The sequence below is a fragment of the Pseudofrankia coriaricola genome, assembly GCF_032027725.1.
In the GTDB taxonomy this organism is placed as follows: Bacteria; Actinomycetota; Actinomycetes; order Frankiales; family Frankiaceae; genus Pseudofrankia.
On the sequence record NZ_JASNFO010000035.1, the window covers coordinates 57672 to 110691 of the forward strand.

47 protein-coding genes (1 of these 47 running past the window's edge) are annotated in these 53020 nt (G+C 70.4%); 21 read left to right on the forward strand and 26 right to left on the reverse strand.

Translation table 11 applies throughout. The features are described 5' to 3' along the window. Positions 1-301, forward strand: partial view of a GTP cyclohydrolase I FolE gene (gene folE, locus QOZ89_RS19700; RefSeq protein WP_071052183.1) — the 3' portion only. Its footprint begins 416 nt before the window's first position; only the last 301 of its 717 coding nucleotides appear in the window; its start codon lies beyond the left edge, outside the window; it ends in the stop codon at positions 299-301. Between the two features lie 63 nt (positions 302-364). On the opposite strand, the gene hisG is transcribed toward folE, so the two are convergent. From hisG to QOZ89_RS19715, 3 genes are all read right to left on the reverse strand, one after another. Then, entirely contained in the window at positions 365-1210 is an 846-nt protein-coding gene (gene hisG, locus QOZ89_RS19705; RefSeq protein WP_071052238.1) for an ATP phosphoribosyltransferase, read from the reverse strand. Positions 1211-1371: 161 nt separating this feature from the next. Beyond that, the gene (locus QOZ89_RS19710) at positions 1372-1635 is read right to left on the reverse strand and encodes a phosphoribosyl-ATP diphosphatase (RefSeq protein WP_071052184.1); all 264 of its coding nucleotides are present in this window, start codon (positions 1633-1635) and stop codon (positions 1372-1374) included. Positions 1636-1909: 274 nt separating this feature from the next. Beyond that, positions 1910-3694, reverse strand: coding sequence for an HNH endonuclease (locus tag QOZ89_RS19715; RefSeq protein WP_312624436.1), 1785 nt, complete (start codon positions 3692-3694; stop codon positions 1910-1912). 678 nt (positions 3695-4372) lie between these two features. Here QOZ89_RS19715 and QOZ89_RS19720 point away from each other — a divergent pair. Beyond that, positions 4373-5161: an HAD family hydrolase gene (locus tag QOZ89_RS19720; protein ID WP_071052186.1), complete on the forward strand. Its 789-nt coding sequence runs from the start codon at positions 4373-4375 to the stop codon at positions 5159-5161. A 540-nt stretch (positions 5162-5701) separates the two neighbouring features. Here the strand turns inward: QOZ89_RS19720 and QOZ89_RS19725 are convergent. Both QOZ89_RS19725 and QOZ89_RS19730 read right to left on the reverse strand, forming a co-directional pair. After that, entirely contained in the window at positions 5702-6595 is an 894-nt protein-coding gene (locus QOZ89_RS19725) for a helix-turn-helix domain-containing protein (RefSeq protein WP_071052187.1), read from the reverse strand. Positions 6596-6645: 50 nt separating this feature from the next. Then, entirely contained in the window at positions 6646-6843 is a 198-nt protein-coding gene (locus QOZ89_RS19730; RefSeq protein WP_071052188.1) for a hypothetical protein, read from the reverse strand. Between the two features lie 460 nt (positions 6844-7303). Here QOZ89_RS19730 and QOZ89_RS19735 point away from each other — a divergent pair, with 460 nt between their 5' ends. Both QOZ89_RS19735 and QOZ89_RS19740 read left to right on the forward strand, forming a co-directional pair. Then, positions 7304-7510 carry a hypothetical protein gene (locus QOZ89_RS19735; protein ID WP_071052189.1) on the forward strand — a complete coding sequence of 69 codons (207 nt, stop codon included), beginning with the start codon at positions 7304-7306 and terminating at the stop codon, positions 7508-7510. Between the two features lie 346 nt (positions 7511-7856). Beyond that, the gene (locus QOZ89_RS19740; RefSeq protein ID WP_131804137.1) at positions 7857-8429 is read left to right on the forward strand and encodes a hypothetical protein; all 573 of its coding nucleotides are present in this window, start codon (positions 7857-7859) and stop codon (positions 8427-8429) included. Positions 8430-8636: 207 nt separating this feature from the next. On the opposite strand, the gene QOZ89_RS19745 is transcribed toward QOZ89_RS19740, so the two are convergent. From QOZ89_RS19745 to QOZ89_RS19755, 3 genes are all read right to left on the reverse strand, one after another. Next, on the reverse strand, positions 8637-9590 hold the full coding sequence (locus tag QOZ89_RS19745; RefSeq protein WP_157910593.1) for a helix-turn-helix domain-containing protein: 954 nt from the start codon (positions 9588-9590) through the stop codon (positions 8637-8639). 34 nt (positions 9591-9624) lie between these two features. Then, on the reverse strand, positions 9625-9858 hold the full coding sequence (locus QOZ89_RS19750; RefSeq protein ID WP_071052191.1) for a hypothetical protein: 234 nt from the start codon (positions 9856-9858) through the stop codon (positions 9625-9627). Between the two features lie 398 nt (positions 9859-10256). Then, a complete protein-coding gene (locus tag QOZ89_RS19755; RefSeq protein WP_131804138.1) occupies positions 10257-10631 on the reverse strand; it encodes a hypothetical protein in 375 nt (124 codons plus the stop codon). A 486-nt stretch (positions 10632-11117) separates the two neighbouring features. Between QOZ89_RS19755 and QOZ89_RS19760 the strand changes: the two genes are divergently transcribed. From QOZ89_RS19760 to QOZ89_RS19770, 3 genes are all read left to right on the forward strand, one after another. Continuing rightward, on the forward strand, positions 11118-12053 hold the full coding sequence (locus tag QOZ89_RS19760; protein ID WP_071052193.1) for a hypothetical protein: 936 nt from the start codon (positions 11118-11120) through the stop codon (positions 12051-12053). Positions 12054-12600: 547 nt separating this feature from the next. Beyond that, complete coding sequence (locus QOZ89_RS19765; RefSeq protein WP_071052194.1) at positions 12601-14166, forward strand: TldD/PmbA family protein; 1566 nt, start codon at positions 12601-12603, stop codon at positions 14164-14166. Between the two features lie 102 nt (positions 14167-14268). After that, the gene (locus QOZ89_RS19770; protein ID WP_071052195.1) at positions 14269-15690 is read left to right on the forward strand and encodes a metallopeptidase TldD-related protein; all 1422 of its coding nucleotides are present in this window, start codon (positions 14269-14271) and stop codon (positions 15688-15690) included. Between the two features lie 196 nt (positions 15691-15886). Here the strand turns inward: QOZ89_RS19770 and QOZ89_RS19775 are convergent, their stop codons facing one another. From QOZ89_RS19775 to QOZ89_RS19785, 3 genes are all read right to left on the reverse strand, one after another. Further along, on the reverse strand, positions 15887-16447 hold the full coding sequence (locus QOZ89_RS19775) for a bacterial proteasome activator family protein (protein ID WP_071052240.1): 561 nt from the start codon (positions 16445-16447) through the stop codon (positions 15887-15889). A gap of 146 nt (positions 16448-16593) precedes the next feature. Next, positions 16594-17589 (reverse strand): NAD(P)H-quinone oxidoreductase, encoded by a 996-nt coding sequence (locus tag QOZ89_RS19780; RefSeq protein ID WP_071052196.1) that lies wholly within the window; start codon positions 17587-17589, stop codon positions 16594-16596. A 629-nt stretch (positions 17590-18218) separates the two neighbouring features. Further along, a complete protein-coding gene (locus tag QOZ89_RS19785) occupies positions 18219-20186 on the reverse strand; it encodes an ABC transporter ATP-binding protein (RefSeq protein ID WP_312624460.1) in 1968 nt (655 codons plus the stop codon). A gap of 584 nt (positions 20187-20770) precedes the next feature. On the opposite strand from QOZ89_RS19785, the gene QOZ89_RS19790 reads away from it, so the two are divergent. From QOZ89_RS19790 to QOZ89_RS19805, 4 genes are all read left to right on the forward strand, one after another. Then, complete coding sequence (locus QOZ89_RS19790) at positions 20771-21646, forward strand: SigE family RNA polymerase sigma factor (protein ID WP_241842169.1); 876 nt, start codon at positions 20771-20773, stop codon at positions 21644-21646. After that, positions 21643-22905 (forward strand): hypothetical protein, encoded by a 1263-nt coding sequence (locus QOZ89_RS19795; RefSeq protein ID WP_071052197.1) that lies wholly within the window; start codon positions 21643-21645, stop codon positions 22903-22905. Before QOZ89_RS19790 ends, QOZ89_RS19795 begins: the two co-directional genes overlap by 4 nt. Positions 22906-23571: 666 nt before the next feature. Next, positions 23572-23958, forward strand: a complete 387-nt coding sequence (locus QOZ89_RS19800) for a hypothetical protein (protein ID WP_198543484.1) — start codon at positions 23572-23574, stop codon at positions 23956-23958. An 85-nt stretch (positions 23959-24043) separates the two neighbouring features. Then, on the forward strand, positions 24044-24475 hold the full coding sequence (locus QOZ89_RS19805) for a DUF3817 domain-containing protein (RefSeq protein WP_083419530.1): 432 nt from the start codon (positions 24044-24046) through the stop codon (positions 24473-24475). 81 nt (positions 24476-24556) lie between these two features. On the opposite strand, the gene QOZ89_RS19810 is transcribed toward QOZ89_RS19805, so the two are convergent. Beyond that, on the reverse strand, positions 24557-25597 hold the full coding sequence (locus tag QOZ89_RS19810) for a hypothetical protein (protein WP_083419531.1): 1041 nt from the start codon (positions 25595-25597) through the stop codon (positions 24557-24559). Positions 25598-26012: 415 nt separating this feature from the next. Between QOZ89_RS19810 and QOZ89_RS19815 the strand changes: the two genes are divergently transcribed. Then, positions 26013-28169 carry an MHYT domain-containing protein gene (locus QOZ89_RS19815; RefSeq protein WP_312624437.1) on the forward strand — a complete coding sequence of 719 codons (2157 nt, stop codon included), beginning with the start codon at positions 26013-26015 and terminating at the stop codon, positions 28167-28169. Between the two features lie 111 nt (positions 28170-28280). On the opposite strand, the gene QOZ89_RS48295 is transcribed toward QOZ89_RS19815, so the two are convergent. Further along, positions 28281-29114: an FDXHR family putative zinc-binding protein gene (locus QOZ89_RS48295; RefSeq protein ID WP_491723662.1), complete on the reverse strand. Its 834-nt coding sequence runs from the start codon at positions 29112-29114 to the stop codon at positions 28281-28283. A 600-nt stretch (positions 29115-29714) separates the two neighbouring features. Between QOZ89_RS48295 and QOZ89_RS19820 the strand changes: the two genes are divergently transcribed. After that, entirely contained in the window at positions 29715-30758 is a 1044-nt protein-coding gene (locus QOZ89_RS19820) for an ABC transporter ATP-binding protein (protein WP_083419532.1), read from the forward strand. Further along, a complete protein-coding gene (locus QOZ89_RS19825; RefSeq protein ID WP_312624438.1) occupies positions 30755-31525 on the forward strand; it encodes an ABC-2 transporter permease in 771 nt (256 codons plus the stop codon). Before QOZ89_RS19820 ends, QOZ89_RS19825 begins: the two co-directional genes overlap by 4 nt. A gap of 151 nt (positions 31526-31676) precedes the next feature. Here the strand turns inward: QOZ89_RS19825 and QOZ89_RS19830 are convergent, their stop codons facing one another. Both QOZ89_RS19830 and QOZ89_RS19835 read right to left on the reverse strand, forming a co-directional pair. After that, positions 31677-32123: a hypothetical protein gene (locus QOZ89_RS19830; protein ID WP_071052201.1), complete on the reverse strand. Its 447-nt coding sequence runs from the start codon at positions 32121-32123 to the stop codon at positions 31677-31679. Positions 32124-32811: 688 nt separating this feature from the next. After that, positions 32812-33981: a glycoside hydrolase family 53 protein gene (locus QOZ89_RS19835; protein WP_083419533.1), complete on the reverse strand. Its 1170-nt coding sequence runs from the start codon at positions 33979-33981 to the stop codon at positions 32812-32814. 1106 nt (positions 33982-35087) lie between these two features. Here QOZ89_RS19835 and QOZ89_RS19840 point away from each other — a divergent pair. The 3 genes from QOZ89_RS19840 (at position 35088) to galE (ending at position 39542) form a co-directional block, all read left to right on the forward strand. After that, positions 35088-36038: a UDP-glucuronic acid decarboxylase family protein gene (locus QOZ89_RS19840; protein WP_312624462.1), complete on the forward strand. Its 951-nt coding sequence runs from the start codon at positions 35088-35090 to the stop codon at positions 36036-36038. Positions 36039-36768: 730 nt separating this feature from the next. Beyond that, positions 36769-38457, forward strand: a complete 1689-nt coding sequence (locus QOZ89_RS19845; RefSeq protein ID WP_312624439.1) for a glycosyltransferase family 2 protein — start codon at positions 36769-36771, stop codon at positions 38455-38457. Then, on the forward strand, positions 38454-39542 hold the full coding sequence (gene galE / locus QOZ89_RS19850) for a UDP-glucose 4-epimerase GalE (protein WP_312624440.1): 1089 nt from the start codon (positions 38454-38456) through the stop codon (positions 39540-39542). The genes QOZ89_RS19845 and galE overlap by 4 nt, the downstream gene beginning before the upstream one ends. Positions 39543-39698: 156 nt before the next feature. On the opposite strand, the gene QOZ89_RS19855 is transcribed toward galE, so the two are convergent. From QOZ89_RS19855 to QOZ89_RS19885, 7 genes are all read right to left on the reverse strand, one after another. Beyond that, entirely contained in the window at positions 39699-39830 is a 132-nt protein-coding gene (locus QOZ89_RS19855) for a hypothetical protein (protein WP_312624441.1), read from the reverse strand. Positions 39831-39939: 109 nt separating this feature from the next. Further along, on the reverse strand, positions 39940-40812 hold the full coding sequence (locus QOZ89_RS19860) for an SAM-dependent methyltransferase (RefSeq protein WP_397428808.1): 873 nt from the start codon (positions 40810-40812) through the stop codon (positions 39940-39942). A 258-nt stretch (positions 40813-41070) separates the two neighbouring features. Beyond that, the gene (locus tag QOZ89_RS19865; RefSeq protein ID WP_312624442.1) at positions 41071-42426 is read right to left on the reverse strand and encodes an amidase family protein; all 1356 of its coding nucleotides are present in this window, start codon (positions 42424-42426) and stop codon (positions 41071-41073) included. 16 nt (positions 42427-42442) lie between these two features. Then, a complete protein-coding gene (locus tag QOZ89_RS19870) occupies positions 42443-43132 on the reverse strand; it encodes an ATP-binding cassette domain-containing protein (protein WP_071052206.1) in 690 nt (229 codons plus the stop codon). Continuing rightward, complete coding sequence (locus tag QOZ89_RS19875; RefSeq protein WP_312624443.1) at positions 43129-44889, reverse strand: branched-chain amino acid ABC transporter ATP-binding protein/permease; 1761 nt, start codon at positions 44887-44889, stop codon at positions 43129-43131. Before QOZ89_RS19875 ends, QOZ89_RS19870 begins: the two co-directional genes overlap by 4 nt. Before the next feature lie 100 nt (positions 44890-44989). After that, positions 44990-45844, reverse strand: coding sequence for a branched-chain amino acid ABC transporter permease (locus tag QOZ89_RS19880; protein WP_071052208.1), 855 nt, complete (start codon positions 45842-45844; stop codon positions 44990-44992). Positions 45845-45864: 20 nt separating this feature from the next. After that, positions 45865-47178, reverse strand: coding sequence for a substrate-binding protein (locus tag QOZ89_RS19885; RefSeq protein WP_312624444.1), 1314 nt, complete (start codon positions 47176-47178; stop codon positions 45865-45867). A gap of 189 nt (positions 47179-47367) precedes the next feature. Here QOZ89_RS19885 and QOZ89_RS19890 point away from each other — a divergent pair, with 189 nt between their 5' ends. From QOZ89_RS19890 to QOZ89_RS19900, 3 genes are all read left to right on the forward strand, one after another. Further along, entirely contained in the window at positions 47368-47490 is a 123-nt protein-coding gene (locus QOZ89_RS19890) for a hypothetical protein (protein ID WP_274536603.1), read from the forward strand. 248 nt (positions 47491-47738) lie between these two features. Then, positions 47739-48056 carry a metalloregulator ArsR/SmtB family transcription factor gene (locus QOZ89_RS19895; RefSeq protein ID WP_198543485.1) on the forward strand — a complete coding sequence of 106 codons (318 nt, stop codon included), beginning with the start codon at positions 47739-47741 and terminating at the stop codon, positions 48054-48056. A 17-nt stretch (positions 48057-48073) separates the two neighbouring features. Continuing rightward, positions 48074-49507: an ABC transporter substrate-binding protein gene (locus QOZ89_RS19900; RefSeq protein WP_312624450.1), complete on the forward strand. Its 1434-nt coding sequence runs from the start codon at positions 48074-48076 to the stop codon at positions 49505-49507. Between the two features lie 28 nt (positions 49508-49535). Here the strand turns inward: QOZ89_RS19900 and QOZ89_RS19905 are convergent, their stop codons facing one another. Beyond that, positions 49536-49823 (reverse strand): hypothetical protein, encoded by a 288-nt coding sequence (locus QOZ89_RS19905; RefSeq protein ID WP_071052210.1) that lies wholly within the window; start codon positions 49821-49823, stop codon positions 49536-49538. Between the two features lie 89 nt (positions 49824-49912). Next, entirely contained in the window at positions 49913-50461 is a 549-nt protein-coding gene (locus tag QOZ89_RS19910) for a hypothetical protein (RefSeq protein WP_312624451.1), read from the reverse strand. 106 nt (positions 50462-50567) lie between these two features. Between QOZ89_RS19910 and QOZ89_RS19915 the strand changes: the two genes are divergently transcribed. Then, positions 50568-51092 carry a TetR/AcrR family transcriptional regulator gene (locus QOZ89_RS19915; protein WP_083419538.1) on the forward strand — a complete coding sequence of 175 codons (525 nt, stop codon included), beginning with the start codon at positions 50568-50570 and terminating at the stop codon, positions 51090-51092. A 472-nt stretch (positions 51093-51564) separates the two neighbouring features. Here QOZ89_RS19915 and QOZ89_RS19920 read toward each other — a convergent pair whose 3' ends face one another. Beyond that, complete coding sequence (locus QOZ89_RS19920) at positions 51565-51756, reverse strand: hypothetical protein (RefSeq protein WP_071052213.1); 192 nt, start codon at positions 51754-51756, stop codon at positions 51565-51567. A 67-nt stretch (positions 51757-51823) separates the two neighbouring features. Next, positions 51824-53020: hypothetical protein (locus QOZ89_RS19925; RefSeq protein ID WP_312624453.1), on the reverse strand; the 1197-nt coding region annotated here is incomplete at its 5' end.

The window sequence follows — 53020 nt, forward strand, 5'->3', positions numbered from 1 at the left end:
CGCCTACATCCCGAACGAGAACGGCCAGATCACCGGGCTGTCCAAGCTTGCCCGGCTCGTCGACCTGTTCGCGCGCCGCCCGCAGGTGCAGGAGCGTCTGACCTCGCAGGTCGCCGACGCGCTGGTCGACGTGCTCAAGCCACGCGGCGTGATGGTGATCATCGAGGCGGAGCACCTGTGCATGTCCATGCGCGGTGTGCGCAAGCCGGGCGCCTGCACGGTGACATCCGCGGTCCGGGGGCAGTTCCTGAGCCCGGCGACCCGGAGCGAAGGCATGTCGCTCATCCTCAGCCACCGCTAGCGGCAGCTACCCGACCGACGGCACGCCTGCACTCCGCCCAGGCGTCGCGACAGGCGGCAGTCGCTACAGGCGGCAGGCCTGGATGGCGGACACGAGAATGCCGCGGGCGCCCAGCTCCCACAGGTCATCCATCGTCCGGTTGACCTCGTCCTTCGGCACCATCGCCCGCACCGCGACCCACCCCTCGCGCTGCAGCGGCGAGATCGTCGGCGACTCGTAGCCCGGCGTGATCTCGCAGGCCTTCTCGAGCACCACGACCGGCGCGTCGTAGTCCATCATCACGTACTGGCGGGCGACCAGGACACCCTGCACACGGCGCAGCAGCTTCTCGTGCGACGGCGAGAGTTCCGTGCCCTGCTTGGCAATCATGATGGCCTGCGACTGCATCACCGACTCACCGATGAGCTCGAGGCCCGCGGCGCGCAGCGTGCGGCCGGTCTCGACGACGTCGGCGATGGCATCGGCGACGCCCAGACGCACGGCTGTTTCGACCGCGCCGTCGAGGGTGACGACCTCGGCCCGCAGGCCGCGGGCCGCGAAGTCGGTGCGGACGAGCTCGGGGAACGAGGTCGCGATCCTGGCCCCATCCAACTGGGCCACGTCGGTGATGGCGCCCTTCGGCGCCGCGTAGTGAAACGACGAGTGCCCGAAGTCGAGCGCGACCAGCTCCAGCGCGGCGACGCCGCTGTCCTGCAGGAGGTCACGGCCGGTAATACCGACATCCAGCCGCCCGGAGCCGACGTAGACGGCGATGTCGCGCGGCCGCAGGAAGAAGAACTCGATGTCGTTCTCAAGGTCGGCGACGACAAGGTCGGCGCCCTCGCGCTTCGCCAGGTAACCGGCGTCGCAGAGCAGTTGGCTGGAGGCGGCGGAGAGCGCGCCCTTGTTCGGTACCGCGATACGCAGCATGATCATTCCATCGAGGCTGGCCGTGGCGGGGTCCGGAACTCACGGCGGGTCGGGCTCACAGCGGGTCGGGGGCTCACAGGGCTCTTCGAGGCGCGCGGCATCGTCCCGCGCACGGTCAACGCCCGCGCCGCTTCAAGGGCACGCGAGCCCCGAGGCGCGGGCTACAGATGGAAGTAGACGTCTGCCGGGGTGAGACCCCGCGAGATCATCATGAGCTGAATCCAGTAGACCAGCTGGGAGAGCTCCTCGGCGGCTCGCTCACGGCTCTCATGCTCCGCCGCCATCCAGCTCTCCGCGGCTTCCTCGACCAGCTTCTTGCCGATGTGGTGCACACCCGCCTCAAGGGCGGCCACGGACCCGGACCCCGGCACCTTCTGCTGCCACTTCGCGGAGAGCTCGCCGTACAGCTCGTCAAAGGTCTTCACGATGGGCGGACCCCTGGAATGGTCCTCGTGCCCGCGTGGCGGCACGCGCGCCGGCCTCGGGCGTCGACAGACCTCATGAACCGCATGTTACCTGGCGACGCCCGGCCACTCGCCCGCCACGATCTCCGTACGCAGCGGCGTTATCCGGCCCGCGCGCGCCGGTCCGCCGCGCCGCGTCCATCCGATGACCCTGCCCTCCCTAACTACGACCAAGGATGTTCTCCGGCACCGAAGGATGTTCTCCGGCACCGCTGGCTGTCCTCTCCCGCGGGCCTCATGTGTGATCTTCGATGCGGCGACGTCGCGAGCGAGTAGACCTCCGCGACCGCGGAACCAGGCGCCGCTGGTCGTGGTGGTCGAACGATGGCGCCGGCGGGCGCGTCGGCCCGACCGGCGAAGCCTCGGCCGGTCGGACGCAGCGCTTGTTCTCGTTGGTTCCGGCCGTGGACGGCGTACGGACGGTCTCCACGGTCATCTGGCTCTGACCGACCTGGTTCCAGCGGTGTTGGGTAAGGACGAGCATCGAATCGGCGAGGTGAAGCCGGCCACCATGGCGGGTCGCGATCGCGGCCTCGCCGACATGGCCGGTCACTGCGGCCAGGGTCTCGACGGGCCGAGGGCCGGCGTCGACAGGCGGCGCGGGGCGCAGTACCCGGCCGTCGGCCAGGATCGCGATGAGCACCCCGTCGACAGCACGCTCAAGGGTGATGCCTTCATCGTGGACCGCGTGGTGATGGGCCGTGCACAGCACGGTGAGCAGGTCGATGTCGGTCTCGCCCTGGTCAGCGACCCATTCCGCGAGATGATGGCATTGCAGCCAGCGGGTGTGCTCGCAGCCCGGGTACTGGCAGGTCGCGTGGTCGCGGGCATAGACCGCATCGCGCAATCGCTGGTTGGGAAACCGGCGCCGCCGGCCCAGGTGCAGCGGATTGCCCTCGGCGTCGGACAGCAGGGCCCGCAGCATCCCGTCACAGCCCAGCCGGCGCAGCACCGGCGCGGCCAGGCCGACTCCCGGTTCAAGATCCGCCCGGAACAGCCCCCGCCGGACCCGGTCAGGCAGCTGGCCTGGTCCGGCTGGCTCGCCGTCAGTCTGGCACGCTCTGGCGGTGCGATCGGGACGGCCAGCCTCATCGGTGCCGACCGCCGCGTCCGTTCTCCTCGCTTCCTCGGGCGCGTTTGCTGCCTCGGACCCGCGGCGGTCTTCGGGGTCGGGCGTTCGTGCTCCCGCGGTGCCGGCATGGTCCGAAGCGCCGATGCCCGTCCCCGGCGGGCCAGCGCCCAGCAACGTCCCGACGTCCACGTGGACGGTGACTGTGTGCGGCAGCGACATCAGACCAGGCGCGGGCCTGTGCAGAAACCCGGCAGCCAGCGCAACCAGCGCATCCGCGTCCGATCGCCGGTCCCGCGGGGCCGCCATGATTTCCCCGTCCGCTGGCACCCGGTCCGGCTCATCTGGCCCGGGCACCGGTGTGGTGTCGTCCAGGCCGGCACGTGCCGCGTCGATCGCCGCGACCAACTGCGCGCCCTCGTCGGCCGGCAGGACGGCGGTTAGGCGCAACATCCCGTCCCGATCAGTCCGCCAGGACACCCGCCTACCGGCCCGCTGCCCCGCGTGATCTCCGGCCAGCCGCTCATAGGTCGCCGCCAGGCGTTCCAGCTGGGCTGCCGTGCAGCACAACGCGTGCTTCAGCCACGACGCCTCGCTCGCGGGCTCCGCTACCCTGGCCACCGCGCGGACCTTGGAATACGACAGCCGCCCCGCCTCGAACGCGGTCCGTACTGCCGGGAGGCTCGCCAAGGCGTGCCCGACCGCCAGATGCTCTCGCGCCGTGCGCACCGCCAGCCCGCACCGCCAGGCCGCCCAGTGCGCGCAGGACGCGAATCCCTGTCCCCGCCACCCGTCCCGCCGGTCGAAAATCGCCAGCAACACCAACCAGTCACACGTCGCCGCTGCCAGCCGACCAGCCCAGGCGACGATCTCGCCTTCCAACACCGCGAGCGGCGCCTTCTCGGCGTCCACCGACGACGGGGACACAGCCTCGGACTCGACTACTGTCATCGCGATCACCAGCCAGGGGACAGTGGGCCAGAAACATCACGATCCTCGCACCCACGTCCGACAGTTTTCGGCATCGCCCCAGGCCACAGCCATGATCCATCGCGCGCCGGTGGATTCCGGTCTGGTGGCGGACCCGCTCGACCGGGCGTGGGTCAGCCCAACGCCTGGCTCGTGGACACGCCGCGAAACGGACGGAGCCCATCCGCCGGGTGCGGGCCGCCAAGCGGCCGATCGCGACAACGGTTCCGCGGAACCAGCACCCGTCAGCTCCGCCGAGCCCGGCCGTCTGGCGCTCCCCTCCTCGGCGAGAACCTCCTGTTGCCTGATCGCGGCGGTCCGGCCGGCCGACCGACCAACCGACCAACCGCCGCGTCGCGCTCCACCTCGCAGCCGCCGGCACGATCTCGTCGACCAGGACCTCAACGGCCCGGGAGATGCCCGCCGCGGCGCGGTCGTCCGTCGGGCATGACCAGCGGGGGCCTACCCAGCCGCGGAACCGCATCGGCCCAGTTGGGGCATGCGCGATTCGTTCACACACCGACTCACAACCATAAAGATCTTGTGGTTGGACGAAGGCCACGAGTGATCCGCCTCGACGGCCCGATCGGTGTCGATCAGTGTCGGTGATCCGGCACCAGCCATGGTGCATGGGGCCTCGCACTGGTTGACTGGGTCGCTGTGTCCCCTCCCGCGATAGTTGCCACTGATCTGGATGGAACGCTGATCCGGTCGGACGGCACGGTGTCGGAGCGCACCCGCCGCGCGCTGCGCCGGGTCCGCGAGCATGGCGGGACGGTCGTGTTCGTGACGGGGCGGCCGATTCGGGTGATGGCGGACGTCGTCGCGCAGACCTCGGTCGCCGGCATCGCCGTCTGCGCGAACGGGGCGCTCGTCTATGACCTCGACGCCGAGGTCATGATCGACCAGCGCGGACTGGACCCGGCCGCCGCCCTCCGGCTGGCGTTGGCGATCCGCGAGATCGTGCCGGAGGCAGCATTCGCTGTCGAAAGCGGGATCAAATTCGGGCGCGAACCGCTTTTCCGAACGATGTGGCCCGATCCGGACGAAGTCGTCGCCGACGTCGCCGAGCTGCTCCTCACGTTGCCCCCGGCCAAGTTGTTGGTGCGCCGCGGCGGAGAGTCGCTTGCCGATATGTACGAGAAGATTGTCGCCCTCGCCGGCACCGAGGCTATGGTCACGCGCTCGACCGAGACGTTGGTCGAGATTGCCGGCGCTGGTGTCTCCAAGGCGGTCGCGCTCGCCCAGGTCGCCGCCACCCGCGGCGTGACCGCCGCCGACGTCGTCGCCTTCGGCGACATGCTCAACGACCTGCCCATGCTCGCTTGGGCCGGTTACGCGGTCGCCGTCGCCAACGCCCACCCCGATGTCCTAGCCGCCGCCGACGAGATCACCGCCTCCAACGACAACGACGGCGTGGCCCTCGTCCTGGAACGACTGTTCCCCTAGCCGGGTAGATCGACATATGCGGCGAAGGCGGTTTTCGGGTAAAATCACCCTCACCGAGAACTCATGGACATACGGTCCCCGGGCAAGGGTCGGCGTTCGGGTTGGCGCTACTGTAGAACCGGACGTCCCCTGGGCTGTTTCCAGCCCAGGGGCGCCCTACCTGGTCAGAAGCGCGGAGGCTGGCCTCGGAACCACTCCGGTGCAACGACCATGAGGCTGGCCGCGAGGAGGTCTGCCAAGACGGCAGCCTCCTCGTGGCCGGTCGACCGGACCACTGCGGCGGACAGCGTAAGCCAGGCGATGGAGTTAGCTAGTGCCTCCTCTGCCCGCCAACGCGGATTGGGCATCACATCTCACCTCCCTTCTCGCTCGGGTGGCATCACCACCGATCGAGCCCGAACCGGTGGGAATACCGAGTGATCTTGGGATGATGGCCAAAGCCACAGAATGCATGGCCGTTGGATGGATGCTTGTCGATTTATAGAGATTCTAGTGCCAGGGGCATGCGTCGCCCGCTGGGTGCCCTGTCCGCGACCGGCGTCAGTCGTCCTTCGGAAGCGCGAGCGAGGCGTACAGCGCCTTGTAGTGCTCGAGGATCGGCGTCAGGTCCGTAACGGTGCGCTCGACGTAGGCGTTGTAGAAGTGCGTGTAGAACTCGACCGACCGACGATCACGGAAGATCGTCGAGTCGACCGCCTCCGTGATCACCATGTCGTCATCGAACAGCTGGAACCCGTGCAGTGGCGGGAGCCCGAGTTCCGCGGTCTGCGGGACGATCCGGATCGTCACGTTAGGCAGCCGGGAGACCTGCTCGATCCGGTCGACCTGCGCAAGCATGGAACCGGGCGAGGCGAACCGGTTGGCGAGCACGGCCTCCATGAGCAGGAACTCGAAGGTCTTGCTCGGGTCGTACAACCGTTCCTGTCGCTGGATCCGCAGCGACACCATCGTCGCGGTCTCGGCCCACAACGCGCTCGGATCGGTCGTCATGATGGCGTGGTAGCCGTTGATCACGCGGCGGGCATATTCACTGATCTGGAGCAGGCCGGGTACCGCGATGGGCTGGAACTCACGGACGTGGGCCGCGGTCCCTTCCTCAGCGAAGACCTCTTGCTGGCTGGCGGTGCCGCGCCGGGTCGGCGCGCGCCTGTTCGCGCCATCCCCGTATGCCTGCTCGGCCCATTCGACCAGCTTGGCCACCAGATCGGCCGACGCGTCCAGCGCGGCCGCGATCTTTTCGGCGTCCTTTGGGGATGCTCGCAGCGCACCCCGTTCGATCTTGGAAATCTTCGCCTGGGAGAAGCCGACGAGCAGTCCCAGCGCCTCGCCGGTGATCCCCTTCTGGTGGCGCAGAGTAGCGAGCGCCGCGCCGACGTCCCCCGAGGGCTGGCTCAAGTCGAGAGCGTCCGGCCTGAAGCGAACGTCCTCCGTCATAGCGCCCAGTCACCTCCGTTCGAGCCGACGCGGCATTCTCCGCCGGTCGGCTAGCTCCACTCCGGCAGCTCGCGCGCGGCCTGGAGCAGAAGCTCCCGAGGGATCCGCACCCGCGCCTCACCGGCTGGCACGTCCGCCTGCGCCGGCACGACGTATCCCTGCACGACCAGGGACCCGTCAGCGGCGCTGAACACGGTCGGGCAGTTGGCCGCGGCGCAGGCGGTCGCCGCCAGGGGTACGAGCTCCATCGCTCCTACTTTCCTCTCCGGGCCGACCCCACATCAATTGGGCTCGCCCGGAATATGACAGATTGGATAATAGCGATCTTGAGGAGGCATGGTGATCGACCTCGGGGCTGAATACTAGCCGGACGCCGCCTGACCAGCGCGTCGACCTCGGCTGGAGGGGCCGGGCGGAGCGGCCGTCCCCCACGGAACGCCCATACGGATCATCGATAAAAGGGGTTTCGGGTCGTGGTTGGCCCTCGATAGGGCGAACGGCCGGTCGATGACCGGATCGCGATGAGGTGTGGCGGGTCGATGACCGTCTCCCGTTGGCCGCCCAAACCATGGGGCGTTGACGTCACGGTCATGTTCAAATGACGTAAAAGGTCCCGTCGGCCGGTGGGGCGACCCCCGACTGGCCGAGCCCGCCGGACGACGACGTGCGCGCAGGGGGTACGGGGCACGCACAGAGAGGGTTGCCTCGATGCAGCTGACCCCAGCCACGCCGGCGTGTAATACCGGCGCCTGCCCCCAGGTGTACTTCACCGACCGCGGCACCGTCGTCATCCAGGGATCCGGTCTCGACGCGGCCGAGGCAGGTGTACCGACCTCGGAGGGCGAGGTGCTGGTCGAGATCACCCGCGAGCTGTTCCTCGCGGCGGCCGCCGCGGACCGCGGCGAACCAGCCTGAGACACCACCCCGCACCCCGCCCAGGCCCACGCTGGTCCTGGCCCACCGTGCCGGGTCACGGTCTGTGCCCGTCCACGCCACCGCGACCACGGTCCTCATGACGTCGCTCCATCCATCCTGGCTCGTGCATCCAACCACCGAGCGGGCGATGACCCCTGGGAGACTAGAGTATTCCTACTAGCCCTCTATGATAGGGATCATGGACTAGATTCTCCTATAGGCCTTGTGAGAGCCTCCGCAGTCAGTTACCTTTTGCTCATGGCCTCACCGACCTACCGGTAGGTGGCCCTGCAAGCAGGAGGTGCGTCGGAATATGTCGCGCGCGGGGGCTCTAACCACGGAATCCTTGGTAGTACACAAGCGGGGTACGGCCGCGCTGGCCGGCTCCACCAGCGCCTCGGCCGGGTCTCCCGGCAGCCAGCCGCCCGGCCAGCGAGGCCCGGCAGGACACAGTCGCCTACCTCGACTGATCGACTTCTACGCCACCGCGACCGGAACCAACTCCCGACAATTGGAGTTCCGCCTGTGCTGGTGCGCCAGGGAGTATGTCCGGTCCGTCGCTCCGTGCCAGGGCCGGCCGCCCCGGCTGGACATCGGCTCGGAACAGGCGCACGAGATGGCGGCGGCGCTGCTGAACGCGGCCAACATTCTCCAGGAGCTGGGCCGGACGACTTCCAGGTCCGATCTCGTCAAAGCGGTGCGCCGCGTGGAGGAGCACTCGCAGGTCCTGTCCGACGACCTCCGACGGAAGACAATCGTCCGGGCGGACCTGCGTGCCGAGGAGCCCAAATGGCGGCCGGTCCACACCGCCCGGCGGCGGGACCTGCCCGCCCAGCGGACAGGTAGCCGGCGGTCGGCATCAGCGACGACTGCCGTCCCGGTCAGTCTCGGCGACCAGGAGAGCAACCGCTACGGATAACTGACCGCCCGGGAACGGACGGACAGCCGGGCCCGGCCGACGATGAAGACGGGCGGGCCCGGCCCCGACACCAGCCCATCAGGCCCGCGTGATCTCGTCAGGACACTCGGCTGATATTACTGCACAGTCAGGAGCACGCCTTCTGGCACAGTTGGCCCAGCTCCAGGGACCAATCGGGAGTCGACCTACCGGATACCCGCCTTCTCGTCACTGGTCGGAGTGGCCGGGCGCGCTCTGGTCAGACTCGAACCTGGCGACCTGAGCGCTCGCCTCCAGGTACTCCGCCTTGTACCGCTTGATGATCGGCAGCACGTCCTCGGTGCTGACCTCCCGGTACCTCTCGAACACCCGGGAGTACATGTCGATGTTCGACTGGTCGCGGTAGAGGAAACCGATCGTCGACTCGACCAGCACGGCCTCGTCGTCGAACACCTGGAACATGGCGAGCGGGGGGAACGGCAGGTCGGTGTCTCGCGGGATGACCCTGATCGAGACGTTTGGCAGGTCGCAGGCAGCCTCGATCCGCTGGAGCTGCGCGGCCATCGTCACCGGCCAGCTCGCCCGCCCGAAGCGGTACTCGAAGACCTGCTCCAAGATGATGAAGTCGAACTTCTTCGTGGTGTCGTAGAGCCGTTCCTGGCGCTGAAGCCGCGTGCCGACCATCGCGGCTGTGTCCGGCCAGACACGTTGGTCGTCGCCGAGGTACACGCCGAAGTATCGGTTGAGCACACGCCGGGCATATTCGCTGGTCTGCAGAAGCCCTGGCACGAGGACGGGCTCGAACGCCCGTACGGACCGGACACGGGCCTCGAGCTGGAAAAGGTCCTCCTGATGGATCTGCGGAGCCGGCGCGGGAGCGGTCCGGTGGGCGCCGCGGCGCCGACCGGACCGCTCCCTAACCGCGACAGTGTGCATGGAGCGCGCCCGCTCGACGAGGTCCGTCGCCTCCGTGCTCGGCAGCTCCAGCGCAGTAGCAAGCTTGCGGACGTCCGCGGGAGTCGGTGTCACCCGGGAGTTCTCAATCTTGGAAATCTGCCCCTGACTCACGCCGGATCGTTTGGCGACCTCGACTCCTGTCAGGTCGCGCTCCCGGCGCAGCCGCGCGAGCGCCTCACCCAGCGTCTCCGGAGAGTCATGGCGGACACGTCGCTCGTCGTCCATGCTCCCCTCCCCGCTCGGGTCCGAGCTCGGGCCGCTACTGCTGCGCCACCGGCGGCTCGGACGCCGCGAGCAAACGACGCGCGGCCTCACCGAGCAGCTCCCGCGGGATGACGACTCGTCCCTCGCCCACCGGCACATCCATAGCGAGGTGCTGCGGCGGGATGTAGCCCTGCACGATCAGCGTGTCATCGTCCGTGTCATCGTCCGCCGCGTAGACGGTTGGGCAACTTCCGGATGAGCACACACTCACCACAGGCTTTAGCCGCATCGCACGTCCCTCTCACCTGGCTCGAAACCTACACCCGGACGCGCCAACCGGCAAATATGTCGGAATATCTCGGCGAATGGCGCGGGTCGGCGCGCCGAAGATCGCGAATAGTCTCAGTCGCGCGCGGGAAGCGTACCCGGTCGCTCGACGGGAGACGCGGGCCGGGGCGGTTTGTGGGCCAACGGCGTGTTCACCTGCCGTCAGCAGTCGACGGCAGGAGGTCCTGAGGCCAGGGGATATGACCGGAAGCTAGCCCGGGCGTTCGACCGTCGATCACGTTGCGTGCCCAGATTGGCCTTTATCTGTCACGGCCGACTCGGGCGTGACGAATATGCCGGAAGTTCATAAGGAAATCTGGCGGACGGACGAACGTGTTCGGCCGCGGGGCGCAGCCCGGGTCAGTCGTGACCGACGGCGTGCAGCGCCTCGAGCTGCCCAGGTGCGAGCCGGCGGACGATGATGGCGGCCTCATGCGCCGCGACCTGGATACTCGCCGGCGTTGTCATGACGGGATGGCCGGTGACGTAGGCGGCGTCAGCCCGCACCTCGGCTGGAAGCTCGTCCCCAGGACGACCGGCGGCAGACGCGGTGCGCAGTACAGCGGTCGCCTCGGCGTAGATGGGCAGCGAGACTCGCACGGTCGTGACGGCGAGCTCCCCGCGGGTGGGCTCCGAGGTCCGGTCGCCTACAACGTAAAGATCACCGGTCAGGGGATCAGCCCAGACCCCGTGACAGGAGCCCGTGCTACAGGACGCATGAGCCAGTACAAGCATGCGGGGCTCTCTTTCTGTCTTGACCCGTAGCCGGCGCTGGACACGGTCAGACGCTGCATGACGTCCCAGAGGGACGAAGACTGCCGATCCCACCATTGGAACACAGGAACCAGCCCGGACCGGACGTTCCGCGTGACATCGGGGCAATGAGCGGCATTCTTCCGGCAACAGGGCGGGTTCGGCGCACATTGCCGCTATCGACCTATATGCCGGCTTTGCCCGGACGATGCGTACCGCGCGTGCCGCAAGGGCGACCACCGATCGACTCGTTGACAAATATTCTTCCAACTTGTTGCAGCAAGGCGGAGTATGGCCCAGAATTTCTAACATCGAGCAACGACGGCGAGCCAACGGAGGCGCGGCAGACCTAGCCCAGCACCCCGCCATCGCGTGACATCGAGATCATCTCCGGCGTCAAGAAGATCTTGAGGTGAACCACCGGGGGCTGCGGAATCCGCGAGAACAGCGCGGTTGGAAGGAGAGTTCATGCACGAGATGACCTTGTCGGGCCTCGGATCCGGCGTGTCCGCGAAGGACATGATCGTCACAGGCATCGGCCTGACCGCCCTGTCCGTCTGCCTTGGCCGCGCCAGAACGGCCCTATTCGTGGCTATTCCGACACTGATCCTGGCTGGCGCGGCCAACGTGATCGCGTGGCTGACCGGCGCCGATGGGAACACGCCGGGCGGGACGGGCCCGGCATCCACGGCGCCTACCGGCGGCCTCAGCTCCAAGGCGGCCTCTGCCGCCAGCGCGGGGGCGCTGAACGCGGAATCCCAAGGATCGTCGCACCCGCTCCCCTGGGTCCTGGCTCTGCTGGCCGCGGCGCTGGTGGCGCTCCTCATCGCCGGCATCGTGCGGCGGACCCGTGCCCGGACCGTCGAGGGCGCGGGTGCCTCCGACGATGACCCACCTCTGGCCGGGACCGACCCGTTGAACCGTGTCGCCCTCGGCGGTGACCAGTTGATGGCCGCGGATCCCTACCCGGACCTTCCACTCACCGAGAAGTCCGGATGGGACGTCGCCGACCACGGCGACGCGGATGGCGACGGCGGCTGGAGCGGACAGCCCGACTCGGCCGGCTGGCGCCGCCGCCACCGGCCCAGCACCGACTCACGACCAGGAACCGACGCGGACCATTACTCGGCGCGGATGAACCGACTCGCGGTCGAGTTCGTCACCGGAGTCGTGCCTCGACCGGGCAGCGCGGCCCGGATCGACCTGCACGCGCCGACGACCCAGAGTTTCCTGACGGCTTTCACGAACGCGACCGACCTGTTCCTCGGCGCACCTCCGCGAGACCGGCGGCTGTTGCCGGAAGCCCTGAGCGAGGCCGAGCGCTGCTGGCTCCTGGCCAAACGCGGCCCAGGTGGCCACCGCCACGGCGACAACCCCGACAGCGGCCGCGCGGCGGGACCGTGACGGCGATGGAGCCAGCCGCCTGAAATCGAGGGCTGACCAACCAACTTGGTGGGCTAACCGACAATCCTGCCCGGCCTGCACGAGGGGACGGCCGGAGGGAGACGCCGGAGCCGCCGCCGGTCGGCCACATGCCGACCGGCGGCACCGGCGAACCACCCAGTCCGCTGCTCAGAGCTCATCGAGATGACCGGTCGACCTGCTCCACGAATCAGAATCGGCGCCACGAATACCAGTCTGGCGGCGGACCTGACACAGGTACCGCGAACAGGCGCCCCGGCTCGTCCGGTCATCGGGGGGCGGGCCGGGGTCCGCGGGGCGGGACGGTGGGAGACCACCGCCCCGCCCCGCGGTCGTTTGTCCGCTGTCCGCCTCCTGGCACGGCGGCCCGCGCCGAGGCGGCCCGCCAAACCCGCTGGCGCCTCCTACATCGTCGCCGGTTGCCCGTGCCGACGACATACGCGCGGTACTTCCACGCGCGGGCAAGGCCAGGTCCAGCAATCCGCGTCCCGACGCACGCGGCATGACGTGCACGGTCCAGGATGGGGGCATGTCGATTGCCGCCTCGCCGGGAGGGCCCGCGACGCCGCCCCACGACGTCGACCCCGAGTTTCTCGCCCTGCCACGCGCGGCGCTCACCGACGCGGCCCTCCAGACGGCCCGCGACCTCGGCGCGAGCCACGCCGACATCCGCGTCGAGCGGCTGCGCGACGGGTCGCTGTCGTTCCGGGACGGCAATCTGGAGAGCAGCCACGACGGCTCCACCGTCGGCTTCGCGGTCCGGGTCGTGCACGAGGGGACCTGGGGCTTCGCCGCCGGCGTGGACCTCACCGTCGACGAGGCCGTCCGCGTCGCCCGCGAAGCCGTCGAGATCGCCAAGGTCGCCCGGCCACTGAACTCGGAGCCGATCGAGCTCGCCGACGAGGCGGTGCACGCCGACGCCGCCTGGGTGTCCGCCTATGCGGTGAACCCGTTCGCGATCGACGCGCGGGAGAAGGTCGACCGGATCGGCGGGCTGTGCCGGACGCTGCTCGGCTCCCCCAACGTCGACCATGTCGATGGCCACTTCAACGAGGTCCAAGAAAACAAGTACTACGCGGACCTGGCCGGCACCTCGACGGCGCAGCAGCGGGTACGGGTGATCTGCCAGCTGGAGGCGACCCGGGTCGATCCGGCTGGCGGTTTCGAGACCATGCGCACCATCGCTCCCCCGGCGGGCCGGGGCTGGGAGTGGCTGGTCTCGGGGCCGGCCGCCGGCTGCTGGGACTGGGACGCCGAGATCGAGACGGTCCCGGGCCTGCTGGCGGAGAAGGCGAAGGCGTCGTCGGTCGAGCCGGGACGCTATGACCTGGTGATCGACCCGTCGAACCTGTGGCTCACGATCCACGAGTCCGTCGGGCACGCCACCGAGCTCGACCGGGCGCTCGGCTACGAGGCCGCCTACGCCGGCACATCGTTCGCCACTCTGGACAAGCTGGGCGCCCTGCGCTACGGCTCGCAGCTGATGAACATCACCGGCGACCGGACCGCCCCGCACGGCCTCGCGACCATCGGCTACGACGACGAGGGTGTGGCGACCAGCCGTTGGGACATCGTCCGTGCCGGCACGCTCGTCGGCTACCAGCTCGACCGGCGGATGGCGGCGGCGAACGCCGCCCGGCTCGGTGTCACCCGGTCCAACGGCTGCGCGTTCGCCGACTCGCCGGGGCACGTACCGATCCAGCGGATGGCCAACGTCTCGCTCGCGCCGACGCCCGGCGGGCCCTCGACCGCGGAACTGATCGGCGGGGTCGACCGCGGGATCTACATCGTCGGCGACAAGAGCTGGTCGATCGACATGCAGCGCTACAACTTCCAGTTCACCGGGCAGCGCTTCTACGAGATCCGCAAGGGACGCATCGTCGGCCAGCTGCGCGACGTCGCCTACCAGGCGACGACGACCGACTTCTGGGGCGCCCTGGACGGCCTCGGCGGTGAGCAGACCTACCAGCTCGGCGGGGCGTTCAACTGCGGCAAGGGCCAGCCCGGCCAGGTCGCCGCCGTCAGCCACGGCGCCCCGACGACGCTGTTCCGCGGCATCAACATCCTCAACACCCGCCACGAGGCTGGCCGGTGAGCGACCCCCGCCATCCGCCGGTTCGCGCCCTGACGGTCGGTCGACGGGTGCCGCATTGACCCGGGCTCATCGCCCGCTGGGAACGTATACGGGAGGACTCTGGTGACCGAGGCGTCCCACGAGATCGTGGAGCGGGCGCTCGCCGCGTCGCGGGCCGATGGCTGCGTGGTCATCGCCAGCGAGTCGAGCGACGTGAACCTGCGCTGGGCGAACAACACGCTGACGACCAACGGGGCCACCCGCGACCGCTCGGTCACCGTGATCAGCATCATCGGCCGCTCGTTCGGGGTGCGCTCGGTGAGCTCGATCGACTCCGGCTCGGCCGAGGGCGTCGCCGTCGACAAACTCGCCGAACTCGTCCGGGCGTCGGAGGCCGCGGCGAAGGACTCCGACGAGGCGGAGGACTACGCGGAGCTGCTCGCCCCCGGCCGGCCGGGAGCCGCGATCGCCAGGCCGGGCGACGGCGCCTTCGACGAGCCCGCGCGGCACACGTCGACGGCGGTGTTCTCGGCGTTCGCCGCCGATCTCGGCGAGGCGCTGCGGGCGGCCCGGGGAGAGGGCCGAGCGCTCTACGGCTTCGCCGAGCACGACGTGACGACCACCTGGCTCGGCACGTCGACCGGGGTGCGGCTGCGGCACAGCCAGCCGACCGGCTCCGTCGAGTGGAACGCCAAGAACGGGCAGCCTGGCGGCTCGGTCTGGCATGGCCAGTCGACGCACGACTTCACGGACGTCGACGTCGCCGCGACCGATGCCGAGCTGCGCCGCCGCCTGGGCTGGTGTGGCCGCTCCATCGAGCTCCCCGCGGGCAGGTACGAGACGCTGCTGCCGCCGTCGGCCGTCTCGGACCTGATCCTCGACGCCTACTGGTCGGCCGCTGGACGGGACGCTGCCGAGGGACGAACAGTCTTCAGCCGTGCTGGCGGTGGCACCCGGCTCGGGGAGGCCTTCGGCCCGAGCGGGCTGCGGCTGTCCAGCGACCCGGCCGATCCCGACCTGTCCTGCGCGCCATTTGTCTTTTCCGGCCACTCGTCGGCGACGTCGAGCGTGTTCGACAACGGGCTCGCGCTCGGGCGGACGGACTGGTTCGAGGACGGCAAGCTCGCCGCGCTAGTACATACCCGCGCCTCCGCCCGCGCCGCCAGCACGACCCCCACGCCGTTCGTCGACAACCTGACGATGGACGGCGGCGGCACGGCCACGCTGGACGAGATGGTCGCCTCGACCAGGCGCGGCCTGCTGCTCACCTGCCTGTGGTACATCCGGGAGGTGGATCCGGAGGTCCTTCTCCTGACCGGGCTGACCAGAGACGGCGTCTACCTCGTCGAGAACGGCGAGGTCGTCGGGGTCGTGAACAACTTCCGGTTCAACGAGTCCCCGGTCAGCATGCTCGGCCGCATCGCCGAGATCGGTGCGACGACCCGCACCCTGGGCCGCGAATGGGCCGACTGGTTCAAGCTGAGCCGAATGCCGGCACTCCGCATCCCCGACTTCAACATGAGCTCTGTCAGCCCCGCCAGCTGATGAGTCTGGACGCTGGACGCGCCAGCCTCGTGTCGGGCGCCTAGGGCGCCCTCCCGCCTGGATCCGGGGCTGAGGTGTATGGCCGGGGCCGCCGTGGGGCGGGGTCGGGATGTGGTCGGGTTGGCAGTGCGCCAATGCGCTGTCGCCAGCGGTGGCTGGGTCGCGGTGACAGCTCACCAGAAGACGGCCCGGTGGGCTAGAGGTAGGTGCCGCCGCCGAAGCCTTCCTCTCGGGGCTGGCCGCTGGGGAGGGCGCGGCGGCGCATCTCCTCGAGCTGGGCGCGCGCGGCCATCTGCTGCGCGAACAGCGCCGTCTGCAGGCCGTGGAACAGGCCCTCAAGCCAGCCGACCAGCTGGGCCTGCGCGATCCGCAGCTCGCCGTCGCTCGGGGTGTGGTTCTCCTCGAACGGCAGCGTGAGCCGGTCGAGCTCGTCCTTCAGCTCCGGCGCGAGCCCCTCGGACAGCTCGCGGATCGAGCTGCGGTGGATCTCGCGCAGCCGCACTCGGCTGGCCTCGTCCAGCGGCGCGGCACGAACCTCCTCCAACAGCTGCTTGATCATGGTGCCGATCCGCATGACCTTGTCCGGCTGCGAGACCATCGAGGAGAGCGCGGAGCGGACGGACGCACCGTCGACGTTCTCCTCGTCGCCATCTCCCTGGCGTCCGCGGCCAGCTCCGGCCTGGAGCCCGTCCGGCGACTCATGCAGCTGGCCATCCGGCCCCACGATCACCACTCGCTGTTCCGGCTGATTTGTCATGTTCACCATCCTGCCCTCTCGACCCAGCCATCCCACCTGTCGGCGGGTTCGGCTCCGATCCCGTTGAGCCTTACCGGTACGGCTCCGGGCTGTCCGACCGGGAGCCGGTTCCGCCTGGCCACCAGAGTCCCTGGGGGAACGCCTGGTCAGGCTGTCGGTGTGGTCAACAGGACCTTGCCGACGTGGCCGAGGGATTCGACGACGCGGTGAGCCTCGGCGGCGTCGGGCAAGGGAAGCACCCGGTCGATGACCGGGCGGACCGAACCCGCCGCGAACGCCGGCCACACCTCGGCGCGTACCCCGGCCACGATCGTCGCCTTCTGCTCCGCCGGCCGGTGTCGCAACGACATCGCATGGACGGCGCCCCGCTTGACCAGCAGGGCCGACAGGTTCAGCTCGGCCTTGATCCCGCCCTGCAGACCGATCACCACCAGCCGGCCGTCGGGCGCGAGCACGTCGACGTTGCGGGCGAGGTACTTCGCGCCCATGTTGTCGAGGATGACGTCGGCACCGCGCCCACCGGTGGCGTCCTTCACCCGGGCGACGAAGTCGTCGTCCCGGTAGGAGATCGCGACGTCGGCGCCGAGCTCGCGGCAGCGCGCGAGCTTGTCCGGCGTACCGGCGGTGGTCGCGATGAACGCCTTTGGCCGCAGAGCCCGCACCGCCTGGATGGCGAACGTGCCGATCCCGGAAGCGCCGCCGTGCACCAGGAACGTCTCGCCGTCGGCGAGCGCCGCCCGCTGGAACACCGTCGAGTAGACGGTCGACGTGACCTCGGGCAGCCCGCCGGCCGTGACCAGGTCCACGCCGTCGGGCACCGGCAGCACCTGCCCGGCGGGCACGACGACCCTGGTCGCATACCCCCCGCCGGCGAGCAGAGCGCACACCTCGTCGCCGACCGCCCAGCCCTCGACGCCGGGCCCGAGGGCCGCGACCCGGCCGGAGCACTCGAGACCCAGAATGTCCGACGCGCCGGGTGGCGGCGCATAGAAGCCCTGTCGTTGAATCAGGTCAGCCCGGTTGACGGCGGTGGCGACCACCTCGATGGCGACCTCGCCCGGCCCAGGGCCGGCCGGGTCTTCCACCTCATGCCACTCGAGGACCTCGGGGCCGCCTGGGCTTTTCATCGTGACCGCATGCACCTGGCCACCGTAGAGCCAAGGCCGCTGGGTGGGCGAGCGGCCCAACAGGATGGTCAATCGGGCCTGGGGACGGAGGCTTGCTGGGACAGGGTGTTCCCGGTGAGACTGGGTGTTTCAGCACCGATGCGACGGGTAGAGCGGATCTCATGTGCGCGCAGGCGGAGACACGATTTCTCGCTCGGCCAGGCCGGCCGGACGTCCCGTGGGTCTCCCATCCGCGGACGGTCCGGCCGCGGCCGGACGCTCCGCCGCCGCCGTTGGACCCCGACATGCCCATCCCGGACGATCCCGGTCCACTGCTGCCCGACGACCCGGATGACCTGCCGCCCGCCCCGCACGAGCCGTCCCCATACACGGAGCCCGCGCCAGGGACCCCCGAGCCTGAACCGGTATAGGGACGTTTCTCACGTCCGGATCGAGGCGCACCTCGGCCTCGTGACTCGTCAGCGTGGCGCAACCGCGTCCAGTGACAGCGTCTCGGCGCACCGCCGACGCGACCACCACCTCGAGTCCGTGCCACATCAGCCCCGGCCGTACAGGCCACCCCGAAGCCAGGCCAGGAGGGCGCCCTAGCGCCCGACAGGCGGATCGGCGAGCGGTCGCGCCAGCGACCTCCGAGCCGATCCGCCTTATGCGGACGCCGGTCGGTAGAGGCGCGCGTAGGCACCGTCGTCGGCGAGCAGGGCGTCATGGGTGCCGTCCTCGACGACCTGGCCGTGGTCGAGGACGTAGATCCGGTCGGCGTCGCGCACCGTGGAGAGCCGGTGCGCGATGACCAGGGTGGTGCGACCGACCGACAGCGCCTCGAGGGCCTCGCGCACCGCCAGCTCGGAGACGCTGTCGAGCGCGGACGTCGCCTCGTCGAGGACCAGGACTTCCGGGGACTGAAGCAGCACCCTGGCGATTGCCAGCCGCTGGCGCTCGCCGCCGGAAAGCCGGTAGCCGCGCGCGCCCACCCTGGTGGCGAGTCCGTCGGGCAGCCGCTCGAGCAGCGTGCCGAGACAGGCTGCCTCCAACGCGGCGCGCAGTTCGTCGTCGGTCGCGTCCAGCCGGCCATAACGCAGGTTCGCGGCGATCGTTTCGTGGAACAGGTGCGGGTCCTGCGGAACAACGCCGACGACGCGGTGCAGCTCGGTGGGAGCCAGATCGGCCAGCGGCACGCCGCCCAGGCGCACCGTGCCGCGTTGGGGCCGGTACAGGCCGGCGACCAGGTAGGTGATCGTCGTCTTCCCGGCGCCGCTGGCGCCGACGACGGCCGCCGTCGTGCCAGGGGCCACCCGCAGGCTGACCCCCCGCAGGCTCCACTCCGGCTCACCGGCCCCAGCGCCGGTGCCGGTGCCGGTGCCGGCTTCCGCCGCGGGGCCAGGCGAGGTCCCGCGGCCGCGGGAGTCGGCGAGGTCGTAGGAGAACCAGGCGTCGTCCAGCGCGAGCTCGACGCCGCCGCCGAGGGCGAGCGCGACACCGCCGGACGGACGCGCGCCAGGCACGGCGGCCGGGGCCGGCGACAGCGGCCGGGAGGTCCGGGCCGTCGCGGGCCGTCGCGGGCCGCTGCCCGACGGAAGGTCGGTGGGGGTGTCCAGCAGGACGAAGATCCGGGTGAATGAGGCGCCGGCGCTGGCGAGCTCGGAACGCAGGCTGACGGCGGTCGACAGCGGCCCGAACGAGACCAGCAGGGCGCCGCCGAGCGCCGCGACCGTGCCGAGCGACGTCTGGCCGCTGGAGACGAGCGCCGCCCCGAGCGTGACGACCACCATCATCGTGGCGACCAGCCCGAGGTTCACGAGGAGGCGGACGCGCGAGGTCAGCCGCGCCTCCTCCTCGGAGGCCGCGAGCACCTCCTCGGCCGCGGCGCCGAAGCGCTCCTCCTCGTAGCCAGCCCGGTCGAAGAGCCGGACGTGCAGCGCCCCGGAGACCGACGCCGTGTCGGCGGCCCGGGCCATCAGCGTGCCGTCGAGGTCGCGCCGGCGGGCGGACAGCGCGCCGAGCCGGCGCCGGCCACCCCGAATGATCAGGAGGGTGGCCGGGGCGAACACCATCACCGCGAGGCTCAGCCGCCAGTCCAGCGTGAAGATGACCACAAGGCCGACGACGATGTCCGCGGCTCGGCAGACCACCGCCTGGGTGGTGGCCGAGACGGCGTTCTGCGCGTCCACGACGTCGGTGGACAGCACGGTCATCACCTCGCCCTGCTGGGCGCGGGGGAAGAACGAGAATGGCAGTCGCTGCAGGTGGGAGTTCACCGCCTGCCTGATCCGCACCGTCAGCAGCCCGCCGAGCCGCGCGATCAGTTTCATCCGCGCCGCGAGCACCGCCGACTCGAACACCAACAGACCGCAGAGCATCAATACCGGCGGAACCAGGTCGCCGACCTTCCCGGTGGGCAGCGCGTCGTCGACGAGCCGCCGCACGATGAACGGCCCGGCAGCCACGGCCAGCGAGCCGGTCACCGAGAGAAGAAGCAGCACGGCGATCACCCGGCCCTGGTCGGCGAAGAACTGCTCGGCGCGGACGGCCGCCGGCGCCCCGGTGAGCCGCGCGACCGCCCGGGCGTGCCACCGGGTGACGGCACTCGACAGCCGCCGACCCAGCCCACTCAGCGGCCCCGAAGTCCCCGAATCCGAGGAATTGCCGGCTGGCGGGACGATCGGCGGCGCGGCCCGGCCCAAGGCTGGACGATCGAAAGTCACCGGCCTGCTCACACAACCCTCCCGCAACTGGCGATTGCCACCCCGGCTCAGGGTATTGCCGGCCGACCCGGGCGACCCGCACGGGCCAGGCCACGACGGGGCCACTCCGGGCGATGACCGAACCATGCCCGGCACCGCGATGATCATATGATCGGCCTGACCGTCGCACAGCGCCGGCGCCACGGCGTCTGCAGATCGCGGCGGTCATGTAAAGCTCCAGCAGCCCAGATTTTCACCGATATCTGATGAATTTCCGGGTCTATGACCGATAGGCGGCTCTGCCGGACTTCTGCGCGATGACCCGGACGGGGTAACGTGCGGCCAGCCCGACAAGCCGTGGGGAGCGTGCCGTGTACCTCGACAGCGTGAACCTCGACCACATTGGCCGCTCGCGCTATCGGTCGCCGTCGTCGGCGCCGGTCGCCGCGCAGCCGTACCGGACAAGGCAAACAGCGGGCCCGACAATCCTCTCGCCAATGCGGGCGGTTCCGGCGGTGCCAACGACGGGCACACCGCCGCCTGACGCCTTCCCGCCACCATCCCCGCCACCATCGGTCTCCACGCCCCCGCCCGTGAGTCTCGACGGCACCGGGAGCGTTCACGACACCGAGGATTCTCGCGACGCCGAGGACCCTCAGGACGCCGATGATCCCCAGATCTCCAGCGATCCCCAGGTCCCCCAGCACCTCCGGACCTCCGAGCACCAGCGGACGGCCCAGGCCGCCTTCGAGGCCTTCTTCGAGGGCCATCACCGGGAGCTCGCCCGGCTCGCGTTCCTGCTCACGGGCAACAAGGAGGACGCCGAGGACATCACCGCCGACGCGCTGACCTCCGCCTGGATGCACTGGGACCGCGTCCAGGCCGCGGAGAACTCGCTGGCCTACGTCCGGCGCAGCGTCGCGAACCTCGCCGCCAGCCAGGTCCGCCGCCACATCCGGCAGCGCAACCTGCTCGCCAAGGTGGGCAGGCAGCCGGAGAACCCGGCCACGCGCGAGCCGGACGTGCCGCAGGCGCTGCTCCTGCAGTGGGCACTCGACCAGCTGCCGCACCGCAAGCGCCAGTGCGTCGTCCTGCGCTACGGGCTCGACCTGTCCGAGGCGGAGACGGCCGACTGGCTGGGAGTCTCGGTCGGCACGGTGAAGAGCCAGACCTCCAAGGCCGTGAGCGAGCTGGAGCGGCTGCTGACCGCCGGCGGCTCCGGCGCGGGCGCGCCGAGCGACGGCGGTGGGCGCCACCAGCGGCACCCGTCGCGCCCGGGCGGGCGTGGATCGTCCCGCAAGGTGGCCGGCCGCGGCCGGCAGGGCCGCGCGGGCGCACCCTCGGAGCCGACCCGCACCGCGTTCATGTGGCTGCGGGGAGGCGAGGCATGATCCAAGGGCCTCGGCGGCGCAGGATCGTCGTCACCCCCTCCGCCGGCGCCGGCTCGTCCGCGAACCATGGCGAGACCGCTGGGCCTGGTGGCCCCGACGGCCCCAACGGTTCTTCCGACCAGTGGGTGCGCGACCTGAAGGCGTCGCTGCACGAGGGCGATGTCAGCTCTGCCGCGATCAAGTCGAAGATGCTGACGCGGATGGGCACGCCGTCCTCGGCCGAGCGTCCCGGCGCGGCCGGTGCCTGGCCGCCGACGGCTGTTCCCGGACGGCGTCATGCGCGGCGGCGTGCCGCCGCGCCGGCCACCGCGCGTCGAGCCGGAGGGAGCGCGTCGACGCGGCCCGGCCAGTCCAGGCGCCGCCGGCCGCGGCTGGTGTCGGTCGGCGCGCTGGCGGCGGTGGCGAGCGTGATCGGCGCTACCGCCGTCATCGCGACCGTCGCTCACGATAATCAGCCGATCACGGTGAACGCGCCGACGGGCATGCCCGCGGAACTGATGGGAACGACGCCCTCCCCGGCCACACCCACCCCGGTGCCCACGTCCGCCGCGTCAGTCGAGTCGGCCCCGGCCACGCCACCGTCCGTAACTGACGAGCCACCGGACACCGCTCCCGTCACGGCCCCGGCCAGTTCCAGGCCCAGCAATGGCGGCAGCCTGGACAGAGGAGACAACGGCTCGGAAAGGCCGGCCGGACAGAGCGGGCAGGTCAGCCAGAAGTATGCGGCGCGCGGCGCGGACGCGGACACGCTCCCCCGAGAGGCCCAGCTGGTCCTGCCCGGCAGGGGCGTCGCCGACTGGGTGGTCTTCGGGCCCGGCGACGGCGGCGTCACCAGCCGCGCCGCCATCTCCTTCCCGCTGATCGACGCCAGGCGCCTCGCCGGCGTCGGCTATGCGAGGGACGGCTACGACACCCGCGTGTCCTGGTCGGGGGGAACCCCACCGCGCAGCCACGGCACCCGGGTCGACGACCGGTTGAGCATTCCCAATGGCCGCTCGGCGGCGCTGACCGTCTACCGAGGCCCCTACACCGGCACGCTTCTCGTCTACCTCGGTGGATCCACGCGCCTCAGCGTGCGAGTAAGCGCCGCCGGAATGCTGAACAGCGACTACACGCTGAGGCTGTCTGGTTCCAATCCTTTCGGGGTCATCACCATCGACCTCGGTGACCTGCCGGACTGGACACCGGCCACGGTGACGGTGACCGGCACCAGCGGCGACAGGTCGTCACTCTCCCTGGCCGCCGCCGTCCTGCGCTGAGATCCCGCGCCGACGTCGTCCGCTGTGGCGGCCGTCGGCGCGGTCCGCTGTCGACGTGCGGACGGGCTGCCCCCTCATCCCCGGCGAGCTGCTCCTGGACGGGGATGAGCGCGGGGCTGGCGAGTGCCTGGCGACGCCGCGAAATCGAGGGCGCGACGCCCCGGCGAAGAGAGGGCAGTGACCAGCGAATATAGTGAGCCACCCTGGGTGGGGCGACACGGAGCCGCGAGCCTCTGCGTGCCGCCCCCTCCCCGGGGGCACCTCTGCCGCCCGGGCGGGATTGGGGGGCCGGGCGGCAGAGGTGGGGGACGGAACGCCCGTCCTGCCAAACGGGCGTTCCGATCGCCGCTGAACGACGATTGCTGGCTTAGGTGGCCCGCCCGCCCGGCTGGGGGGGGTAAGCGGGGGAACAGACGGGCCAGAACACCGGGCCGGACCTCCTGGCGCGAACTCCGAATCGGCATTCACAGCTAGGTCGCCCGAGGCGGCCGCAAGGTTGCCGTCATCTTCAAGATTTTTTGGACCTGGCATCCGCACCACCCCGCGGAGCCGATCTGAGGGTCCGGATCACGCAAGCGACCTTCCCGCCAGCGCCGTCGCCTCGACGTGACGGACTGCCGGTCACCCCTGGGAAGGCATGGGGGTAGCGTCGGACGTGTGCGCAGGGTGCTGTTCTCACCGGGGTGGCTGCTACGCCACGCGCTGGCGCTGAGCCTGGTCGTCTTCTTCGTGTACATGGGTCGCTGGCAGTGGACGAAGGGCGAGTCCAGCCACGGCACCCTGCAGAACCTCTTCTACGGCATCGAGTGGTGGATCTTCACCGCGTTCGTGCTGTACCTGTGGGGCAAGATGATCATCGAGGAGATCCGGCCGACCGCGCCCAAGCTGGCGGACGGTGACAGCGAGGCGGCGGCTGAGGTCGCCGAGCAGCCAACGAGCGTCGTTCTCGCTTCCTTGGCGGCTTCACCCCCCGACGATGAAGATCCCGATGACGCGGAGCTTGCGGAATACAACCGCTACCTCGCCGCCCTCCGTGAGCGAGACCGGGTCTGAAGGCGCCACGCGCCACGCGCCACGCCTTCCAGCCCCGCCCGTTGCCCGTCCCGACGGCCACGACGACGACGCCTGGAGACCACCGATGACCCCACCCAGCCAGGACCAGGCCACCGTCGCCGCCGCGGCCCCCTCTCCCGGCCCGGCCTCCGCGGCGGCGGCCAGGCCCATGGCCACGCCCGCCGCCATCGCGAAGGCACTTACGCGCTACCGGACGCTCGCCTACATCGTCGGTGTGGTGCTCGTCACGCTGGTGCTCGTCGCGGTGCCTCTGAAGTACGCCGCGGACACGCCGCAGCTCGTCCAGACGATCGGCCCCATCCACGGTGTGCTGTACATCGTCTACCTGCTGGTGACCTTCGACCTGGCCACGAAGACGCGCCTGCCGTTCCGGCGCGCCGTCCTGGTGATGCTCGCCGGCACGATCCCGTTCGTCTCGTTCATCGCCGAGCGCTCGGTGACCCGTGAGGTGCGTGCCCGTCTGGCGGCGAGCACGGGCGCCGACGCTCAGGGCTGATCTCGGTCCGCGCCCACGCCCCGGCCTCCGTCCGTTGGCCGCGCGGGCAGTCGTGATCCGGAGAGTGGCCCGGTCACCGGATCAGTCGCGCCGGGCGATGCCGGGCTCAGGCTCGGGCTCGGATGGCCGCGGGACGAGCCGCAGGCCGGCGCCTCCCGGCCCACGCCGGGCGGCGGCGACCGATATCGAGAAGAGATCACCTGGGGCGAGCTGACGCGCCCGTCCCGACCTGCGTGGCCGCGCGGAGCCTCCGAGCTCCCGGCCGGCGGCGCTGGGCACGCCGCCGCCCCCTGGCCACGGCCGGGCGAGGGCGCCGCCGCCCGACGGGCCGGGAATGAGGCCGAAGAGTGGGGCACGGAAGGCGGCGAGAAGCTGCGCCGGCTCGGTACCGAACGCGATGTGCCGGCCGTCCGACCAGGTCAGCAGGTCCGCGGCGAGCCGGCCGGTACGGGCGACCAGAAGACGGCGGACCGCCGAGTCCCAGACGATGACCAGTTTGTCCGGGGCGAGCCCCCGCAGGCAGCTCTCGCCGACGGAACGGTAGGCGGCGGCTACCCGACAGGCGACCGCGCAGCCGGCGTGCCCACCGTCATCCAGCTCATCACGGTCCGGCTCATCACGGTCCGGCTCACCACCGCCCGGCCCGGCGTCCCCCGGCCTATCGCGGCCCGCACGTTTGCCGGCACCGCCGCCGGCACCGCCGCCGCCGGCACCGTTCGCATGATCGTGCCCGATTAGACCGGGCCAGGGCCGCACCCCCCGAACGGCGGCGAGAGCGCCTCGCCGAGCGGGCTCTGTGGGCCGCCTGCCGTGTTCCGCGCCGCCGCGGTCGAGGACGCCGCCCACCGGCCAGCCCGCCGGGCTCCCCGCCCCAGCGACGAGGCGCACGCGGGCGGGCCGGGCGGCCGTGACCACGACGACCGTGAGCCCGAGGTCGTCGACGGCGATCGGTGGGATGGGGTCACCCGCCGGGCCGGCGGCGGTGACGACGCCGAACGGGCCATCCAGATGCACGCCACGCGCGGCCGGCAGGCCCAGCGATGACGAGGCGAGCATCGAGGTGAGGGTGGAGCGGCGGACATCGTCTCCGTCCAGCCGTAGCAGACCGCAGCACAGGGTCACGCCCGCGCCTCCTCTCACCCGTCGTCCCATGCCACCGTCGTGCCCCTGTCGCCGTCTATGCGGCCGTTGCCGGGGGCACCGCTGGACGACGGAGGGCTCGGCTCCCGCCGCGCCGACGGTCATGCTCAGCGACGGAAAGTAGCAGGTAGACGGGTCTTCGACCGGGCCGTTGACCGAATTGGGGTAAGCAGCCCTACTCGCCCGAGCCGAGCCCCTCTCGACAGGGGCCCGGCCCAATCGGGCCAGGAATCACCCGATCGAGGAACGTCACGCGGCTCAGGCGGAGCGTCTGTCACCCAGGTCCAGCGCCCGGCGCGGGGCGAATCAGTGCCTTTCGGTGGTCTTCCAGACCCCGACTCGCCAAAGTCACGATAGGACACACAGTGACAACGACGTCACACGGCAAGGAACAGACATGATCACTGCCGCCACCGTCTCACTATCGCGCCTGGCGTCACCCACCCCGGGGACGGCGGTGGCATCTCAGCTCTCCTCATCCTGCGGGCCGAGCATCGCGGCGTCCTGCCTCCTCGCGATCTTCGCGGCACTCGCGGCGCTTGCCTGCGCGGCCCGAATCAGGACCACCCCTAGAACCGGTCTCGCCCGCGGCGTCCGCGGCGTCCGCGGCGCCGGCTGGACCGGCGCCGCCGCCGTCGCCATGGGCATGGCCGTCTGGTCGACGCAGCTGGCCGGCGGTGTGTCCTGCGAGTACAGCGGCGCCGCGCTGTTCGACCTGCGGATGACGCTCCTGAGCGCGTTGGTCGTCCCCGTGGCGACGGGCATCGGACTCGGCATCGCCGCCGCCGACCCGAGGAGCGCCCGGCGGCTGCTCCTCGGCGGGGTGTTCAGCGGCGCCGGCTGGTCGGCGGCCACCTTCATGAACATCGCCGCGGTGCGGTCGGCCCAGGTAGTCGTCAAATACGACATCCTGCTCGCCGTGCTGTCCGTCGTGATGAACGTGGGCACCGCGACCGTCCTGTGCTGGGTGGCATTCCGGCCCGGCGGCCGCTGGCACCAGGCTCTGGTGGCGGCATTCCTGCTGGGCGCCGCCACTCGCGGCGGGTACTACACGGCGCTCGCGGCGGTCCGCGTGAACTCCGACCGGGCCCACACGTGGTCGCCGGGGGTGGATCCGTTCGCCCTTGGGCTGATCACCGCCGCGGGGTCGACCATCGTGCTGATGTTCATCGCCGTCGCGGCGGTCGGCGGCCTGATCCATCCCCGGGTTCGCGGCGGCGACGTCATCGCGTGGCCGTCGGCCACGGCGGTGGCCAGGAGGGCGCGGACGATGCGCCCAGGCGCTGCGGCCAGGAGGGCGGCCACCATGACGCATACCCGGCCCCGCGCGGGCAGCCAGCGCGCTGGGTCCCCTGGCCGCGGAGGCCGTCCGGGCGGCTCCGACATTCCCGGCGGCTCCGGCGGTCCTGGCGTGCCGACCGCCGCCGGACTGGAGGCCCCGACGGGAACGGCCCCGCCGGTCGAGGCGCCAGCGCCGGTCCCAATGCTCCCCGGCTCGACGGGGAGGACAACCGCCGTCGGCGGGACCCTGCCCAGCCTGCCCTACGAGGACCTGACCTACGAGGAGCTCAGGTACGTCGGCCTCTCATACGACGGCCTGGCCGACGACGTCGAGCTTCTCGAGCCAGCCGGCGACGAACCGGGCGACGCCGGTCCCGCGGCCGGCCCGGCCGCCATCGAGGACGTGCTCGCGGCGGCCCCGCCCGACGCGGTTCCCGTCCAGGTGGCGGGGCCCCCCGCCGGGGCGTTCGAGGTCGCCCGGGCGGGGGAGGTCTCGTTCGCCGGCTCGGGGCTCGCGTCGGCGATACCCAGGGCCGTCTGGGTGGGCGCCGCCGGACCGGACGGACCGCCGCCCCAGGAAGCACCGACCGCGAGCGGAGCGTCGGCGACCGGCAGGTTCACCGCGCCGGGCTCGGGGGAAATGGTCGCGATCCTGGTGCCCTCCACCAGCCTTGTGCCCTCCGCCAGCCTGGAGCCGCCCGCCAGCCTGGAGCCGCCCGCCAGCCTGGAGCCGCCCGCCAGCCCGGAGCCGCCTCCGAGCATCTCGCCGCCCGCCGGGCTCGCGTCCCAGGCCCACGTACCCGCGCACGATCGGCGCGCCGCCAAGTTGCCGCCGGCGAGTGCGGCCACCGTGGCGGGAACTGGCGACGGCCGGGGGCCGGGGTCACTCACTCCCAGTTCCCTGCTCTGGTCGGGCGCGCTCCCAGCGGACGCGGCGCCGGTCATGGCTGAGCCGGCCGCCGGTGGGGACGCTGACACCCCGTCAGCCTTGTCAGCTCTGCTGGCACCGTCAGCCCCGCCGGCCCGGCCCAGCGGCGGAAGCCCGGCCGAGGGCGACGGCGCTGACGCGCCCGTGCGGGCGGATGGGGCGGGCGAGCCTGGAGGTGTCGAGACTCAGCCACGCTCGGCCGGGCCTGCGATGTACTTTCCACCGCCCTCTTGGTGGTTCCGGGCGACCGCGCGGGGATGCGCGACCGCCGCCCGGCGCCGGGGCGACGACCCCAGCGCGCCCACCAAGCCCCTCCGGCTGGTACCAAACCGTCCCCCGCGCTGAGACAGGTGCGGGAGCCGCCCGGAGGACGCACGCAGCGGGTCTGACGAGGAAAGTGGCCGAACCAGGCTTGGCCTCTGGAGGTGTCTCCTCGTCGCGGGACGTACCGCGGGCTCAGGACGCCTTGCGGACGCGGCTACGGGCTGGCGGTGCGATGGGGATGTAAGTCGGGCATCCCGGCAGGTGCTCATCGAAACCGACGACATCCGGCCAGTGGCCATGACAGCCACGGCAGTGGGTCGCGTCCTCCTCCGTCCACCGCTGGTCGCAGCCGCCGCAGCTGGCCGTCACCGGGATGTGCTTGTTCCGACCGGGCTGTCCGAGGGTGCGCAGCGGGACGGGCAGCGTCTGCTGAACACCGTTCGCGCGGCCGGAGTTCCTGCCGGATCGGCGAAGGCCGGGGTCCCTGCCGGCAGACCTGCCGGATTGGCGAAGCCGATCTGGGAGGTCTGCCGGCAGGTCTGCCGGCAGGTCCGGCGTGGACTGGCCGGTGGTCACCGAAGCCGTCCTGGTCGACGGCTCGCGGTCAGCCTGGGCTGGCTGCTGGGCAGGCAGGCGCGCGAACGGTGGCGAGGAAGCCAGGGAGACGGACGAAGGGGACCGGCGGGCAGGCACCGGGCCATCCTGTCGCACGCCGCCCGGACGGTCACGCCCTCCCCCACCGATCCGCCCGGACTGGCGCTGTCCCGCGGGCCAGGCGTTGGCGCGGGCCCCGGATGACGGCTCGAGGACATCCCCCGGACGTTCATGCCGGTGGCCAGAGGGCCCGCGCCCGGCGTGCGCGCGGGCTCGAGGCGGATGACCGGACGCAAAGCGTTGCTGGATGGCACCTTCCCCCACCGATCTGTCTGGCCGAATGGTTCCATGCGTTTGATGCCAAGGTGACGAGGCCCCAGGGCGCGAGCCGGACGTCGGCCCCATCTTGGCGACGACGTCCGACAATGTCATGGCTGGTGCCGTGTCAGGCACTGGTGCCGTGATGACGCCAATGCCGCGGCAGACGTACGGCACCTCCGGCCTACTCCGGGGGACGGCTGGGTCGCGGATCGTAGGGTTAGCCGCATGGTGGGCCGCTTGTCCGACCGGTTGACTGTGGCCACCGTAATCGATCGAACCTGACTGGGCTCCCGGGACGGCGCCGCCGCGATCTGGCGCCGCGCGATGGGCGATCCGGTCGAAGGCCTGTCGGTCGGCTGTCGATGGCGCGGCGCGTGCTTGGCCGGACGCGGCGGCGTCCACCGTCGTCGTCCGGGTCAGCGGAAGGTGATCCCGTCTCAGAGGTGGGCCGTCGCGAGTCGTTCAACGGTCCGGCGTGCCCGACCCGGCTCCTGGAGGCGTCTCGCCGAGCCGACCAGCGCGGAGGTCAGCCGACTCCGCGGACGGACGGGCCTGCTGCCACTGACACGCCGACCGCTTCGGGCCCGCCACCGGCAACCGCTGTCCGCTAGCCGACTACCCCCGCCGGTTCACCCCATTCTCGGCACACAAGAAAAGTGATATCACTTTGATAGACATTGACCGCAAGGTCACACCAACGGAGGGAGAGTGATGATCGAGGCGAACGGGCTCACCAAGCGTTACGGTCGCACGCTTGCCGTCAACGACCTGACGTTCACGGTGCAGGCCGGCCGGGTCACCGGCTTCCTGGGGCCGAACGGGGCCGGCAAGTCGACCACCATGCGGATGATCCTCGGGCTGGACCGCCCGACAGCCGGAGGCGTCCGCATCGACGGGAAGCGTTACACCGACCTGAAGGAGCCGCTTCGCCACGTCGGCGCCCTGCTCGACGCGAAGTGGGTCCACCCGAACCGTTCGGCCCGTGCGCACCTTCGTTGGCTCGCGGTCTCCAACAAACTGCCAGAGAAGCGCGTCGACGAGGTCTTGGCGCTGGTCGGGCTGACCGACGTCGCGGGCCGGCGGGCCGGCGGCTACTCGCTCGGCATGTCGCAGCGGCTCGGCATCGCCGGCGCGCTGCTCGGCGACCCCGGCGTTCTGCTGTTCGACGAGCCGGTCAACGGACTCGACCCGGAGGGAATCCTCTGGATCAGGCAGTTCATGCACCGGCTCGCCGACGAGGGCCGCACCGTGTTCGTCTCCAGCCACCTGCTTTCCGAGATGGCGCTGACCGCCCAGGACCTCGTCGTGATCGGACGAGGCCGGCTGATCGCTCAGACCAGCACCAGTGCGTTCATCGACGCCGCATCCGGTTCAAGCGTCAGGGTGCGCGGCCCCGAGCTCGACCGCCTGCGCGAGGTGATCACCTCCGGCGGGCTGAAGGCTGACGACGCTCCGGCGACGACCGAAGGCCCGGCCGCGCTCGTCGTGCACGACGCGACCACCGACGACGTCGGCGAGCTTGCCGGCCGCGCCGGGCTGGTGCTGCACGAACTCGCCGCCCAGCGCGGCTCGCTGGAGCAGGCGTTCATCCAGATGACCGGCGGCGACGTCGAGTACCGCACGGGCGATCCCGCGCTCGCCCCCGTGGCGGGCGTGGCGGGTGCGCCCGTCGGGGTGCCCGGCCAGCCGGGCGAGGCCCTGGCCTCCCAGCGGACAGGGGCGCCGGTGGCGGCGAGGAAGGCGGACGCGCGATGACCACGCTCACGTTGCTCAAAGTCGAACGGATCAAACTGTTCTCGACCAGGTCGCCATGGTGGTGCATGGGCACGGCGGTCTTCATCACCGTCGGGTTCGCCTCGCTTCTCGCCGGGACGATCCGTCCCAGGGATCTCCAGGACCTGACGCCGGCGACGACCCAGTTCTCGTACAACTTCGGATTCCTGATCATGATGGTGATGGCGATCCTCGCGATCACCACGGAATACCGGTTCGGGACGATCAGAGCGACGTTCCTCGCGGTGCCCAACCGTGTCGACGCGTTGCTGGCCAAGACCGCCGTCGTCGCCCTGCTGGCGGGCCTCGTCGGCGAGGCGGCCGGCGTGGGTGCCTGGGCGCTGTCCAGGGCGATCCGGCCCGAGGCACCGCTGGCGCTCGACAACGCACAGGACTACCGGGTCGTGATCGGCGTAGGTCTGGTGTACATGATCGCGACGGTCGTCGCGATCTCCATCGGACTGCTCATCCGGCACTCCGCCGGCGCGATCACGGCCCTGCTGATCTGGGTGATGGTCGTGGAGAACCTGCTCCCGGCCATCCCGCGGGTTGGCGAAACCATCCAGAAGTGGCTGCCGTTCACGGTCGGCAACAACTTCCTGTACGCCGGCCAGCAGGTCGGCGAGAACAACAACGCCACTCCAAGCGACATGCCGTTCGGCGCCTGGGGATCACTGCTCTACTTCGCGGTGGTCGCCGCCGTCCTGCTCGCCCTCGCGGTGGGCCTCGCGAAGCGCCGGGACGCCTGAGACGGCTCGAGGTCGGGGCCGAGATAGGGGTCGAGGCGCGCGGAGCGCCTCGGCCCCGAACACAGACCTACCAGATCGCCGACTACCCGTCGGCCGCTACCCCAGCGAGATCCACGGGAAGGCCTCACTCCGACAGATCCACGGGGAAGGTCTACGCGCCGAGGCCCCAGGGGTCGCGGCCGGCGTCTTCGCGTTCGGCCGCCTTCATCCGTGCCTCGTGCACGTGCCGGCGGCCGCCGGTGAAACGAATCCGGATCCGCTCGTCGGCATCCACGAAAGGCCGGTAGTAGAGCTCGTCGTACTCCTCGACGATCTGGAACGTCCAGCGCCCGGCGAGCACGTTGCGGCCGTGCAGTTCCCGGCGAAGCTGGGCCGCGGCACGAGGGTGGCCAGCGGCGGTCAGGGCGTCGATCGCATCACCCAGCGTCTTGTCGGCATGGCCGGACAGCTGGTGGAACTCATACAGCGCCCCTCGGGCCCGCTCGACCCACTCCAGCGCCTCGCTCAGCTTGCCGACCGCCTCGCTGGTCGCCTCGTCCACCCTCGGCGCGATCCGGTCCTCCCCCGCCCGTCTCACCGCATCCGGTCCTGCCCCCATCGCAGACGACGTGGTACTAGTCACGCCTCTGGCGTTCCCCACCGCCACCACCCCAACACCCTGAACAGGCAGCCCGCGGCGATCCGACGCTCGAGGGCGAAGGGCCAGGGGTCAAAACGACGGAGCGCCGGCCCCGGGCGATCCGGGAACCGGCGCAGACATGCAGGTCAGGAGCGGAGGGCGTGTGATTCGAACCCACGATGAGGTTGCCCCCATAGCGGTTTTCAAGACGGAAAACCGCAGGTCAGCGGCTATGTCGCGGTTTGCCGGGGTGGGTCGCCGGGTGCCGAGAAATCCTTGCCTACCAGCATGATCGCGTTCGGCGTGGGCCGTCGGGTGCCGACCCGTCCCGCGTCGTACCGGGGCTTCCACGCCCACCTGACGCCCACAATAATCTTGACGTGGGCTCACTGATCGGTGCCGCACGACTGCGCCGCCGCCGGCCGGCCCGGTTCGCCAGGAAGGTCAGCGAGACAGGCGTAGGAGCTGCCGGCAATGCGCGAGACCCGGCAGAGTTGTCGTGATCGCTGGGAAACCTGCGCCGCCGCGACGGCCACCAGAGCGTCGCGCGGCTCTTCGACGTCGAGGACGCGCCCGGACCGCGACGATGTCGGGCCAGATCCCTCCAGGGTCCTCGTCCACGCCGGTGTGGACACGAAGACAAACGACTCCCCCTGCGTCACAGGTGTCAGTTGGTCGGAGGCGCAAATGCAACCTTTATCGAGGGCAGCGCCTCGCCGTCGTAGTCGAACATGGTCAGATTCGTGTACGGGGCCGCGTCCTGACCAGGATGCGCACCGACGCCCGGCAGCCATCCTGGCTCGAAGGCGAAGAAGCCCACGCCGCGGCCTTCAGGCACCTGGGCGATCAGATCGCGCAACGCGGCGAAGTACGCGGCCTGTCCGGTAGGGGAGGGGGGGAACCTGTCGGCGTCGGGCAGCTGATTCCTATGTTTGAGAGCGAGGTTGGCCCGGTCGCCGCGCAATGTCCACGGGTAGGCGGTCTCGGTGACCATGATCTCCTTGCGGTATTTCGACGAAAGGTCGATCATCGTGTCCCGCAGCTGCGACATCGAGCCGGCCCAAAATGGGTAGTACGACAGCGCGATGACATCGAACGGGATTCCGGCCGCGGAGATCTGGTCGAAGAACTCATGGGCTGCGTCGGGCTCGCCGATGCGCGCGGTGTGTATCGCGGTCGACAGCCGGTGCCCGGTCGGGTTGCCTGCCTGGGCGCCGGCCACCCCGGAGCGCAGCAGGGTGAGGAAGCCCAGCCAGCCGCCCCCCGGCGCGGTCGCGTCGAGTTTTCCCAATGGCCACAGAAAGCCTGAGGAGAGCTCGTTGCCAATTTGGATCATGTCGGCCGGCGTGCCCTGCCGAGCGAAATCCGTGACGACCTTCCTCGTGTAGTCGAACACCCGGTCGGAAAGCTCTTTGAGATCGAGGTCGCGCCAGACGGGCGGGGTCTGCTGGAGCGTTGGATCGGCCCAGGTATCCGAGTAGTGGAGATCTAGGAAGATCTTCATTCCGGCGGCGGTCGCGCGCCGGGCGAGAGTAAGTGCTGTTTCCTCGTCGAAATATCCTGGTGGCGGGTCGATCCAGAGGTGAAGCCGCACATAGTTCGCGCCCGCGCCGACGAGGATGCGTTCGATCGGCTGCTCTTTTCCGTCGGCTGACAGGACGTTCCCCGCCGCCTCGTCCAGCAGCGTGGTGGAGATGTCCGCGCCGCGGATGGCCGGAGCGGCGCTTGAACTGGGAACGGTTACCTTATCGGAACCGTACAGTCCGCATCCGGTCATGCAGATAGCCAGGACGATAACAGTAGTGCGTAACAGTCGACGTCGCATCGACAGGCCCATGGCGCCGAGTCTACGGAGTGCGTTGGCTGCGGCTGGCTACCGCGGGGCGACGGCGGGCGGCGCCTGCCGGGGAACCCGGCGGCCGGCGGCGTCGGATGCGCGCAACGGGCCTCGGCCCACGGCGCCGTCATGGCCTGCGAGGCAGCCTCGGAGGGTGGCCGGACAGGCCACGCAGGGCACGCACGGCACCACTCAAGGGTAGTGATTGCCCAATCGGGCCGGGTGCCTACGTCACGGAGGGAGCCGCTCAAACCATTTGGTGCATACCTGCACCGACCGCGGCCTGTGGCACCGGCGCGTCTGCCGACAGTGTTCGAGCAGGTCACGGACCCGCGGAAGCGCCGGGTAGACGGCATCGGCTGCCGGTCCTGCTCGCGCTGGCGACCTGCGCGGCGCTGGCGGGTGCTCCGGTCGTTCGCGGCGGTCGGCGAGTGGGCCTCGGACGCCCGCGAGGCCGTCGGTTCGGCGCTGGGGATCGCCCAGGTTCCGGACGAGTCGACGTTCCGCCAGGTATTCGCCCTGCTCGCCGACCTCGCCCGCGGCCACCGGGCCATCAAGAGCCAGTTGCCCTGGGTCCGCGACGTCACCTTTGACGAGGACCGCCACCCGGCCCGCACCGGCGACGGCCCCAGGTCATGGCCAGCCTCCGCGACCTCGCCATCAGCACGTCAGCATCCTGCGCCTGACCGGCGGGACCAACATCGCCCAGGCGCTACGCCACTACGCGCGCCGTCCCGAAAGACCACTCGCGACGATCGCGAGACTGGATGCCAATCAGCAACTTTACCGGCTCCCTGCCTGCCACCCGCCCTGCCCCGAAGGCCCTGCGCCACCCCACGCCCGCCCCATTGTGGAACACGCGAGCCCGCCGTCGTCCGACTGCTGACGGGATCAGAGGCCCCATCGGGCGGCCAAGCGGCCAGGAGACCGCCTGGCTCTTGACCTGCGGGTCCGGCATCCGGGAGCATCGATGAGATCAACGGGGCACAGGTCGACATGCCAGGCGAATGATCGGCCTTCGGGCTCCATCGTCCGCCGGCCGCGGGTCGCGATTCTTTTCACATATTCCACCCGACGCTGGCGGGTGGAGTCTTTCGGGGGGTTGGATGACGCGTATCGCGGTGACCGGTGGCGGAGGCTTTCTTGGAAGTCATCTTTGCGACCGGCTGCTAAATGACGGTGCGGAGGTGTTCTGCATCGACAACTTCGCCACGGGTCGGGCGGAGAACGTCAGGCATCTCTTCGGCCATCCGGCCTTCCATTTGATCCACCACGACGTGACCCGTTTCACCCACGTCAAGGGCCCGCTTACCGCGGTGCTGCATTTCGCCTCCCCCGCCTCGCCCGTCGACTACAGTAGGCTGCCGATCGAGACGCTCAAGGTTGGCTCGACCGGAACCATGAACGGGCTCGGGCTCGCTCGCGCGAAAGGCGCGCGCTTCGTGCTCGCATCCACCTCCGAGACCTACGGCGACCCGAAGGTCCACCCACAGCCGGAAACCTACTGGGGCAACGTGAACCCCGTCGGTCCTCGCAGCATGTACGACGAGGCGAAGCGGTTCGCGGAGGCTGTGACGATGGCCTATCGTCATCATCACGACGTGAACACAGGCATCGCTCGGATCTTCAACACCTATGGTCCTCGGATGCGCCCGGACGATGGTCGCGCCATTCCGACGTTCATCTCGCAGGCACTGCGCGGCGAGCCGATCACAGTCTCGGGCGACGGTTCCCAGACCCGTTCGGTCTGCTATGTCGACGACCTCGTCGAGGGCGTCATGCGCCTGCTCTGGTCGGACCTGCCTGGCCCGGTGAACATCGGGAACCCGACGGAGCTGTCCATCCTCGACACGGCGGAGCTCGTTCGGACCGTCTGTCGGTCAGACTCACCGATTACATTCGTCGCCCGTCCGGTCGACGACCCGACAGCGCGCCAGCCCGACATCTCCCTGGCAAAGGAGAGGCTCGGCTGGGAGCCGAAGGTGGATATCCACGACGGCCTAATGAGGACCGTCAGCTGGTTCGCGGCACAGGTCGCGCCGCGATGGGCCGCCTGAACACGGTGAGGGCGACAGTGCTCCTTTCTCCTGTTCCAGCGCGCCTTGGCGCCGCGCATCGGTGCGATGTCGCGCTTCCACGCCCAGCGGCGTCGCCTCCTGCTCGGCCGACGAAAGTCGCCGGTGGGACGAGCCGGTGACCATGACCAGCAATTCCGCCGATTCATCTGATGACACGACGATGGCCAGCCAGCGTCAGACCAGGCCCGACTCGTTCGGACGCCTGTCGTCGACGGCGACAACAAGCCTGGGGCCAGCTGCGGGCCAGGCAGCCGGACCTGTGAGCGGTACCACCAGGCAAGACGGGGCCGCCAGCACGCCCGTCCCGCCGGAGGCACGCCTCCCGCGGGCACCGGCACCCGGGAACCCGGCGCTGCCGTTCCAGCCGGCTGACCTCGGCTCGGCCGAGACAACCCTTCGCCTTGGGCCACGGCGGCACGGCGCCGGGCCGAGCGCCCCAGGGCCTGAGCCGCGGGGCCGGCTCTGGCGGGACCTCGCCACCGATCACGAACGGGCGGAGGGTGAACCCCGCACAGCAGAGCCGCCGCTCCCGCTGAACGGCCTGCCGAGTGTCCCCGTGCCGGAGCCACCGCCAGGCGCGAAGCGTTCGATGCTCCCGGCCGGGCTCGCCGACCCGTCTCGGCGGAACAGCGAGCTCCGAGTCCCCTACGCCGGCCGAAGAAAGATCAAGACCTTTGTTCCGATCTCCCACGGGCGCGACAGCTTCCTAATGCTGTTCCTCGCGGGGTGCTGGTTCGTGGCGGTGGCGGGTTTCTGGCTCTGGTGGTTCAACCCGCTACACGTCCTCACCCTCCCGGGATTCATACTGAACACCGCGGTTCTGTCCTATCTCAGCTACCTGCCCGCGTACTTCGTGCTGACGGTGCTCCGGCTTCGGCGGGTGAATCCCGGGCTGCCCATTCGCGATTTCCGGGTCGCCTTCGTCGTCACGAAGGCCCCTTCCGAGCCGTGGGAGATGGTACGCAAGACTCTGGGCGGCATGCTCGCCCAGGACTATCCGCATGCTTACGACGTATGGATCTGCGACGAGGACCCGACCGATGAGACATACTCCTGGTGCGAACGCCATGGCGTCGGGATCTCCACCCGCCGAGGATTTGATGACTATCATCGCGGTGAATGGCCGCGCCGCACGAAGTGCAAGGAAGGGAATCTTTCCTTCTTCTACGACCACTGGGGCTACGACTACTATGACGTCGTCTCGCAGCTCGACGCCGACCATGCCCCGGCGCGGGACTATCTCCGGCACATGGTTCGGCCGTTCGCCGACCCGACGATCGGGTACGTGGCGGCACCCAGCATCTGCGACACCAACGCGCGCGAGTCCTGGGCAGCCCGCGGCCGGCTGTACCGGGAGTCTCACCTGCACGGTCCGGTGCAGGCCGGGGCCAGCAGCTGGCTCGCGCCGGCGTGCATCGGCTCGCACTACGCGGTGCGTACCGCTGCGATCCGCGACATCGGTGGAATCGGGCCGGAACTCGCCGAGGATTTCTCCACCACGTTCCTGCTGTGCTCGGCGGGCTGGGGCGGCGCGTTCGCCCTCGACGCTGAGGCGCATGGTGACGGCCCAACAACCTTCACCGCCGCCATGACCCAGGAGTTTCAATGGTCACGCAGCCTCATGGTCCTCTTCATGGACATCTTCCCGTCCAACGTGCCTAAGCTTCCGTTGGTGCTGCGGATCCGGTTCCTCATCGCGCTGAGCTACTATCCGCTACTCGCGCTGGCGACGGCAGGTGCCACGCTGCTGCCTCCGGTGGCGGCTATCACCGGCGCGACCTGGGTGGACATCGACTACCTTCGCTATCTCCTCCTGTGGTGCTCCGCGCCCGGGGTCGTCGTTATCATAAACCTCCACCTGCGCCGCCGCGGGCTGCTCCGCCCCGCCGACGCGAAGCTGCTCGCCTGGGAGACGTGGCTATTCCTGATGGCCCGATGGCCCTACGTCGGGTGGGGATGCATCGCCGCCGTGATACAGAAGATCCGCCCGAGGCAGGTAACTTTCAAGATCACTCCCAAGGGTGACCACGGCGTCGAGATGCTACCGACCTACCTGGTCATGCCCTACGCCGTCATCGCCGCGTTCACGTTCTCGGCGGGGCTGTACGGCGCACGTGCCGGGCACCCACTCGGGTATGTCGGGCTGAGCCTTCTCTCGGGGCTCAACTATCTGCTCGTCCTACTGTGCGTCTGCCTCATGCATGCTGTGGAGACCAGGCGGGTCACGAGTGCCTCGGCGCGTAACCTTGTCGCGACGGTGGCCAGGCCGCTGCTCATTATCGTGCCGTTGACAGTGCTGGGTGTATTCGCCATGGTCACGATGTTGACATTGATCCAGGGGGCCCGCATAAATATCGTCGATAACATCGTCGACCTGCTGAAAATGGTGCAAGTATGATGAGCGCTGTGCTCTCCGGCGGTCCAACGACGGTGCTTGTCACAGGAGCCTCCGGCTTCATAGGCTCGCACACCTGTGTCGACCTGCTGACCGCGGGCTACGACGTCATCGGTGTCGACAACTTCGCGAACAGCTCGCCCGGCGTCGTCGCACGGATCCGTGAGCTCGCCGGACATCGCCTACGGTTCGTCGAGCTCGACCTGCGCGACCGGCCCACTCTGTCCAGAGTCCTCGACGGGGAAGAAGTCGACGCTGTGATTCACTTCGCGGCGAAGAAGGCGGTCGGCGAGTCGGTGAACATACCGCTCGACTACTATGACACGAACGTCAACGCGACTCTCGGGCTCGTAGGCGCGATGCTTGACCACGGCATGAACCGCCTGGTTTTCTCCTCCTCCTGCTCCATTTACGGCGAGGCGGACGTCGTGCCCATCCGGGAGGACAGCCCCGCGCGGCCGACCAACCCGTACACCCGGACCAAGTTGATGTGCGAACAGATCCTCGCCGACCTGTGCGACCGCTACCAGGACTGGCATGTCACGTCGCTGCGCTACTTCAACCCCGCTGGCGCACACCCGTCCGGCCTGCTGGGCGAGGATCCTCGCGGCATTCCCAACAACGTGTTGCCTTACATTGCCCAGGTGGCTGTCGGGCGGCGGACCGAGCTATCGATCTTCGGTGGCGACTACCCGACGCCGGATGGCACCGGCATCCGCGACTACATCCACGTCATGGACATCGCGGAGGGCCACCGGCTGGCCCTTGAGCATCTCGGTGACGCTTCGGGGCACCGGGTGATCAACCTGGGGACCGGCCGTGGTACCTCCGTCAAGGATCTCCTGGCGGCCTTCTCCGCCGCGTGTGGCCGAGAGCTGCCTAGCCGCCTGGTGGCCCGCCGCGCCGGGGACGTAGCGGAACTGGTTGCCGACCCAGCCTTGGCCCTCAAGCTGCTCGGCTGGTCGGCACGCCGCAACGTCGCCGACATGTGTCGCGATGCCTGGAAGTTTCAGCACCTGAATCCGAATGGTTGCGACGAGGACGGCGGCGAGGGCGTCCGGCCTCGGTGTCGAACGGACAGCGGGTGACCGCGGAGCGGGTCAAGGTCGCGGCCAACGCGATGCCTGTACCCACTGTCACAGGGTCTGAGTACGTCGTACTGGTGGCCCCGCATGCCGCCCACACGGCCCCGGCACCCAGCGGCTGATGGCGTCCCTGGCGCCGTCAGTCCGCGCCAGGGACGCCTACGCCGCCCACAACCGGACGCCGTCGTCACGGCCGGGCGGGCCCTTGACCTTGGCCCGGTCGATCGCGAGCCGGCCCGTCGGGGTCTGGCGGATCCACCGGCCCAGCGAAAAGAGGATCTCCGTACTCAACGTGCAAGCAGCACAAGATCCGCGACGGTCCCGGCTCAGTCGTGCGAGCGGTGACCGGGCCCGGCCGCCGCACTCGCCGTGCTCTGTGTGCTCTGTGTGGCGCGCTATTTCATTTCTTGCGGCCGACGCCGCCGTAGACGCTGACCTCGGCGTCGGTCAAACCCGCCGGGACGGCGGCGTCGGGCCGCCACCGGTGCGCGACCTGTATCCCAGGCTCGACCAGGTCGAGGCCCTCGAAGAGCCGGGCGATCTCGCCGTGGCTGCGGGCCTGCGCGGGGATTCCCCGGCCACGGTAGGTCTCGATCAACCGGGTCCACGTCTCAGGCGCGTAGTCACCGGTGACATGGCTGATCACCACGTGGCTACCAGACGGCAACGCGTCGAGCAGCCGCTGGACGACGCCGTACGGGTCGTCGGCGTCCGGGAAGAAGTGCAGGATCGCGACGAGCGACACCGCGACCGGCTGGGTCAGGTCGATGGTCTCGCGCAGCTCGGCCGACGTGAGGATCTCCTCGACGTCACGCAGGTCCGCGTCGAGATAGGCGGTACGGCCAGCCGAAGTGCCGGTCAGCAGCGCGCGAGCGTGCATGAGCACGATCGGGTCGTTATCCGCATACACGACCCGGGCGTCCGGGGCGATCTGCTGGGCGACCTCGTGCAGGTTGGGGCTGGTGGGAATGCCGGTGCCGATGTCGAGGAACTGGCGGATGCCCACCTCGCCCGCAAGGTAGCGGATCGCCCGGTGCATGAACGCCCGGTTCTGCCCAGCGGTCGTCCGCCCGTGCGGGAACTCGGCCAGAGCCTGCTGCGCGGCCTCCCGGTCGGCGGGGAAGTTGTCCTTGCCGCCGAGGTAGTAGTCGTACATCCGGGCCGAGTGTGGCCGGTCGGGTTGCAGGTCCACCCGGACGGCGGCGTCCTCGGTCGAACTCGTCCAGTCCCAGCCTGGGACGTCGCTGGTCTGTGAGTCGTCCGTCTCCGTCACGACGCCCCCTCCTCGTGGCCGACGACCGGCACAAATCACCCTATCCGTCGAAGACGCACCGTCGTCAAGACGGTGCACTGCGCATCGACCACAGCGACAACGCCCGCTGAGCAATGGCCGACCGCCGGATTCGGGCACCACTGTCGGAGCGCGGGGGCGCGGCACCGACGCCTTGACGGACGTTGAGCGGCGTCGATGACCCATGCGGCTCCGCACGGCCCCGAAACAGCGATCTTCGTGGTGCTCGCGCCGAAACGGTCACCGCATCGCGGCCTCGATGGCACGGGCGACGGCCAGCAGTGTGCCGTCGGCGCCGGACGCTGCCTCCAGCGACAGGCCCACCGGCAGGCCGGCCGGTGTGTACCCGTTGGGCAGGCTCAACGACGGTACGCCGGCGACCGACCCCGGACCGGTGTTCTGGATCGAGGTGAGGAAGACGTTGACCTCTTGTCCATTGTGGGTGGTCGTCTCGGTGTCGTTGAGCGGCGGCGCGACCAGCGGCACAGTCGGGTACACCAGCGCGGCCACCCGATGGCGGGTGAACGCCTCGGCGTACGCGGCCTGTAGCCGTTCTCGGGTCGCCAGGCATTCGTGGTAGTGCGCTTCGGGTATCGGCCGATCCAGGATGCCGTCGACGAGCTGCTTGACGTCCGGCGAGCTGATCTGCGCGGCAATGTCGGGCAGGCCGAGGTCACAGAACGGTGCCGGCAGCGCCTTCACGTACGCCGGGAGCGCCCGGGCCATCTCGAACAGCGCGATCGGCAACCCACACAGCGCGTCCAGCTCGTGGGCGCCCGCAACCCGCAGCTCCACCAGCTCAACGCCCGCGTCGCTGAGTACCGCCAGCGCCGCCTCGGTGCGGGCGGATACGTCGGGGTGCAGACCGGCGTAGAAGCCGTCGCGGGGCACGCCCAGCCGCAGCCCGGCCAGGCTGACGGCAGCCGCGCGGGCCCGTCCGGTGACGGCCGAGTCGACCAAGGCCGCGTCGGCCACGGTGTGGGCCAGCACCCCGATCGTGTCGCGAGTGGGCGACACCGGCACCGTGCCCTCGTTCCCCCAGCTCCCGGCGCTCGGCCGGAACCCAACGATGCCGCAGTACGACGCCGGGATGCGCACCGAGCCGCCGGTGTCGGTGCCGAGCGCGAAGGGCACCAAACCGGCGGCGACCGCTGCCGCACTGCCACCGCTGGATCCGCCGGCCGTCCGGTCGGTGGCATGGGGGTTGCGTACCGCTCCGTACGCCATGTTGTGGCTGGTTGTACCCAGGGCCAGCTCGTGCATGTTGGTCTTGCCGACCACGACGGCGCCGGCGCAGCGCAACCGCTCCACCACCGGCGCATTCGCGGCGGCCACCGAACCGCGCAGCGCGGGCGTCGCCGCCGTCGTCGGCAGGTCCACTGTGTCGATGTTGTCCTTGACCGCGTACGGCACGCCGGCAAGCGGCCGGCCGTCGGCGGCGGGTCCGGACACGTCCGCCGCGACCGCCGTGAACGCCGATAGCTCCGAATGCCTCTCGATGCCGGCGAGCAGTTCGCCGGCGACCTCACGAGCCGACGTGGCGCAGCCGCGCAGCCGCTCGGCGACCGCGACGATGGTCAGGGGTGTGGGTGGCATGGGTCCCTCCGAAGGATTACGGTGCAAGGCGGTCGGCGACATGGTCGGCGGTGTCGGCGGTCACCGGGCCGCCGTCGACGATCTCCCCCCGCTCCATCAGGTACCAGCGGTCGGCGACCGACAGCGCCGCCTCCAGGTGCTGCTCGACGACGAGCACCGCGCGGCCCGCTGCGGCCGCCGCGCGGGCCCCGGCCGTGAATCGGTCGACGTTGGCCGGCTGGAGCCCCTCGGTGGGCTCGTCGAAGAGGCACACGGCGCCGGGCGCCATGAGGACGCGGGCGATCGCGAGCATCTTCTGCTCACCGCCGGAGAGCGTGCCGGCCAGCTGCTGCCCGCGGTCGGCGAGGAAACCGAACAGAGCCGCGGCGGCGGCCGGCTGCGCACCGGCGAGGCGCAGGTTGTCCCGGACGCTGATGTCGGCGAACACCGGCCGGTCCTGCCGGACGACGCGTAGGCCGTGCCGGTGCCGCCGTGACGGTGGCCAGTGCGTCACGTCAGCGCCGTCGAGAGCGACGGTTCCGCCCGCGGCGGCCAGGGTGCCGGCAATCGTGTTGACCAGGGTCGTCTTCCCGGCGCCGTTGCGCCCGAGCAGCGCTACCACCTCGCTGGGCGCTACCTGGAGGTCGACACCGAACAGCACCGGCGCCTGGGCGTACGCCGCACGCAGCCCGCGCACGGCGAGCCCGCCCGCTGCCCGGGCACTCACGACGCGCGCCCGACGTAAACGGCGCGTACTCGCGGATCGGCATCGACCTCGGCGGGGGTGCCGGTGACCAGAACGGCACCGCCGGCCATCACCGTGACGCGGTCGGCGACGCCACGGATGAACGCGGTGTCGTGCTCCACCACGAGGATGGCGATGCGCTGCCGGTGGGCGAGCTCGGTGAGCAGCTCTCCGACGGCGGCGGTCTCCGCGCGGGTCATGCCCGCCGTCGGCTCGTCGAGCAGGAGCACGGCGGGTCCCGGGGCCAGCGCCATGGCCAGCTCCACGAGCTGTCGTTGCCCGTGGGAGAGGTCTCCGGCCACCGTGTCGCGCTGGCCGATGAGGTCGGCCGTGGCGAGCACAGTCCACGCGGCCGGCGACACCGTGGCCGACCACGGTTGGCGCAGCAGCGCGAGCCACCGGTGCGTGGGGCCCCACCGGGCCAGCGCGAGGTTCTCGCCGACCGTGAGCGAGGTGGCCAGGCTCGGGGTCTGGAACTTGCGGGCGGCGCCGGCCCGGGCCAGCTCCCAGGCGGGCGCGCCGGTGAGGTCGCGCTTGCCGACGCGCCACCTGCCGCCGTTCGCCGGTGTCACGCCCGACAGCACATTGAGCAATGTGGACTTGCCGGCCCCGTTCGGCCCGATCAGGCAGTGCACCTCGCCCGGTCGCAGGGTGAGGCTGACTCCGTCGACGGCGGTGAACGCGCCGAACCGGCACACCACGCCGGCGGCGTCGAGCGCAACGGCGCCGTCGCCGGCGGGGTTCGCGCCCGGCAGGCCGGCCTCGCGCTCGTCCGCCCGACCGAGCCGGACCTGCCGCGGCGGCCGCCGGGTGGGTAGCCATCGCCGTACCCACAGGGCCAGCCCTTCGGGCAGGAACAGCACCGCGCCGACGACCACCAGCCCGGTCCCCAGCAACCAGTAGTCGAGAGCCCGGTCGGCCAGCTCGCTCGCGCCGATGTTGTAGCCGATGGTCGCCACGGCCGGCCCTACGATCGTGCCCTTGGAGCCGAGCAGGGCCCAGACCACGAAGCTGGTAGCCATCGCGACACCGACCAGGCCCGGGGAGACGAAGCCGACCTGCAGCACGAAGATGGCACCGAGGAACCCGGCGAGTGCGCCGGTGCAGGCGAAGACACCGGTCTTGAGGTTCACCACGTGGTAGCCCAGGCTGGCCGTACGCCGCTGGTGGTCGCGCGTGGCGGCCAGCGCCGCACCGAGCGGCAGCGAGGCCAGGTGCGACAGCGCGACGATCGCGGCCACCGCGACGAAGACGGTGAAGGCCCGCTGTCCGGCCGGGCTGAGCGCGGCGGCGCCCAGGTGTAGGCGCGGCACGTCGGTGAGGCCGTTGAAGCCGCCGGTCACCGACGTCCAGCCGTTGGCCACCTGTTCGGCGCCGAGCGCGAAGACGAAGGTGGCGAGCGCGAACGTCATCGGGGGCAGACCACGGCGGAACGGCAGCCAGGCCACGAGGAAGGCCAGCAGTCCACCGACGGCGGCGCCCGCGACCAGGCCAGCCAGCGAGCCGGCAGCGCCGACGTGCAGACCGAACCAGGCACCGGCGTACGCGCCGGCGCCGAACGTCACGCTATGGCCGAGGTTGAGGATGCCCGAGGTGCCCCAGGCCAGGGCCAGCGCGGCGGTGGCCGCCCCCAGAACGAGGAACTGGGCAAGCTGGCCACCGTAGTAGTCGCCCGACAGCAACGCCAGGATTGGCAGCCCGACGAGGGCGGCGCTCCGGCGGATGGCTCTGGCCGTCATGCTGTGCCCTCCTTTGGCATGCCCTTCTGGCCCTCGCCCGCGAGGCCGTTATCCGGTCCGGCTGGGTGCCGCTCGGTGCAGTCGGTCATGGTGCAGTCGGTCATGCCGTTGCCTCCCCGAACGCGGCTCGCCGGCGGGCCTGCAGCACGACGAAGGCGAGCGCCAATGCCGACAGCCGGCCCAGCATGGGATCGGTGAAGAAGGTCATGATGTTCTGCACCGTCGCGATCGCCAGGCAGGCGACGACGACCGCGCCGAGCCGTGAGCCGGCGACGATCACGCCGAGGAACGCGCCGAACAGGTAGTCGACGCCCATGTCCGGCTGCACGTTGACCAGCGGCGCGACGAGCGCTCCGGCGAGGCCGGCGAGCGCCGCGCTGCCGGCGAAGACTGCGAGGTTGAGCCGCTGGGACCGCACCCCGAGCGTCTCGGCCAGGTCGGCGTCGGCTGCGACGGCGCGCACGCGCAGCCCCAGCGGAGTCAGGCGCAACGCCGCCAGGACCAGCGCGAGCACACCCACCGCGATCGCGATGAGCAGTAACCGGTACGCCGGGAACGACACCCCGAGCAGCTCGACCGCTCCCGGCATCGGGTTGGCGACATTCCGGTACTGCTTTCCGAAGGCCAGCTCGACGAGCTGACGTACCACAATGGACAGCCCGAACGTGCCGAGGATCGACAGCTCCGGCGAGCGGTAAAGCCGCCGTATCAGAGCGACCTCGGTCAGCGATCCGACCGCCAGGCCCACCGCGGTAGCCGCGGCGAGCCCGGCGAGCCAGGGCAGCTCGTGGTCGGCCGTCACCATCGCGGCGTACGCGCCGAGCATGATGAACTCGCCATGCGCCAGGTTGACGATGCGCATCAACCCGAACGAGACAGCCAGACCGACGGTGATGAGTGCCAGCAGCGCCGCTGACCCGAGCACCCCCAGCGACTGGACGACTAGATTGTCCACAGTTGAGTCCCGAATCCCGGTCAGGCGTCGCAGGGTTCCTCGGGCGTGACACCCTCGTAGGTCTGGACGATTTTTGTCGTGCCGTCGGACTGGGTCTGCGCGATGTAGATGGGCTGAGTGGCATACCGGTTGACGCCGAAGGTGACCTTTCCGGCGGGAGCGTCAAGGCTCATGCCCTTCAGCTTCTCCGTGACCTTGGCGACGTCGGTGCCACCGGCGGCATTCGCGGCCTGCGCCCAGGCCTTGATGGCGACGTATGTCTGCTCCGACAGCGACGTCACCGGCGAGGCGTCGGCACCGAACTTCTGCCGGTACGCGGCCAGGAAGGCGGTGTTGGTCGGGTTGTCGACCTCCTGGAAGTAGCCGAGCGAGGTATACATGCCGGCCGCCACCCGGGCACCCATGGCGGCGCGGGTGTTGTCCTCGTACAGCACGCTCAGCCGCTGGACCTCGTCGTTACCTAGCCCGGCGTCGTAGGCCTGCTTCTCGAACGTGATCCCGTCGCCGCCGACCAGGGCCGGCAGCAGCAGGTCCGGGCCAGCCTTCTGCACCTTCTGGATGACCGACTGGAAGTCGGTGGTCCCCAGCGGGGTGTAGTCCTCGCCAACCACCTCGCCACCGGCGGCGGTGATGTAGCGCTTGGCCGCCTCGAAGCTCTTGCGTGGCCAAACGTAGTCGTTGCCCAGCAGGTACCAGCGCTTCTTACCGGTCTGCTGCATCACCCACGGGATCGTCTTGGCGAGCTGCTGGCTGGGCACCTCACCATTGGCGAACATCACCGCATTGCAGGCACCGCCCTCGAACACCGGGGTGTACAGATACAGCGTCTTGGCCTGCACCGCGACCGGCAGCGCCGCCTCCCGGGTTGCCGAGTTGTGCATCCCGACCACCACCGATGCGCCGTCGCTCTGCACCAGCCGGCGCATCACCTGCTTGCCGGTGTCGGGGTTGCCGGCGTCGTCGCCAACAACCAGACGCACCTTCCGCCCGCCCACCCCGCCCGCCGCGTTGATCTCATCGATCGCGAGCTCGGCGACGTTCTTCGTCGGCGGGCCGAACAGTCCCGCCGGTCCGGTCATCGTCGTCAACAGACCAACCGTGATCTCACCGGATCCGCCTGCTGGAGCGGCGGCATCCGCGGCGCCGGTGCCGCCATCGCTGGAGCACGCTCCGACCACCAGCGCCAACGCCCCGGCTGCCGCCGCCAGGACCCCCCGCCGCAAGACTTCAGACGTCATGGCACCTCTCCATCGGAAAACAGGTAAACGCACGTTAGCACGTTTTCTTGATCTGTGGGCCGCGCTGTCCGCGGCGTGGGCGCGGCGCGGGTTCATCCCGCTCTACGACCGCGGCCAGCTGGCGGTCGACCTCGGGCTGACGCTGCCGCTCGGCGGGGAGGCGATCAGCGACTTCCAGGGCCTGCGGCACCTGGCTCCGGTGACGGGCCCGGTGGCGTCGACCCCGACGGCTGATCGGCGACATCACCGTCGGGGACTGCCTGGAGCTCGCGCTGCTGCAGGGCGGTGCCCGCCCGGCTCACCCACGGCCAGCGGAAACGCTGGCTGCACCTGCGCGCGGACTGGCCCTGGCTCGACGCCGTCCTCGGCAGCTGGACACGCGTCAAGGCACTGCCCACGAAGACCTGAACCACCCGTCGCCCTGCCCCCGCGACCACGAAACACCTCTCCGGGCCGTGGACCCGGCGCGGCGACGCGACCGTCGCACCCCACCCCTGCCTACATACAGGAACCTAGATCAAAAACGCCGGTCGCCGATCACACGGGGCACCCCGCCAACCCCGTGAACGATCCAGGCCGGCAGCGGTGGCGAGGCGACAGGCGTGGCCCCAATGCGGTAACGTGCAAACGACTATTTACCTGATTGCGGGGTGACGATGACCATGGCGGAGCCCGAGTACGCCTTTGCCGCGCTGGCGGATCCGACACGCCGTGCGATCCTGCGCATCCTGCGCAAACGTGATTCCCTGACGGTCGGCGCGCTCGCCGAGGAGTTTCCGGACATCACGCGGGCGGGCGTCTCGGCCCACCTGCGCGTGCTACGCCACGCCCGGTTGGTCGAAGAGAAGCGAAGCGGAAAGTACCGCGTCTATTCGCTTGGCCCGAACCGCGCCGACGAGGTAGTGAAATTCCTGTCCGAGGTCTACCGGCAGTCGCTCGAAGACCTGCAGAATCCCCGCCAAGACGAAGGCTAGAGGCAGGTGCTTTCCCGATGGGCGATCTCGTCCTGACCGCGGAGCGATCCGTTGCGGAACCGCTCGCGTCAGCGTTCGAGCGTTTCGGCCATGCCTCGGGCGGCGGATGGCTGTTCGGCCTGTCCTGCGACGTGGTGGCGCCCGGCGCCGTGGTCCGGTTCTCGATGCCCGGTCCGGCCAGCCAGGCACCGATCCAGTCAACCGGGCGCATCGTCGAGGTCGACTCCGGGCGCCGGCTCGTCCTGCACCAGGAGTCGCCCTGGCGGAGCCGGGTGGTCCTCACTTTCGATCCCGACGGTGCCGGCACCCGGGTCCGGCTGCGCGCCGTCCTCGCCGACGACTGCGTGCCTTGGCTGATGCGGGCGAGTGGCCTGGAGGTACCGGAACCGGCCGAATTCGGCCGCGCGGTCCGCGTCGGCGTGCTGCTCCCACTGTCGGGCGCCGCGGGCGTGTTCGGGCGCGCGGCGCACAACGCCGGCGAGCTCGCGGTCGACGAACTCAACGCCGACGGCGGCATCCGCGGCGTGCCGTTGCGGCTGTACGTCGGCGACGACGGCACCAACAGAGCCACCGCGAGGCGCGAGTTCATCCGCCTCGTCGATCTCGTAGGCTGCGACGTGGTGATCGCCATGACGACGTCGGAGTCGATGGCGGCGGTCCGGCCGCTGGCCGAGGCCCGCGGAACGCTCCTGCTGCACGCGCCAGCCAGCGAGGGCGGGCCGGCCGGCGACCGGATCTTTTACCTCGGCGAGCGCCCCGCCGACCAGCTCGAGCACTCCGTTCCGCTGCTGATGGCCGAGACCGGTGGCCGAGGCTGGTTCATCGTCGGCAACGACTACTCGTGGCCGCGCAGCGTCGCCCGGGCGGCACGGCGGGTCATCGACGACGCCGGTGGCGTCCTGCTCGGCGAGCGCTATCTACCCTTCGGTTGCCAGGACTTCACCGCTGTACTGACGGCCATCCAGGCCACCGGCGCCGACCATCTCATCTCGGCACTGGTCGGCACCGACGCCGTCGCGTTCGAGCGGGCATCCTTCGCCGCCGGGCTGCGCGCTCGGGTGCGGACGATCGCCATGCTCGTCGACGACGTCTGCCGCGAGCACATCGGCGACGATGCCGCGACGGGCATCTGGTCGGTCCTCGACCACTTCACAGCGCTCGACGACGTCGACAACCAGCGCCTGCAACGGCGATGGCGGCAACGGTTCGGTCTGTTCTCACCCCCGCTGTCGAGCACGGCGAAGTCGGTATACGACGTCGTGCGGCTCTACGCCGGCGCTGCGCGCGCAGCCCGCTCGGTGGACCCGACCGACGTCGCACGCACGCTGCGCATTTCGCGCGGCCGCGGCCGCGCAGGCGCGATGCTGCCGCGGGTGCTCGGCGAACCGCGCCGTACCTGCATCGCCGAGGCGGTGCAGGGAGGCTTCGTCGTGCGTGAAGCGCCGGCCTAGCGCCTCGCGACGATGGTTGTCAGGCAGCCTAACTGACCGTGCCGGGCGAGGGAGGCGACGTCCGTGACTGCCCCGCCCACCGGGCCGCAATGCGGTAGGCCGTGAGCGAATCGAGGGCGGCCTGGCCAAGGACGAGTACCGGGTCGCGCTCGTCGCCTGGGGAACGTAGGGCGGCCGCGACCTTCTCGAGTTCGACGGCGATGGCCAGCGGGGTCGGGTAGCTCCCGACCGCCTCGCGGATCCAGGCGAGCGCGGCCGCGTACGCGGTGTCGAAGTGGACCCTGCGCGCGTGCCGTTCCGTGGGAAGAGAGGTCACCAGCCGGGTCTCCGCCGCCCGAAAAAGCCCGGCCAAGCGATCATTGAGGACAGAGCCGCAGGTCAGACACTCCCTCCGAAACCGAGAGTTCAGCGATGCTGGCCGCTCAAGGTGGCACTTGGCGCCTGGGGCACGGTTCGCGTCCTGCGTCGCCCGGTCCTGCGCATCTGGGCCCGCAGTAGCCGGACTCGACGTGAATATGTCGCGGGCCGGGCGACCGCTCCGGTCAGGATGCGCTCGGCGTTGTCGAGGGCGTCTTCCACCAGAGCGTCATGCAGATGCGACCAGACCAAGGGCCATCCCAGCCGCATCGCCCCGGTCGGACGGCCGGTCAGTTCGTGGCGGAACTCCACCGTGCCCGGTCCGGTCGCCGAGACCTCGAAGGCGTGGGTGCCGCGCAGCCCCACACTCGGGTCGAAGCGAAACGTGACGGCGCGTCCTGGCTGGTATGCCTCGACCGTGTACCGGATCGGGCCGTGCCCGCCGGTCGCCCCCTGACCCAGTGGCCGGTCCAGGCGTTGCGCGGGCCAGCGGTCGCTCGGCCAGAGCCGGTCGTCGTCGCTCGACAGGCCGTCCAGCAGAGCGCCCGCGGCGTCGAGGTCGGCCTGCAGGGTTCGCGCATGAACACTGAAGATCATCACACACCTCCCGATCCGGGAGCGCCATACGGTACCGTATGGCCGCTGCTCCGTACGGTACCGTATGGAGGTGGCTGGGAACAGTAGTAGCGGTCTAACTCGCGCAATGTGGATCGATGCCGCGCTCGACGCCCTCGCGCGGGGAGGCGTCGCAGCCGTGGCCGTCGAATCCATCGCCACGCGCCTGAAGGCCACCAAGGGAAGCTTCTACTGGCACTTCACCAACCGAGACGCGCTGGTCGTCGCCGCACTCGAGGAGTGGGAACGGCGGAACACCGCCGACGTGATTGCCGATCTGGAGGCGCATAGCCATCCAGCGGTCCAGCTCAGGGAGCTGTTTCACCGGGCCTTCGGCAGTGCTCACATCAACGCGGTCGACGCCGCCGTGCTGGCGGACGCGGAGTCGCCCCTCGTCGCGCCCGTGCTCGACCGGGTGACCCGACGGCGCCTGGCCTACCTGGAACGCGCCTACAGCGGCCTCGGACTGTCCCCGGCGGACGCCCAGCGCCAGGCACTGCTCGCCTACACCACCTACCTCGGCGTGTTCTCCCTGCGCCGAGCCGCGCCCGGCCTCATATCCGACGACGACCTGATGGTGGCACTCGAACCGCTGCTCTCACCACGGACGTAAAAGAGTGTCCGCGCGCGTGCCCGTGTTCTCCGCGCGCGGCCGAACAGCCCCTAGGTCACCGCATCCTCTTCAGCCAGCCCAGCGTCACCACTGAGAATGGAACAGAGCCGTAGGTCAGCGACTCCCTGTCGGTGCGGCAACGCTGGTCGGCCGGGCGCGTGGCCCCGAAAGCGCGGCGTTGTGTCGCCCCGGCGGGAGCCGTTCTCAAGGCCGGCGCGGTGCGCGGCTTCGAAGACCACCGCAGGCACCTCGTCGGCCCGGCGCCGACGGCGATCGGACGCACTTGCCGGAGCCGTCACGCGTCGTCCCGGCCACCGAGCCACCCGCGGGGTCGGCCGCGGAGGTTGTAGTAGCGGCCGTTCGGATCCGAGGGCGGCGCGCCGCCGACCTCCGGCTCCGAGCGGTGTTCTCCCGAGGACTCCGGGTTGTCAGTCCTGGTCGTCGAGGAGCTTCGCGGCAGCCTTGGGCATGATCACTCGTCCCAGTCGCCGGCGCCGCCAAGTTCCGCGATCCGCTCGGGCGTCATCCTGGTCAGGGCGGCGACGCTTGCGCTGAGCGAGCCGTCGAGGACGCGCATCGACTCGACCATCCCGCTGCGGACTTCCTCGCGGCGCAGGTCGAGGTAGGCCCGCGTCGCCTCGGCGACGAAGTCCTTCTTCGACATGGCGAATGGCCGTCCGCTATCCGCCGCGCCGCTTTAGAGCGATGTTCCGAGGGCTACCTGCGAGGAGTCAGGTCATGCAGGGTGCTCCGAGGTCGGGCCGGTCGAGGTTGTCCGCGACGGCGGCGAGCGACGCTGCGAGAAGGTGTTCGGGGAGGTCTGTCTGTTCGGCGTGCCAGCGGATCCAGTCGGGTAGCAGGGCGCTGGCCTCCTTGGTGACGGGGTCGTCGACCCAGTCGCTGATCAGGCCTCGGATGTGGCGGACCCGGTGGGGTGAGGCCGCGTGCCAGGTGCCCGGAAGCCGTCCTTCGATCCACTCGTAGGCAAGGGCGTCAAGGGGCTCGGGGGCAGGCGGGTTGCCGTGCCGGTCGCTGTACCAGGTGGCGAACGCGTCGACGAGCGGGCCTGCGTCGAGGTCGCGGTGAAGGTTGGTCGCGCGGGGCAGCGGGGTGCCGCGGCGGCGTAGCGCGTCGGCGAGCTCATGCAGGCGGCGGCTGGTCCGGAACCAGTTGTCCAGCGCCGAGTCCGACTCGTCGCCCTGGAAGATCTCGCCCCCATGGTCGGCGTACGCCAGGCAGACCAGTTCGTCGGCGCGCTGCGCCGCGGCGGGCTCGGCGTCGCTCGCGGACTCGCCGGCGAAGGCTCGCCACGCTGCGACGGCCTGGGCGACGTCGTCGTACACGCCAGCGTTGACGACGGTCACCATGCCGCAGGCATCGACGTCGAACAGGAACACCGACGGGTCGACCCCGCCCGGGTAGGTGAAGCCCGCGATCACCCCGATCCGGCTGCCGTAGGCATCACACAGGTGCCAGACCTCCCCGGTGGAGGACAGACGGCGCATCGCCGGCAGCCAGCGCGCCTCGCCCCGCCCGCCAGCACGGGCGACCTTGGCGGCGAGGCGTCGGGCCGCGGTGGTCGCGCCGGAGGCGAGCGCGGGCGAGCCGATCGCGGCCAGGCCGTGCAGCAGCCGCCACGGCCCCTCCCAACCAGTGCCACCGCGGTCGAGTTCGTCATGAATCCGGGCCGCGGTCGCCTCGGTGAGCTGCGCGAACCACCAGTCGACCCACAACCCCCGGCGAACGTCGCGCACGGCGTGGCGGATCTGCCCACCGACCAGCTCGACGGTCGCCTCCTCCAGCACACGGGGCCCATCGGCGGCCAGAACCGCGCCAGAGCCGTCGAGGACAGCCGTGATCGTCGGATCGAACCAGGCCGGCCTCTCCCGAGAACCCACGAACAGGTCCACCGGCGAGACCTCTGCCGC

Excerpts from the sequence above, each read along its gene's own strand:
- hisG (WP_071052238.1), bottom strand. The coding sequence starts at position 1,210 with ATGCTGCGTATCGCGGTACCGAACAAGGGCGCGCTCTCCGCCGCCTCC.
- QOZ89_RS19715 (WP_312624436.1), bottom strand. The coding sequence starts at position 3,694 with ATGACAGTAGTCGAGTCCGAGGCTGTGTCCCCGTCGTCGGTGGACGCC.
- QOZ89_RS19725 (WP_071052187.1), bottom strand. The coding sequence starts at position 6,595 with ATGACGGAGGACGTTCGCTTCAGGCCGGACGCTCTCGACTTGAGCCAG.
- QOZ89_RS19730 (WP_071052188.1), bottom strand. The coding sequence starts at position 6,843 with ATGGAGCTCGTACCCCTGGCGGCGACCGCCTGCGCCGCGGCCAACTGC.
- QOZ89_RS19735 (WP_071052189.1), top strand. The coding sequence starts at position 7,304 with ATGCAGCTGACCCCAGCCACGCCGGCGTGTAATACCGGCGCCTGCCCC.
- QOZ89_RS19745 (WP_157910593.1), bottom strand. The coding sequence starts at position 9,590 with ATGGACGACGAGCGACGTGTCCGCCATGACTCTCCGGAGACGCTGGGT.
- QOZ89_RS19750 (WP_071052191.1), bottom strand. The coding sequence starts at position 9,858 with ATGCGGCTAAAGCCTGTGGTGAGTGTGTGCTCATCCGGAAGTTGCCCA.
- QOZ89_RS19755 (WP_131804138.1), bottom strand. The coding sequence starts at position 10,631 with ATGCTTGTACTGGCTCATGCGTCCTGTAGCACGGGCTCCTGTCACGGG.
- QOZ89_RS19760 (WP_071052193.1), top strand. The coding sequence starts at position 11,118 with ATGCACGAGATGACCTTGTCGGGCCTCGGATCCGGCGTGTCCGCGAAG.
- QOZ89_RS19765 (WP_071052194.1), top strand. The coding sequence starts at position 12,601 with ATGTCGATTGCCGCCTCGCCGGGAGGGCCCGCGACGCCGCCCCACGAC.
- QOZ89_RS19775 (WP_071052240.1), bottom strand. The coding sequence starts at position 16,447 with ATGACAAATCAGCCGGAACAGCGAGTGGTGATCGTGGGGCCGGATGGC.
- QOZ89_RS19795 (WP_071052197.1), top strand. The coding sequence starts at position 21,643 with ATGATCCAAGGGCCTCGGCGGCGCAGGATCGTCGTCACCCCCTCCGCC.
- QOZ89_RS19805 (WP_083419530.1), top strand. The coding sequence starts at position 24,044 with ATGACCCCACCCAGCCAGGACCAGGCCACCGTCGCCGCCGCGGCCCCC.
- QOZ89_RS19815 (WP_312624437.1), top strand. The coding sequence starts at position 26,013 with ATGATCACTGCCGCCACCGTCTCACTATCGCGCCTGGCGTCACCCACC.
- QOZ89_RS48295 (WP_491723662.1), bottom strand. The coding sequence starts at position 29,114 with ATGACATTGTCGGACGTCGTCGCCAAGATGGGGCCGACGTCCGGCTCG.
- QOZ89_RS19820 (WP_083419532.1), top strand. The coding sequence starts at position 29,715 with ATGATCGAGGCGAACGGGCTCACCAAGCGTTACGGTCGCACGCTTGCC.
- QOZ89_RS19825 (WP_312624438.1), top strand. The coding sequence starts at position 30,755 with ATGACCACGCTCACGTTGCTCAAAGTCGAACGGATCAAACTGTTCTCG.
- QOZ89_RS19830 (WP_071052201.1), bottom strand. The coding sequence starts at position 32,123 with ATGGGGGCAGGACCGGATGCGGTGAGACGGGCGGGGGAGGACCGGATC.
- QOZ89_RS19835 (WP_083419533.1), bottom strand. The coding sequence starts at position 33,981 with ATGGGCCTGTCGATGCGACGTCGACTGTTACGCACTACTGTTATCGTC.
- QOZ89_RS19840 (WP_312624462.1), top strand. The coding sequence starts at position 35,088 with ATGACGCGTATCGCGGTGACCGGTGGCGGAGGCTTTCTTGGAAGTCAT.
- QOZ89_RS19845 (WP_312624439.1), top strand. The coding sequence starts at position 36,769 with ATGCTGTTCCTCGCGGGGTGCTGGTTCGTGGCGGTGGCGGGTTTCTGG.
- galE (WP_312624440.1), top strand. The coding sequence starts at position 38,454 with ATGATGAGCGCTGTGCTCTCCGGCGGTCCAACGACGGTGCTTGTCACA.
- QOZ89_RS19865 (WP_312624442.1), bottom strand. The coding sequence starts at position 42,426 with ATGCCACCCACACCCCTGACCATCGTCGCGGTCGCCGAGCGGCTGCGC.
- QOZ89_RS19875 (WP_312624443.1), bottom strand. The coding sequence starts at position 44,889 with ATGACGGCCAGAGCCATCCGCCGGAGCGCCGCCCTCGTCGGGCTGCCA.
- QOZ89_RS19885 (WP_312624444.1), bottom strand. The coding sequence starts at position 47,178 with ATGAACCCGCGCCGCGCCCACGCCGCGGACAGCGCGGCCCACAGATCA.
- QOZ89_RS19895 (WP_198543485.1), top strand. The coding sequence starts at position 47,739 with ATGACCATGGCGGAGCCCGAGTACGCCTTTGCCGCGCTGGCGGATCCG.
- QOZ89_RS19900 (WP_312624450.1), top strand. The coding sequence starts at position 48,074 with ATGGGCGATCTCGTCCTGACCGCGGAGCGATCCGTTGCGGAACCGCTC.
- QOZ89_RS19910 (WP_312624451.1), bottom strand. The coding sequence starts at position 50,461 with ATGATCTTCAGTGTTCATGCGCGAACCCTGCAGGCCGACCTCGACGCC.
- QOZ89_RS19915 (WP_083419538.1), top strand. The coding sequence starts at position 50,568 with ATGTGGATCGATGCCGCGCTCGACGCCCTCGCGCGGGGAGGCGTCGCA.
- QOZ89_RS19920 (WP_071052213.1), bottom strand. The coding sequence starts at position 51,756 with ATGTCGAAGAAGGACTTCGTCGCCGAGGCGACGCGGGCCTACCTCGAC.